We start from the raw sequence: 47,535 nt of genomic DNA, 5'->3' as shown, positions 1-47,535 counted from the left end.
ATCCTCGGCGCACTGTGGGCGGCCGAAGCCTGGGGCGGCTACTGGAGCTGGGATCCGAAGGAAACCTGGGCGCTGATCGTGTGGCTCAACTACGCGGCCTGGCTGCACATGCGCCTGATGAAGGGTCTGCGCGGCGCGGTCGCCGCGTGGTGGGCGCTCACGGGCCTGCTCGTGACGACGTTCGCGTTCCTCGGCGTCAACATGTTCCTGTCGGGGCTGCACAGCTACGGCAAGCTGTAAGATTTCCGACGTTGGTCCGACGAAAGACCGCCGGCGCACTGCGTGCCCGGCGGTTTTCTTTTGTAACGGGCGGGCCGTCCGGGCGTCGAACGGCGCAGGGCAGGGCGGGTCGAACGCTCATGACGCGTGCGCGCCGCGCATGCAGGAGGAGCAGCACGATGTGGATCAAACGTTCTTTGCAAACCGTACTGACGGGCGGTGATATCGCGCAGAGCCAGATTACGCCGCGCGCGGTGTTCGAAAACCGGCGGCGCGTATTGCAGGCCGCCGGCCTGGCGGCGGCGGGCGGCCTGCTCGGCGGCAGCGGCGCGGCGTTCGCGGCCTATGCGTCGCCGGACGCGCGGGCCGCGAAGCTCGCGGCGAAAACCAACGCGAGATTCGTCGCGGCCGACAAGGTGACGCCGTTCAAGGACATCACGTCCTACAACAACTTCTACGAATTCGGCACCGACAAGAGCGACCCGGCGCAGAACGCGGGCACGCTGCGGCCGCGCCCGTGGCGCGTGAGCGTCGAAGGCGAGGTGCTGCACCCGAAGGTGTTCGATCTCGACGAACTGCTGAAGCTCGCACCGCTCGAGGAGCGCGTGTACCGGCTGCGTTGCGTCGAAGGATGGTCGATGGTGATTCCGTGGATCGGCGTGCCGTTGTCCGAGCTGATCAAGCGCGTGCAGCCGACCGGCAACGCGAAATACGTGCAGTTCATCACGCTGGCCGATCCGTCGCAGATGCCGGGGTTGTCGACGCCGGTGCTCGACTGGCCGTACTCGGAAGGGCTGCGGATGGACGAGGCGATGAACCCGCTGACGCTGCTGACGATGGGCGTGTACGGCCAGGTGCTGCCGAACCAGAACGGCGCGCCGGTGCGGATCGTCGTGCCGTGGAAGTACGGCTTCAAGAGCGCGAAGTCGCTGGTGAAGATCCGCTTCGTCGACAAGCAGCCGAAGACGAGCTGGAACACCTATGCATCGAACGAATACGGTTTCTATTCGAACGTGAACCCGAACGTCGATCACCCGCGGTGGAGCCAGGCAACCGAGCGCCGGATCGGCGAGGACGGCTTCTTCACGCCGAAGCGCAAGACGCTGATGTTCAACGGCTACGGCGATCTCGTCGCGTCGATGTATCAGGGCATGGATCTGAAAAAGAACTTTTGAGCGCGCCCGTGAGAAACGATATCCGTTCTTCGACGCTGACGCCCGCGCGCGCGTCGGGCATGCGCACCGCTGCCGCCGGTGGTTCCGGCGGCGGTGCGGTGCGTACCGCCTCGCCGCGCTGGCTTGCCCCTGCCAAGGTGCTCGTTTTCGCGGCCGGCCTCTATCCGCTCGCACGGCTGGTGCTGTTCGGGCTGACCGATCGGCTCGGCGCGAATCCGATCGAGTTCATCACGCGTTCGACGGGTCTCTGGACGCTGGTGATGCTGTGCATCACGCTCGCCGTCACGCCGGTTCGGCGCATGACGGGTGTTCCCGCGTTGCTGCGCTTTCGGCGGATGATCGGCCTGTTCGCGTTCTTTTACGCGACGCTGCATTTCACGACGTATCTGTGGTTCGACAAGTGGTTCGACGTGCTCGCGATCCTGAAGGACGTCGGCAAGCGTCCGTTCATCACGGTCGGCTTCGCCGCGTTCGTGCTGCTGATTCCGCTGGCCGCGACGTCGCCGCGCGCGATGGTGCGCCGGCTCGGCCGTCACTGGGCGACGCTGCATCGCGCGATCTATGCGATTGCGTTGTTCGGCGTGCTGCATTTCTGGTGGATGAGGGCCGGCAAGCACAATCTCGCGCAGCCGAAGCTTTACGCGACGATCGTCGCGGTGCTGCTCGGCTGGCGGCTGCTTGAATGGGCGTGGCGGCGCATCCGTGCATGACGATGCGAACTAGGGAAAACAAAAGGCGATGACGGGAAGTCATCGCCTTTGTTGCGAGTCAAGCCGCGCGGGCGGCGGCGTGCGGTTACTGCGCGACCGCCGGGCCCGATGCGGGCATCGCGGCCCTCGACGCATCGCTTGACAGCTCGGGCGACAGCGTGAGCGGTGTGCCGGAAGAATCGGGAATGCTCTCGGACGACGCGTTTTCATCGGTCGGCGTGACGTCCGACGGCGGCGTGTCCTGCTGGATGGGCTTCGCCGGCAACGGCGGCACGGTGGGCAGATAGAGCGGGCCGCGTTGACCGCAGCCGGCAAGTATCGCCAAAGCCGCTACAATCGCGCTCATCCGGAAAACGACTCGCATGATCGTCCCTGAACAATTTAACCGATAGAGTTTAGCATGTCCGATACTGAATACCTGGCCCGTGCCGAGGCCGTGCTGGCGGCCGTCGAGCGCACCGTGGATGCCGCGAACGACGGCGATCACGACATCGATCTGGAGCGCAACGGCAGCGTGCTGACGCTGACGTTCGAGAACGGCTCGAAGATCATCATCAATCTCCAGCCGCCGATGAAAGAGCTGTGGATCGCCGCGAAGGCGGGCGGATTCCATTACCGTTTCGTGGACGGCGAGTGGCGCGATACGCGCACCGGCACCGAGTTCTTCGCGGCGCTCACCGACTACGCGACGCAGCAGGCCGGCCTGCCGATCACGTTCGGCGCGTAACGTCCGGCGCTCGCGCGCCCGGCGCCCGTTGCGCCGGATCGAAGCCCAATAAAAAAGCGCCCTGGCGGGCGCTTTTTTCATGCTCGGGGCCGCCAGTATCAGTGGCCGCGGAACAGGTTCATGATGTCCTGCTTCTCCTGCTCGTCGACGTGCGGCACGGGTTCGTCGGTGTTTTGCACCGCCGGCGCCTGCGGCACGCCGACCGTCGACACGAAGCCGTGCCCCGGCGTGAACTCGGTGAAGTACAGCTCGCTGCCGAGCGTCTGGACATCGTCCGGCATCGTCGGCTTGAATTCCGGCACGCCCTTCAGCGCCGCGCCCATGTAGTCGATCCACACCGGCAGCGACAGGCCGCCGCCGGTTTCGCGATCGCCGAGGCTGCGCGGGTTGTCGTAGCCGATCCACGCGATCGCCGCGAGCGTGTGCTGGTAACCGGCGAACCATGCGTCGTGCGAATCGTTCGTCGTACCGGTCTTGCCGGCGAGGTCGGTGCGCTTCAGCACGTTGGTGCGCGCGCCGGTGCCGCGCTGCGCGACGCTTTGCAGCAGGCTGTTCATCACATACGCATTGCGCGCGTCGATTGCGCGCGGCGCATTCTGCTCGGCGATGAGCGGCTGCGCACGGGCGACGATCGCGCCGTTCGGATCGGTCACTTCGGCGATCAGATACGGATTCACGCGGAAGCCGCCGTTCGCGAACACCGAGTACGCGCCGGCCATCTGCAACGGCGTGACCTGGCCCGCACCGAGCGCCATCGGCAGGTAGGCCGGATGGCGCTCGGCGTCGAAGCCGAAGCGCGTGATGTACTGCTGCGCGTACTTCGTGCCGATGTGGTTCAGGATGCGGATCGACACGAGATTGCGCGAGCGCTGCAGCGCGGTGCGCATCGACATCGGGCCTTCGAAGCCGCCGCCGTAGTTCTTCGGCTCCCACGGCTGGCCGCCGGTTTCTGCGGCGCTGAAATACAGCGGGCCGTCGTTGATCACCGTGGCCGGCCCGAGGCCCTTGTCGAGCGACGCCGAGTAGATGAACGGCTTGAACGACGAACCCGGTTGCCGCCACGCCTGCGTGACGTGGTTGAACTTGTTCTTGTTGTAGTCGAAACCGCCGACGAGCGAGCGGATCGCGCCGTCCTGCGGGACGATCGAGATGAACGCGCCTTCGACCTGCGGCAACTGCGTGATCGCCCACTTGCCTGCGTCGTTCTTCACGACACGGACGATCGCGCCCGGACGGATGCGCCGGTTCGGCTGAGCGTTGGCCGACAGCGCGCCCGACGCGAAGCGCAGGTTGTCGCCTTCGATCGTCGCGCTGCTGCCGTCGATGAACGCGACGGTGATCTGGCGCGGCGATGCGGCGGTGACGACCGCCGCGACCAGTTCGCCGTTGTCGGGATGCTCGAGCAGCGCATCGTCGATCGCCTGCTCGCGGTCGTCGGCGCCGGCCGGCAGCTCGATGAAGCCTTCCGGCCCGCGATAGCCGTGGCGGCGCTCGTAATCCATGATGCCCTTGCGCAGCGCCGTGTACGCGACCTGCTGGTCGGCGGAGTCGATCGTCGTGATGACGTTGAAGCCGCGCGTGTAGGTTTCCTCGCGGTACTGCGCGTACATCATCTGCCGGACCATTTCCGCCACGTACTCGGCGTGCACGCTGAACTCGCGGCCCGCGCCCTTGACGACCAGCGGTTGAGCGACGGCTTCGTCGTACTGCTCGCGCGTGATGAAGTTCAGCTCGAGCATCCGCTGCAGGATGTACTCCTGACGCACTTTGGCGCGCTTTGGATTGACGACCGGGTTGTACGCGGACGGCGCCTTCGGCAGCCCGGCGAGCATTGCCGCCTCCGCGAGCGTGATGTCCTTCAGGTCCTTGCCGAAATAGACCCGCGCGGCGCTTGCGAAACCGTACGCGCGCTGGCCGAGATAAATCTGATTCATGTAGACCTCGAGAATCTGATCCTTCGTCAGTGCGCGCTCGATGCGGTACGCGAGCAGCATCTCGTAGATCTTGCGCGTGTAGGTCTTTTCGCTCGACAGGAAGAAGTTGCGTGCGACCTGCATCGTGATCGTGCTCGCGCCCTGCGACGCGTGGCCGTTCGTCAGCGCGACGAAGCCGGCGCGCGCGATGCCGGTGAGGTCGACGCCGCCGTGATCGTAGAAGCGCGCGTCCTCGATCGCGAGGATCGCCTTCTTGAGCGAGTCGGGCACGTCCTTGAAATGGACGATGTCGCGGCGTTCCTCGCCGAATTCGCCGATCAGCACGTGATCCGACGTGTAAATCCGCAGCGGTACCTTCGGACGATAGTCCGTCAGCGCGTCGAGCGACGGCATGTTCGGCCACGCGACGACGAGCGCGTAGCCGAGCACGAGGCCGCCGGCCACGACGAGGGCCACGCACATCGCGGCCAGGCCGATCAGGACTTTCAGCCACCAGGACCGTTTCTTCGGCTCGGGCGCGGGAGGCGGGGACGTAGGAGACGTGGATTGCATAGGCATACCGGAAAACAGTCCCGCGATTATAGCTGCCCGGTAAGGCGGCCCTGACGCGGGGGGCGTCCGCCGGAGCGCGGCGGATCGCGGTGCCGCCAGTATGACGTCCGCGGGCCCGTTTCGAGTCGCGACTGGCTGTTCGGCCGACTGTCGGGCGCACACGCCGCTTTGCAGAATCAAGCCTCGGAAACGCGGCGTGGGCCGCGACTATCGCGGGAGGCTGGGATGGAAGGACGATGGGCGGCGCGGTTCGCGCCAGGCAGGCACCGCTCGACGGGCATCGACGTCGGGGCGGACGAGGTGAGGGTAGCCGTGCTGAGCCGGCGCGGCCGGATCGCCGATGTGCGGGTCGAAGGACTCGAGCGGGAGCCGGTCGCGCTGGCGGGCGGGCCGGAGGACGCGCGCTGGGCTGCGGTCGCACGCGCGTTGGCGGCGGCCGTGTCGCGGCTGGCGGCGGCGGGTGTGCGCTGCGACGCGCGCGGCGTGATGGCGCTGCGCGATGACGAGATGCGAACCGCGACGCTCGATCTGGCCGGTCGCGACGACATCGCGGACGCCGCCCGTCAGGCGGCCGAACGGATCTCCGGGCTGCCGCCGGACAACCTCGCGTTCGACTGGCGGCAGGAAGACGATGCAAGCCCGGGCGAGATTGCAGTCGCCGCGGCGCCGCAGGCATTGCTCGAGCGCCGGATCGACGTGGCCGCGCAGGCCGGCATCGATCTGACGGCCGTCGACGGCGAGTCGGCTGCCGCACTGCGCGCGTTGCGCTACGCCGCGCAGTTCGAGCCCGACGCGCACGGCCCGTATGCCGCGTTCTGGTTCAGCGACACGGGCGTGCGCGGCTGGCGGATCGACGGCGCGATCGCGGCGCCGGTGCTGGCGCTGTCCGGCGACGTGCGGCCGGCGTTGCCTGACGCGTTGCGCCAGTGCGTATTCGAGCCGGTGCGCTGCGTGCTCGTGGCCGGCGACGAGCGCTCTATCGCCCGCTGCGGCACGTCGGCCGCCGATATCGGCGATGCGCTCGGGGTGGCAGTCGTGCCGTTCGATTGCACCGGATGGGATGGGCTGCCGGGTGTACCCGTCGGCGTACCGGGTGGTTCGGCGTTTGCCCTCGCGATCGGGCTCGCGCTGCGCGGGGTGTGGGAATGACGGCCGGTATGAGTTTCGGGCGCGTGCCCGCTGGCCATGTCACGCTCGGCGGCTTCAATTTGCTGCCGTACCGCGAGCGGCTGGCGCAGGCGCTGCGCCGGCGCCGTGCCACGCAATGTGCGGTGGCGATCGTGCTCGGCGCACTTGGGGCGTGCGTGTGGACAGGGGCGGCGACAGCGTGGCGATGGCGGGTGGATGCCGAGCGCACGCAAGTGGACGCGCGGCTGCGGCAATTGCAGCCGCAGGTCGATGCCGCACGGCGCGCCGCCGGCGCGGCCGCCGATCACGCGCAACGCGATGCGCGGGCGGTCGCCCTTGCCGGGCCTTACTTGCGCGTTGCCGGGCTGCTCGCGACGCTGGCACAGGTTCGCGACGACTCCGTCCGGCTCGACGCATTGCGAACGACATCGTCGGGCGCCGAGCTCGACGCGCGTGCGGCGAACTACCGTGCGGCCGTGCGGTGGCTCGCACGGATCGCCGCCGAACAGCGCGACTGGCGATTCGACATCGGTGCGCTGACACCGGCTTCAGCCGCGCCGGGCGCGGGTACGGCCGTGCCGTTTCGCTTTTCCGTGCAGATGCGCTGGCACGACGCCCCGCCGCGACAGAAGGCACCGGGAGGCGGCGCATGACCGCGATCATGCATCGGTCGATGCCTGACGGTGCCAAGTGGCTCGGCCGCGTGACGCGAATGTCGCCGGCCGCGATGCACGCCGTCGGCTGCGTGGTGGCATTCGCGTTCGTGATGGCGGGCGGCATTCAGCTGACGAATGCCGTCGATGCGAGCGGACTCGCACGCAGCCGCGCATTGCTGGCAACGGCGCAGATACGGGCCGCCGACGCACACCGGCTGCTCGCGACCGCCGTACCCCGGCGCGATATTGATCCGGCTGCCGGGCGCGACGCCAGCTCGCCGCGTGTGCCGGGGTGGCCCGCGCTGATGCTGGAACTGGCTGATGTGGTCCGGGCAAGCGGACTGCAGGTCGTATCGATCGAGCCGCGGGGCACCGACGAGGCCGCGCCGGATGGCCGGCGCACGGTGCGGATCGTCGCCGATGGCGGTTTCCCGGCGCTGCTGCGCTCGATGGGCGAGTTCGCGAGTTTTCCGGCGCTGGTGGTGCCGTCGCGGCTGCATATCGAGAGGAAATCGCCCGCGTCGCGGGTCGACATGACGATCGACGTGTTTCCGGCGCTGCCGGCGGCGCGCATTCCGGTTGGTGCGGAGGCGGTGCTTGCCGGTGCGCCGAGCGGCGATCCGTTCGGCGGGCCCGCTTCGCATGCGATGGCCGACGACATGACGCCGCGCCTGGCCGGCACCATTCGCGACGCCCGCGCCGGGCTCGCACTGTTCGATGCTGGCGACGGCGCATTCGCGGCCGTCGCGCCGGGCGAGGTGTTCGGGGTGTCGCGTGTGGTGAGCGTCGATGCCGGTGCCGTGACGGTGGCGACGGCCAGTGGCGCACGCCGATTCGTCGTGGACGACGGAGGCCGCTCATGACGAAGCACGGATGGTGGGCGATCGCATTCTGGGCCGGATCGAGCATGGCGACCGTGGACGCGGCGCTACCGCCTCTGCCGCCGGCCGGCTGGCCGACCGGATCGATACGGGCATACTCCGAGGACACGCCGCTGCCGCAGGACAGGCCGGACGGCATGAACGGCGCGGACGGCGACGCGCCGGCGCACGGTGCTTCACTGCCGTTTGACGAGGCGGCCCGCGCGGCGCTTCAGGCAAACGCTGCGGCACCGTCACCGCGGCTGGAAGGGCCGCCGATTCCATTACCTCCGCCGACGCGCATGAGCGATGCCGCGGCCCGGCATCCCGGCGATGCGGACGACGCGCGCCGCATCTCGCTGAATTTGCAAGGCGTCGCGCTCGCGGCGGCATTCGACGCGCTCGCGCGATTCACCGGGCTGAACATCATCGTCGGCGAGCAAGTGCGCGGTACCGTGACATTACGTCTGAACAATGTCGGATGGCGCGATGCATTCGATACGTTGCTCGACACACACGGACTGGCGATGTCCCGGCGCGGCAACGTGATCTGGGTCACTCCCGCGGCCGAACTCGCGGCGCGGGAGCGCGAGCGCTTCGAGACGCACGCACGCGCGGCCGAGCTCGAACCGCTCGAGAGCCGAACCTTCGCGCTGCATTACCCGCGCGCGCAGGACGTGCAGCGGCTGCTGGCGGGGGCGACGGGCCAGCGCCTGCTGTCGAAGCGCGGCGCTGCGGCAGCCGATCCGCGCATGAACTTGTTGTTCGTCACCGATCTGGCGCCGCGCATCGAACAGATCGCGAGCCTGATCGACGCGATCGACCGGCCGTCGCGGCAGGTCCGGATCGAGGCGCGCATCGTCGAGGGCGAACAGGGATTCTCGCGCAACCTCGGCGCGCGCGTCGCGCTGCGGGCCGAAGGGCGCGCGCCCGTGGCCGACGGGGCGGCGTCCGCGACGGACACGCGCAACGCGCTCGATCTGGCCGCGCGGCCGCTTGGCGGCTTCGAGGCGGCGACGGCCGGCTTCACGTTGTTCGCCGCGCCGCTCAGCCGCGTGCTCGACGTCGAGTTGAGCGCGCTTGAGGCGCAAGGGCGGGGCCAGATCGTTTCCAGCCCGCGCGTGGTGACGGCCGACCGCGTGAAGGCGATCGTCGAACAGGGCTCAGAGCTGCCGTACCAGGCGAAAGTCGGCAATGGTGTGAGCGGTGTGCAGTTCCGCCGCGCGACGCTGAAGCTCGAGGTCGAGCCGCAGATCACGCCGGACGGGCGCGTCGTGCTCGATTTGGACGTGACGAAGGACAGCGTCGGCGAGCCGACGGCGGCCGGCCCGGCGATTCATACCAAGCACGTGCAGACGCGTGTCGAGGTCGAGGATGGCGGAACGGTCGCGATCGGCGGAATCTACGAGCAGTTGAACCGGGACGATGTGACGCGGGTGCCGCTCTTGGGCAAAATACCGGTTCTGGGCGCGCTTTTTCGGCATCGCGCGCGCCGCGACCAGCGCAACGAGCTGGTCGTCTTCATCACGCCGACGGTCGTCGGCGCGCGTTGCGAAACGGCCGGCGCGGGCGGCGCGGATGCGGGAAAAACGGGGCCTGAAGCCGGTGGCGCAGGCTCGACAAGGCAGCCGCTTTGCCAGTAAGCTGCGCCACACACCAGCAAGATTCAAGCAGAGGAAGCCGTTGCAAGCGCGGGACCCACATGCAAACGTATTTTTCGTCGGCCTCATGGGAGCGGGTAAGACTACCGTGGGCCGTGCGGTCGCGCGCCGGCTCGACAGGACGTTCTTCGACTCCGACCACGAAATCGAGGCCCGCACGGGTGCGCGCATTCCGGTGATCTTCGAGATGGAGGGCGAGGCCGGGTTTCGCGATCGCGAATCGCAGGTGATCGCGGATCTGACGCAGCGCGAGAACATCGTGCTCGCGACGGGCGGCGGCGCGGTGTTGCGCCCCGAAAATCGCGATTGCCTGAAAGGGCACGGCATCGTCGTCTATCTGCGCGCCAATCCGCATGATCTGTGGCTGCGCACGCGCAAGGACAAGAACCGCCCGCTGTTGCAGACCGACGATCCGAAGGCGCGACTCGAAGCGCTCTACGAAGTACGCGACCCGCTGTACCGCGAATGCGCGGACTTCATCATCGAGACCGGCCGTCCGTCGGTCAACGGCCTCGTCAACATGGTGCTGATGCAACTCGAACTGGCAGGCGTCGTCGCCAAGCCGCTACAAGCATGATTACCGTCAACGTCGATCTGGGCGACCGCGCCTACCCGATTCACATTGGTGCCGGCCTGATCGGCCGCACCGAGCTGTTCGCTCCTCACATCACCGGTTCGTCGGTCACGATCGTCACGAACACGACGGTCGATCCGCTCTACGGCGACATGCTGCGCGCGGCGCTCGCGTCGCTCGGCAAGCGCGTGTCGACGGTCGTGTTGCCGGACGGTGAGGCCTACAAGAACTGGGAAACGCTGAACCTGATCTTCGACGGGCTGCTCACCGAGCGCGCCGACCGCAAGACGACCCTCGTCGCACTCGGCGGCGGCGTGATCGGCGACATGACCGGCTTTGCCGCCGCATGCTACATGCGCGGCGTGCCGTTCATCCAGGTGCCGACGACGTTGCTGTCGCAGGTCGATTCGTCGGTCGGCGGCAAGACGGGCATCAATCACCCGCTTGGCAAGAACATGATCGGCGCGTTCTACCAGCCGCAGGCCGTGATCGCCGATATCGGCGCGCTGACCACGCTGCCCGATCGCGAACTGGCGGCCGGCGTGGCCGAGGTCATCAAGACGGGCGCGATCGCCGATGCGGCATTCTTCGACTGGATCGAGGCGAACGTCGATGCGCTGAACCGCCGCGAGCCGGCCGCGCTCGCCCATGCCGTGAAGCGATCGTGCGAGATCAAGGCAAGCGTGGTCGCGGCTGACGAACGCGAAGGCGGATTGCGGGCGATCCTGAATTTCGGCCATACGTTCGGCCACGCGATCGAGGCCGGGCTCGGCTACGGCGAGTGGCTGCACGGCGAAGCGGTCGGCTGCGGGATGGTGATGGCGGCCGATCTGTCGGTGCGGCTCGGTCTGCTCGACGAAGCGTCGCGGCAGCGGCTCGACGCAGTGATCGCCGCCGCGCACCTGCCGGTGCGCGGGCCGGCGCTCGGCGATGCGCGCTACATGGATCTGATGCGCGTCGACAAGAAAGCCGAAGCCGGCGCGATCAAGTTCATCCTGCTGAAGCGATTCGGCGATACGCTGATCACCCAGGCGCCGGACGAAGCCGTGTTCGCCACACTGGCGCAGACGACCCGCTAACGGCGCCCCGGATGCCCCGGCGCCACTGACATGGAGCAGACGTGAGCGAGACATCCAGCAGCAAACCGACCGAAGCCGGCCGCGCATCCGTCGCGGCGGTGGCCGAGCCGCCGACGCTGGCGGCGCTGGAAGCCCATCTCGCTCCGTATGCCGCCCACGCGTCGCAGTCGCGCGGCCGCCGCCATCGGGAAGCGCCGCCGGCGGCGCGTACCGAATTCCAGCGCGACCGCGACCGTATCGTTCATTCGACCGCATTCCGCCGCCTCGAATACAAGACGCAGGTCTTCGTCAATCACGAAGGCGACCTGTTCCGCACCCGCCTCACGCACAGCCTCGAGGTCGCGCAGATTGCCCGCTCGGTCGCGCGCAACCTGCGTCTGAACGAGGATCTCGTCGAAGCAATCTCGCTCGCGCACGATCTCGGTCACACGCCGTTCGGCCATGCCGGGCAGGACGCGCTGAATGCCTGCATGCGCGAGCATGGCGGCTTCGAGCACAACCTGCAGAGCCTCGCCGTGGTCGACGAGCTCGAGGAGCATTACGGCGCGTTCAACGGCCTGAACCTGTGCTTCGAGACGCGCGAAGGCATCCTCAAGCATTGTTCGCGCGAGAACGCGCGCAAGCTCGGCGCGCTCGGCGAGCGCTTCCTGCAAGGGCGCCAGCCGTCGCTGGAGGCGCAGCTCGCGAACATCGCGGACGAAATCGCGTACAACAACCACGACGTCGACGATGGCCTGCGCTCCGGCCTGATCACGATCGAGCAGCTCGCCGAAGTCGAGCTGTGGCAGCGCCACTACGACGCCGCGCTCGCCGAATTCCCGCATCTGGAAGGCCGCCGTCTCGTGCACGAGACGGTGCGCCGCATCATCAACACGCTGATCGTCGACCTGATCGACGAGACCACGCGCAATCTCGCGCGCGTCGCGCCCGCATCGCTCGACGACGTGCGCGCCGCGCCGCAGCTCGTCGCGCACAGTGAAGCGATCGCCGCGCAGGCGGCCGCCCTCAAGCGGTTCCTGTTCAAGAATCTCTACCGTCACTACAAGGTGATGCGCATGGCGAACAAGGCGCAGCGCGTCGTCACCGGGCTGTTCGACGCGTTCATCGACGATCCGCGGCTGCTGCCGCCGCCGTACCAGTCGGACGACGACGCGCAGCAGCCGCGCCTCGTCGCGCACTACATCGCCGGCATGACCGACCGCTTCGCGCTGAAGGAGTATCAGCGCCTGTTCGTCGTCAACGACAACTGACTGTCACAAACGATCACTAGACTTCGCCGGTTCAGTGGCGACGGGAATGTTGCACACGCTGTTGGTAACGTTTTCACAGGAGAGAGGTCGATGAAGAAGAAGCCCGCGGGGACCATGATTCGCTCGATCGCGCTGGGCGGCGCGTTGATGTTCGGTGTGCAGCATGCGGCGTTCGCCGTGACGGAAATCCAGTTCTGGCATGCGATGGAGTCGGCGCTCGGCGAGCGCGTGAACGAACTCGCCACGCAGTTCAACGCGTCGCAGAGCGACTACAAGATCGTGCCGGTCTTCAAGGGCACCTACGACCAGGCGCTCGCGGCGGGCATCGCCGCCTATCGCAGCGGCAACGCGCCGGCGATCCTCCAGGTCTACGAAGTCGGCACCGCGACGATGATGCAGGCGAAGAAGGCCGTCGTGCCGGTGTACGACGTGTTCAAGCAGGCCGGCGTGCCGCTCGACGAGAAGGCGTTCGTGCCGACCATCGCGAGCTACTACAGCGACGCGAAGACGGGCCATCTCGTGTCGATGCCGTTCAACAGCTCGACGCCGGTGCTGTACTACAACAAGGACGCGTTCAAGAAGGCCGGGCTCGATCCGAACCAGCCGCCGAAGACGTGGGCCGACGTGCAGGCCGACGCGGAGAAACTGCGCAAGTCCGGGATGACGTGCGGCTTCACGACCGGCTGGCAAGGCTGGATCCAGCTCGAGAACTACAGCGCGTGGCATGCGCTGCCGTTCGCGAGCCGCAACAACGGCTTCGACGGCACCGACGCCGTGCTCGAATTCAACAAGCCGCAGCAGATCGCGCACATCGCGTTCCTGCAGCAGATGCAGAAGGACGGCACGTTCACGTATGCGGGCCGCAAGGACGAGGCGTCCGCGAAGTTCTACAGCGGCGACTGCGGGATCCTGACGACCTCGTCGGGCGCGCTTGCGAACGTGCAGAAGTTTGCGAAGTTCAGCTACGGCACCGGCATGATGCCGTACGACGCGAACGTGAAGGGTGCGCCGCAGAACGCGATCATCGGCGGCGCGAGCCTGTGGGTGCTGGCCGGCAAGGATCCGGCGACCTACAAGGGCGTCGCGAAATTCCTCGCATTCCTGTCCTCGGCGCCGATCGCCGCGAAGTGGCACCAGGAAACGGGCTACCTGCCGGTCACGACGGCCGCGTACGACCTCACGCGCCAGCAGGGTTTCTATGCGAAGAATCCGAGTGCGGAAACCGCGATCAAGCAGATGATGAACAAGCCGCCGCTGCCTTACACGAAGGGGCTGCGTCTCGGCAACATGCCGCAGATCCGCACGATCGTCGACGAGGAACTGGAGCAGGTCTGGGCGCAGAAGAAGTCGCCGAAGGACGCGCTCGATTCGGCGGCGTCGCGCGGCGACGAACTGCTGCGCCGCTTCGAGAAATCGGGCAGCTGATCGCGCATCGCGTTCGTGTCGCCGGCCGCCGCGTCGCATCTGCGAGCGGGCGGCCGGCGGCGCGGTTCCTTTCCCGTTTCGCCTGACCGGATGCCCGCGATGCAATCCCGTTCCCGTTTCGGCACGAGCCTGCTGCCGTACCTGCTGATCGCGCCGCAGCTCGCCATCACCGCCGTATTCTTCCTGTGGCCGGCCGGCGTCGCGCTGTGGCAGTCGACGCAGATGCAGGATGCATTCGGCACGTCGAGTGAATTCGTCGGCTTCGCGAACTTCACGCACCTGTTCGCCGATCCGCTGTACCTCGATTCGTTCCGCACGACGCTGGTCTTCAGCTCGCTCGTGACGGTCAGCGGGCTCGTCGTGTCGCTGCTGCTCGCCGCATGCGCCGACCGCGTGATCCGCGGCGCGCGCGTGTACCGCACGCTGCTGATCTGGCCGTACGCCGTCGCGCCGACGATCGCGGCCGTGTTGTGGGCGTTCCTGTTCAATCCCAGCATCGGCCTCGTCACCTATGCGCTCGCGAAGGGCGGCATCGTGTGGAATCACGCGCTGAACGGCGGCCAGGCAATGTTCCTCGTCGTGCTTGCGTCGGTGTGGAAGCAGGTGAGCTACAACTTCCTGTTCTTCTACGCGGGCCTGCAGGCGATTCCCCGGTCGCTGATCGAGGCGGCGGCGATCGACGGGGCAGGGCCGGTGCGGCGCTTCTTCAACATCGTGCTGCCGCTGCTGTCGCCGACCAGCTTCTTCCTGCTGGTCGTGAACCTCGTCTATGCGTTCTTCGACACGTTCCCGGTGATCGACGCGGCCACTGCCGGCGGCCCCGCGCAGAGCACGAAAACGCTGATCTACAAGATCTTCACGGAAGGTTTCCAGGGCCTCGACATCGGCAGTTCGGGCGCGCAGTCGGTCGTGCTGATGATCATCGTCGTCGGCCTGACGGTGATCCAGTTCCGCTTCGTCGAACGCAGGGTGCAATACGCATGATCGAAAATCGCAAGGGCTTCGACCTGTTCTGCCACGCGGTGCTGATCGCGGGCGTCGTGCTGATCGTGTTCCCCGTGTACGTCGCGTTCTGCGCGGCGACCATGAACGCGCAGGAAGTGTTCACGATCCCGTTGTCGCTGGTGCCGAGCACACACCTGCTGGAGAACATCGCTTACATCTGGGGGCACGGCAGCGGCGGCACGACGGCACCGTTCGGCCGGCTGCTCGTCAACAGTTTCGTGATGGCGCTCGCGATCGCGGTCGGCAAGATCGCGGTGTCGATCCTGTCGGCGTACGCGATCGTCTATTTCCGCTTCCCGTTCCGCAACACGGCGTTCTGGCTGATCTTCGTCACGCTGATGCTGCCGGTCGAGGTGCGGATCTTCCCGACCGTGCAGGTCGTGTCGACACTGCATCTGACGAACAGCTACGCGGGACTCTCGCTGCCGCTGATCGCATCGGCGACCGCGACGTTCCTGTTCCGCCAGTTTTTCATGACGCTGCCCGACGAGCTGATGGACGCCGCGCGCATCGACGGCGCGGGGCCGCTGCGCTTTTTCCGGGATGTGGTGCTGCCGCTGTCGAAGACGAGCATCGCGGCGCTGTTCGTGATCACGTTCATCTACGGCTGGAACCAGTATCTGTGGCCGATCCTGATCACGACGGAGGCGTCGCTGTCGACGGCGGTGGTGGGCATCAAGACGATGATCGCGAGCGGCGACGCCGCGACCGAGTGGCAATACGTAATGGCGGCGACGCTGCTGGCGATGATTCCGCCGCTCGTCGTCGTGCTGGCGATGCAGCGCTGGTTCGTGCGCGGCCTCGTCGATTCCGAGAAATGAACCACGGACGGCAACCGGGAGAAGGACCAAGTATGGCTGCGCTGAGCTTGAAGGGCGTCAGGAAATCCTACGACGGCAAGCAGCATGTGCTGCACGGCATCGACGTGGAGATCGCCGACGGCGAATTCATCGTGCTGGTCGGCCCGTCGGGCTGCGGCAAGTCGACGCTGTTGCGGATGATTGCGGGACTCGAGACCGTGACGGACGGTGAGATCGCGATCGGCGAGCGCGTGGTCAATGCGCTTGAGCCGAAGGATCGCGACATCGCGATGGTGTTCCAGAACTACGCGCTGTATCCGCACATGACGGTCGCGCAGAACATGGGCTACGGGCTGAAGATCCGCGGCATCGAGCGCGCGACGATCGACGCACGCGTGGCCGCGGCCGCGAAGATCCTCGAGCTCGAGCCGCTGCTCGCGCGGCGGCCGCGTGAGTTGTCGGGCGGCCAGCGGCAGCGTGTCGCGATGGGGCGTGCGATCGTGCGCGAGCCGTCGGTGTTCCTGTTCGACGAGCCGCTGTCGAACCTCGACGCGAAGTTGCGCGTGCAGATGCGCCTGGAGATCCAGCGGCTGCACGCGCGGCTCGCAACCACCAGCGTGTACGTGACGCACGACCAGATCGAGGCGATGACGCTCGCCCAGCGCGTGATCGTGATGAACCGCGGCTATGCGGAGCAGATCGGTGCGCCGGTCGACGTGTACGAGAAGCCGGCGACGGTATTCGTCGCGGGCTTCATCGGCTCGCCGGCGATGAACCTGCTGCACGGCCGGCTGTCCGAGGACGGCGCGACGTTCACGGTCGCGGGCGGCGGCCCGGCGCTGCCGGTTGCCGGCGCGCCCGGCATCGGCAGCGCGATCGCCACGGGGCGCGACTGGGTGCTCGGCGTGCGGCCGGAGCACATGACGCCGCAGCCGGGTGTCGCGCAGGCGACGCTGCCGGTCGACTCGTGCGAGCTGCTCGGCGCGGACAACCTCGCGCACGGCCGCTGGGGCAACCACGACGTCGCGGTGCGCCTGCCGCACGCGGATCGCCCCGCGCGCGGCACGGCGCTGGCCGCCGCGCTGCCCGCGCATCGGCTGCATTTCTTCGATCCCGAGACCGGCAAGCGCGCCGGCTGATCCTGACAAACCCGCTGAGAGGCTGACGATGAGTTCCCGTACCGACTGGCCCTATCCGCGCGTCGTCGCCCATCGCGGCGGCGGCACGCTCGCGCCGGAGAACACGCTCGCCGCGTTCGACGAAGGCGCGCGGCGCGGTCACCGGATGGTCGAATTCGACGCGAAGCTGTCCGCCGACGACGTGAGCTTCCTGCTGCACGACGACACGGTCGAGCGCACGTCGAACGGCAGCGGGCCGGCGGCGGGCATGCGCTATGCGGCACTCGCCGCGCTCGATGCCGGCGCGTGGTTCGACGCGCGTTTCGCGGGCGAGCGGATGCCGACGCTCGAGGCGGCGGCGGCGCGCTGCATCGCGCACGGGCTGGCGGCGAACGTCGAGATCAAGCCGTGCCCGGGCCGCGAGCGCGACACGGGGCAGCGGGTGGCGGCCGATGCGGCAGCGTACTGGCACGACGCGGCCGTGCCGCCGCTGCTGTCGTCGTTTTCGTTCGACGCACTGCAACAGGCGCGCGCCAGCGCTCCGGCGCTGCCGCGCGGAATGCTGTACGAGGCGGTGCCGGACGACTGGCATGCGCAGGCCGTCAGCGCGCTCGGCTGCGTGTCGTTGCATGCAAACCACAAGGCACTCGACGAACCGCTCGTGCGCGCGATCAAGGCGGCCGGGCTGCGCATCCTGGTCTACACGGTCAACGACCTCGCCCGGGCGCGCGAACTCGTGCGCTGGGGCGTCGATGCGGTGTGCACGGACCGCATCGACCTGATTGGCCCCGATGCACTGGACGACATCGCTTAACGCTGCCCCCGCGCGACGGCGGGGGCGGGAAGACCCTGAGACAAAAAAACGACGCCCCGGCGGGTTTCCGCCGGGGCGTTTTGCATCGCGGAGACGTTACGTCACGAAAAATCCGCTACAAATTGCAGCAGGATTAACCATTCCCCAAATATTCGACTACGCTTAGAAGCGATAGCCGACGTTCAGGTACGTCACGATCGGGTTCAGCGAGATGTGCGCCTTCGACGTTTCCGTCAGCGTGCCGACCGGCGTGCGGCGGGCCGTCGTGAAGGTCGCGGTCACGCTGACCGGGATGTAGGAAATCGACAGGCCGCCGAACCAGTGCTTGGTGAAGTTGTACGTGAAGCCGGCGTTGAAGACGGGCGCCCACTGGTTGCTCGTCTGCGCGCTGGTCGGGCCGCCGAGCACGCCGTTCTCGAAGGCGCTGTTCGTGATCTTCGCACCCGTGAACCAGACGTACGTGGCGCCGATGCCGACATACGGGCGGAATTTCGCGTTGGCATCGTTGAAGTGGTAGCGCAGCAGCAGGGCCGGGCTCCACTGGTACGCACGGCCGAGCACGCCGAAGCTGGAGAACTGACCCTTGCCGGTAATGTCGAACTTCGGCGGTATCCCCATAACGAGCTCGGTGGAGATATGGTCGGTGACGAAGTAGCCCGCTGCGAGCCCAAGCGTATCGGCGTCATTGATACCGGCGCCGGTGTTGGGAATCGATTGATTGATGGGCGTGCCGCCTACGCCGTAGACGAACAGCGGGTCGCTGCTGTCCTGCGGCGAAAGGTGGAACCAGCCGGTGCTGACGTAGAAATCACCTGCGGATTGTGCGTGTGCCGGACCGCCCGCAAACGTGAATGCGAGCGCTGCGGCCCCCGTAATGGCCAGTTTTCGTTTCATTGTGTCTCCTCCGATCTAAGGCGTGCTCATTATGACGACTGCGTTTAAAACCAAACAAGCTCGTAAGTTAGAGTTTTCACCCTAGGATTCGCACGACCGTACGCTTCCGCGCCCCGCCAGGACAGGCATTCTACGCAGGTGCGCAATTTCGGACCTTCGGGTATTTCCTAACGCGTTCAAACGGACATTCAGCATGGCACGGTTAGCACGACTCTACGTTCCCGACCAGCCGCAGCACGTGATACTGCGCGGCCTGGATCAGCAACCCGCGTTCGTCGACGACCAGGACTACGAACTCTTCATCGATTGCCTGAAGGCCGCCGCACGCGATCATCACCTGTCGGTGCATGCCTACGTGCTGCTGCCGCGCCAGGTGCAACTTCTCGTGACGCCGAGCGACGAGGCGAGCCTGCCGAAGGCGATGCAGGCAGTCGGCCGTCGGTACGTCGCGCATTTCAACCGGCGTTACTCGCGGCGCGGCACCTTGTGGGAAGGCCGCTATCGCGCGACGGTGATCGAAGGCGAGCGCTATTTCCTGCTCGCGAGCCGCGTGGTCGAGATGAGCCCGGTGCGCTCTCAGCTCGTCGCGACGCCCGACGCGTATCGCTGGTCGAGCTACCGGCACCACGTCGGGCTCACCGTCGACAGCCTGATCACCGACCATCCGCTCTACTGGGCGCTCGGCAATACGCCGTTCGATCGTCAGCGCGCGTACAAGGAGCTCTGCGAGCAGCCGCTCGACGAGCGGCAGGCCGACCAGCTCCAGCAGGCGACGCTGAAGGGCTGGGTGCTCGGCGGCGAGAATTATCGCGAATGGGCGGCGCGCACCGCGAACCGCCGCGTGTCGCCGCTGCCGCGCGGACGCCCCAGAAAGGTGCGTGAAAACACGCCGCCCGCGCAGCAGTAACGCGGGACAGGCGGATGGAGAGGCGGCGCTGCGGGCGCCGCTTCTTTTTGCACCAAAACGATACGTCCCCAATAAAACAGCACCACATCAGCGCATGCGTTTAATTGGGGTTCGATCAAGCGGTTTTTGTTGCTATTCCTTTGATTCGTCGCGTATATTCCGAATTCCGGTGGCCCGGGTGAAGCTTGCCCAACCACTGTCGGCCGTGCCGTCTCCCGTCGGGAGCGGGATCGACGGCAACAAGAAAATGGTTCAACGGCCCTCGCGGCCCCTTTACGACGGTGTCCCCATGAACGACCACCAGCAGCCGCTCGCCGCGGTGCCCGCCGCACAAGGTCTGTACGACCCGCAAAACGAACACGACGCCTGCGGCGTCGGCTTCGTCGCTCACATCAAGGGCAAGAAGAGCCACGAGATCATTCAGCAGGGTCTGAAGATCCTCGAGAACCTCGATCACCGCGGCGCGGTCGGTGCCGATCCGCTGATGGGCGACGGCGCCGGCATCCTGATCCAGATTCCGGACGCGTTCTATCGCGAGGAAATGTCGAAGCAGGGCGTGACGCTGCCGCCGGCCGGCGAATACGGGGTCGGCATGATCTTCCTGCCGAAGGAGAACGCGTCGCGTCTCGCGTGCGAGCAGGAGCTCGAGCGCACGGTGCGGGCGGAGGGGCAGGTCGTGCTCGGCTGGCGCGACGTGCCGGTCGACCATGCGATGCCGATCTCGCCGACGGTCAAGGCGAGCGAGCCGCTGATCCGCCAGATCTTCATCGGCCGCGGCAAGGACATCATGGTGACCGATGCGCTCGAGCGGAAGCTGTACGTGATCCGCAAGACCGCGAGCCACCGCATCCAGGCGCTCAAGCTCAAGCACGGCAAGGAATACTTCGTGCCGTCGATGTCGGCGCGCACGGTCGTCTACAAGGGGCTGCTGCTGGCGGGCCAGGTCGGCGTGTACTACCGCGACCTGCAGGACGAGCGCGTCGTGTCGGCGCTCGCGCTCGTGCACCAGCGCTTCTCGACCAACACGTTCCCGGCATGGGAACTGGCTCACCCGTACCGGATGATCGCGCACAACGGCGAGATCAACACCGTGAAGGGCAACGTGAACTGGCTGAACGCGCGCACCGGCGCGATCGCGTCGCACGTGCTGGGCGACGACCTGCCGAAGCTGTGGCCGCTGATCTATCCGGGCCAGTCCGACACCGCGTCGTTCGACAACTGTCTCGAACTGCTGGTGATGGCCGGCTATCCGCTCGTGCACGCGGTGATGATGATGATCCCGGAAGCGTGGGAACAGCACACGCTGATGGACGAGAACCGCCGCGCGTTCTACGAATACCACGCCGCGATGATGGAGCCGTGGGACGGCCCCGCCGCGATTGCGTTCACCGACGGCCGCCAGATCGGCGCGACGCTCGACCGCAACGGCCTGCGCCCGGCGCGTTACATCGTGACCGACGACGACCTCGTGATCATGGCGTCGGAAGCCGGCACGCTGCCGATCCCCGAGTCGAAGATCGTCAAGAAGTGGCGTCTGCAGCCGGGCAAGATGTTCCTGATCGACATGGAACACGGCCGCATCATCGACGACAAGGAGCTCAAGGACAACCTCGCGAACGCGAAGCCGTACAAGAGCTGGATCGACGCCGTGCGCATCAAGCTCGACGAGATCGAGCCGAAGGCCGAGGACGTCGCGGCCGGCCGCACGCAGGGCGCCGCGCTGCTCGACCGCCAGCAGGCGTTCGGCTACACGCAGGAAGACCTGAAGTTCCTGATGGCGCCGATGGCGCAGCAGGGCGAGGAAGCCGTCGGCTCGATGGGCAACGACTCGCCGCTCGCGGTGATGTCGAACAAGAACAAGACGCTCTATCACTACTTCAAGCAGCTGTTCGCGCAGGTCACGAACCCGCCGATCGACCCGATCCGCGAGAACATGGTCATGTCGCTCGTGTCGTTCATCGGCCCGAAGCCGAACCTGCTCGACACGAACAACATCAACCCGCCGATGCGTCTCGAAGTGTCGCAGCCGGTGCTCGACTTCAAGGACATCGCGAAGATCCGCGCGATCGACCAGTACACGGGCGGCAAGTTCAGCGCATACGAGCTGAACATCTGCTATCCGGTGGCCTGGGGCAAGGAAGGCATCGAGGCACGCCTCGCGTCGCTGTGCGCGGAAGCCGTCGACGCGGTGAAGTCCGGCTACAACATCCTGATCGTGTCGGACCGCAAGACCGACGCCGAGCACGTCGCGATTCCGGCGCTGCTCGCCACGTCGGCGATCCACACGCACCTCGTCCAGCAAGGGCTGCGCACGAGCACGGGCCTCGTCGTCGAGACGGGCTCGGCACGTGAGACGCACCACTTCGCGCTGCTCGCGGGCTATGGCGCGGAAGCCGTGCACCCGTACCTCGCGATGGAAACGCTCGCGAAGATGGCGGAAGGCCTGCCGGGCGACCTGTCGCCGGAGAAGGCCGTCTACAACTTCACGAAGGCGGTCGGCAAGGGCCTGCAGAAGGTGATGTCGAAGATGGGCATCTCGACGTACATGTCGTACACGGGCGCGCAGATCTTCGAAGCGCTCGGCCTGTCGAGCGACCTCGTCGAGAAGTACTTCAAGGGCACGGCGTCGAAGGTCGGCGGCATCGGCCTGTTCGAAGTCGCGGAAGAGGCGATCCGCCTGCACCGCGACGCGTTCGGCGACAACCCGATCCTGCGCGACATGCTCGACGCCGGCGGCGAGTACGCGTACCGCGTGCGCGGCGAAGATCACATGTGGACGCCGGATTCGATCGCGAAGCTCCAGCACGCGACGCGCAGCAACTCTTACCAGACGTACAAGGAATACGCGCACCTGATCAACGACCAGACCAAGCGTCACATGACGTTCCGCGGCCTGTTCGAGTTCAAGGTCGAGCCGACCAAGGCGATCCCGATCGACGACGTCGAGCCGGCCAAGGAGATCGTCAAGCGCTTTGCGACGGGCGCGATGTCGCTCGGTTCGATCAGCACCGAAGCACACGCGACGCTCGCGATCGCGATGAACCGGATCGGCGGCAAGTCGAACACCGGCGAAGGCGGCGAGGACGAGAAGCGCTACCGCAACGAACTGCGCGGCATTCCGATCAAGTCGGGCGAGACGCTGAAGTCGGTGATCGGCGACGAGATCGTCAGCGACATTGCGCTGAAGGACGGCGATTCGCTGCGCTCGAAGATCAAGCAGGTCGCGTCGGGCCGCTTCGGCGTCACCGCCGAGTACCTGGCATCGGCCGACCAGATCCAGATCAAGATGGCGCAGGGCGCGAAGCCCGGCGAAGGCGGCCAGCTGCCGGGCCACAAGGTGTCGGAATACATCGGCAAGCTGCGTTACTCGGTGCCGGGCGTCGGCCTGATCTCGCCGCCGCCGCACCACGACATCTACTCGATCGAGGATCTGGCGCAACTGATCCACGACCTGAAGAACGTGAACCCGAGCGCGAGCATCTCGGTGAAGCTGGTGTCGGAAGTAGGCGTCGGCACGGTCGCGGCCGGTGTCGCGAAGGCGAAGGCCGATCACGTCGTGATCGCCGGCCACGACGGCGGCACGGGCGCATCGCCGCTGTCGTCGGTGAAGCACGCGGGCACGCCGTGGGAGCTCGGCCTTGCCGAAACGCAGCAGACGCTGGTGCTGAACCGCCTGCGCGGCCGCATCCGCGTGCAGGCCGACGGCCAGATGAAGACGGGCCGCGACGTCGTGATCGGCGCGCTGCTCGGCGCGGACGAATTCGGCTTCGCGACGGCGCCGCTCGTCGTCGAAGGCTGCATCATGATGCGCAAGTGCCACCTGAACACGTGCCCGGTCGGCGTCGCGACGCAGGATCCGGTGCTGCGTGCGAAGTTCAAGGGCCAGCCCGAGCACGTCGTGAACTACTTCTTCTTCGTCGCCGAGGAAGTGCGCGAGATCATGGCGCAGCTCGGCATCGCGAAGTTCGACGACCTGATCGGCCGCGCCGACCTGCTCGATACGCGCAAGGGCATCGAGCACTGGAAGGCGAAGGGCCTCGACTTCTCGCGCGTGTTCTACCAGCCGGAAGAATGCGAGGACGTCGCACGGCGTCATGTCGACGTGCAGGATCACGGCCTCGAGCGCGCGCTCGACCACGTGCTGATCGAGAAGGCGAAGGCCGCGATCGAGAACGGCGAGCATGTGTCGTTCATCCAGCCGGTGCGCAACGTGAACCGCACGGTCGGCGCGATGCTGTCGGGCGTGATCGCGAAGAAGCACGGCCACGACGGCCTGGCCGACGACGCGGTGCACATCCAGCTGAAGGGCACGGCCGGCCAGAGCTTCGGCGCATTCCTCGCGAAGGGCGTGACGCTCGACCTCGTCGGCGACGGCAACGACTACGTCGGCAAGGGCCTGTCGGGCGGCCGGATCATCATCCGTCCGACCAACGACTTCCGCGGCAAGTCCGAGGAAAACATCATCTGCGGCAACACGGTGATGTATGGCGCGATCGAAGGCGAATCGTTCTTCCGCGGCGTCGCCGGCGAGCGCTTCTGCGTGCGCAACTCGGGCGCGACGGCCGTCGTCGAGGGCACGGGCGACCACGGTTGCGAATACATGACGGGCGGCACGGTCGTCGTGCTCGGCGAAACCGGGCGCAACTTCGCGGCCGGCATGTCGGGTGGCCTCGCGTACATCTACGATCCGGAAGGCACGTTCGCGGCGAAGTGCAACAAGTCGATGGTCGCGCTCGAGCCGGTGCTGCAGCAGGCCGAGCAGGAGCGCACGGTCGACCGCGCGCTCTGGCATGAGGGCACGACGGACGAAGCGTTGCTCAAGGGGCTCGTCGAGCGTCATTTCCAGTTCACGGGTTCGCCGCGCGCGAAGTCGCTGCTGGAAAACTGGGACGCGGCGCGGCGCCAGTTCGTGAAGGTGTTCCCGCACGAATACAAGCGCGCGCTGGGCGAGATCGGTGCGAAGAAGGCGGCGAAGGAAGTGCTGGCCGCCTGAGCGACGAACGACATAGCGAATGCCGCGCGCGGATCATTGCCGCGCGCGGCTCCCCCACCCGATACACCGAACAGAAGAGCACCTTATGGGCAAGGCAACCGGTTTTCTGGAGTTCGAACGCCGCCACGAGGCGTACGAAGCACCGCTCACGCGCGTGAAGCACTACAAGGAATTCGTCGCGGCGCTGACCGACGCGGACGCGAAGGTCCAGGGCGCGCGCTGCATGGACTGCGGCATCCCGTTCTGCAACAACGGCTGCCCGGTCAACAACATCATCCCGGACTTCAACGATCTCGTTTACCGCCAGGACTGGCAGCAGGCGATCGAAGTCCTGCATTCGACCAACAACTTTCCGGAGTTCACGGGCCGCATCTGCCCGGCGCCGTGCGAGGCAGCCTGCACGCTCGGGATCAACAACGATCCGGTCGGCATCAAGTCGATCGAGCACGCGATCATCGACAAGGCCTGGGCGGAAGGCTGGGTGAAGCCGCTGCCGGCCGAGCACAAGACGGGCAAGAAGGTCGCGATCGTCGGTTCGGGCCCGGCGGGCCTCGCGGCCGCGCAGCAACTTGCGCGCGCCGGCCACGACGTGACGGTGTTCGAGAAGAACGATCGCATCGGCGGCCTGCTGCGTTACGGGATCCCCGATTTCAAGCTCGAGAAGTGGCTGATCGACCGCCGCATGCGCCAGATGGAAGCGGAAGGCGTGACCTTCCGCACCAGCGTGTTCATCGGCAAGGATCCGCTGCCCGAGTCGATCGGCAATCTCGCGAAGGAAACCATTTCGCCGGAGACGCTGAAGGAAGAATTCGACGCGGTCGTGATCGCGGGCGGCTCGGAAACGCCGCGCGACCTGCCGGTACCGGGCCGCGAGCTCGCCGGCGTGCATTTCGCGATGGACTTCCTGCCGCAGCAGAACCGGGTGAACGCGGGCGACAAGCTCGTCGACCAGCTCGTCGCGAAGGGCAAGCACGTGATCGTGATCGGCGGCGGCGATACGGGTTCGGACTGCGTCGGCACGTCGAACCGTCACGGCGCGAAGCAGGTCACGCAGTTCGAGCTGCTGCCGCAGCCGCCCGAAGAGGAAAACAAGCCGCTCGTGTGGCCGTACTGGCCGATCAAGCTGCGCACGTCGTCGTCGCACGAGGAAGGCTGCCAGCGTGACTGGGCGGTCGCGACGAAGCGTCTCGAAGGCAAGAACGGCAAGGTCGAGAAGCTGATCGCGGTGCGCGTCGAGTGGAAGGACGGCAAGATGCAGGAAGTGCCGGGCTCCGAGTTCGAGATGAAGGCCGATCTGGTGCTGCTCGCGATGGGCTTCACACAGCCGGCAGCCCCCGTGCTCGAGGCGTTCGGCGTCGCGAAGGATGCACGCGGCAACGCGCGCGCGGCGACCGAAGGCGACCGCTCGTACTACACGTCGGTCGACAAGGTGTTCGCGGCGGGCGACATGCGCCGCGGCCAGTCGCTCGTCGTCTGGGCGATCCGCGAAGGCCGCCAGTGCGCGCGCTCGGTCGACGCGTACCTGATGGGGCATTCGGAACTGCCGCGCTAAGCAAAAGCGCGCGAGCGGATTTCGAAGAAAGCCGGGCGTCCGAAAGGGCGCCCGGTTTTTTTATGCGGCGAGCGCCGCGAATGGCCGACCTCGCTGCACGCCTTCGGCGCCCGCTCGTGTCGATGAGCATCCGCATCTTCATTCAGCATCGCCTAACCTGATCGCATCGGGCGCCGATATTGCGTTATCTCTAAACTTTCATTTTGTAATAATCCTTGAAAACTGTCATATCATGTCGCCCCCGGCCGTGTTCTGCGGCCGTGTATATGACCCCTTTTACAAGGACTCTGAATGGAAGCATTCGTGCATGGGCTGATCGACGCCGTCAACGGCGTGCTGTGGAATTACGTGCTGATCGCGCTGCTGCTCGGCGCCGGCGCGTGGTTCACGTTGCGGTTCCGGATGATCCAACTGAAGGCGCTGTTTCTCAGCATCAAGCTGGTCGGCAGCAAGGGCGAACCGGGCAGCATCTCGTCGTTCCAGGCGTTCGCGACCGGGCTCGCGAGCCGCGTGGGCACCGGCAACATCGCCGGTGTCGCGGTCGCGCTGACGGTCGGCGGGCCGGGCGCGATCTTCTGGATGTGGATGACGGCGCTCGTCGGGATGTCGTCGGCGTTCGTCGAGGCGACGCTCGCGCAGATCTTCAAGGTTTCGCATCCGGACGGCAGCTATCGCGGCGGCCCCGCGTACTACATCCAGACGGGCCTGCGCTCGCGCGGCTTCGGCGTGCTGTTCTCGCTGTCGCTGATCCTCGCGTTCGGCTTCGTGTTCAACGCAGTGCAGGCCAATGCGATCGCCGACGCGTTCAACACGTCGTTCGGCTGGAGCCGCGAATCGGTCGGCCTCGGCCTCGTGCTGCTCACCGCGCCGCTCATCTTCGGCGGGATTCGCCGCATCGCGTCGGTCGCCCAGGTGATCGTGCCGGTGATGGCGATCGGCTATCTCGCGCTGGCCGTCTATGCGGTCGCGACGCACGTCGCGCTGGTGCCGGAAGTGCTCGCGCTGATCGTGAAGAGCGCGTTCGGGCTCGAGCAGGCGGCAGGCGGCCTGACCGGCTACGCGATCAGTCAGGCAGTGTCGATGGGCGTGAAGCGCGGGTTGTTCTCGAACGAGGCCGGCATGGGCAGCGCACCGAACGCGGCCGCGACCGCGAGCGTGCGGCATCCGGTCGTGCAGGGGCTGATCCAGATGCTCGGCGTGTTCGTCGACACGATCGTGATCTGCAGCGCGACCGCGTTCGTGATCCTGCTGTCGGGCCAGTACGAGCTCGGCACCGGCATGGAAGGCGCGGCGCTCACGCAGCGCGCGATCGCGAGCCACGTCGGCGACTGGGGCGGCATCTACATGGCCGTCGCGATCTTCTTCTTCGCGTACTCGTCGGTGATCGGCAATTACGCGTACGCGGAAGGCAACGTCGACTTCATCACGAAGCGGCGCGGCGTGCTGCCGCTGTTCCGCATCGCGGTGCTCGGCATGGTGATGTTCGGCAGCGTCGGGCAACTGCCGCTCGTGTGGGCGATGGCCGATACGAGCATGGGCCTGATGGCGATCATCAACCTGGTCGCGATTCTCGCACTCGGCAAGTATGCGCATGCCGCGTGGCGCGACTACCGCCAGCAGCGCGCGCAGGGCATTGCCGATCCGGTGTTTACGCGCAACACGATTCCCGAGCTCGCGCGCGTGCTGCCGGCCGACGTGTGGGGCGAGCACGGCCCGTTGCCGCAGCGTCCGGCGTCGGTCGATGCGGTGGCCGAAGCGCGCGTGACGGTGCGCGAGTCATGAACGGCGACCGGCTCCGTGCGTTCGTCGCGCTGATGCCCGATGCGGCATCGCGCGACGCGCTGCACGCGTTGCCGGTCACCCGAGGCGCGCGGCGCACGCTGCCCGCGCAACTGCACGTGACGCTCGCGTTCATCGGTGCAATCGAACGCGCGCGTTGCGATGCGCTGGCCGCGCGCCTGCCGGCGCTCGCGGCCGCGCATGCGCTGCCGTTGCAGCCGGTCGAGCGCATTGCGTGGTGGCCGAGCCTGCCGCGCGCGAGACTGATCGTCGCGGAACTCGCGCCCGATCCCGCCTGCGCGGCGCTGAATGCCGATTTGTCCGCGCTGCTGTGCGAACTGGGCGTGCCGGCCGAGCGCCGGCCGTTCAGGCCGCACGTCACGCTCGCGCGGCTGCCGCGCGACGCGGACGGGCAGCCCGCGCACGGCGGCGCGACGGGGCGGCCGGTTGCGCTGCGTTTCGTCGCGCTGACGTTGTTCGAAAGCCGGCTGTCGCACGACGGCGTGTCGCATGTGCCGATCGTGTCGGTGCCGGTCGGGCCGGCGTAGCGGGAAGGCGGGAGCGACGAGGAAGAGAAGAAGGCCGGCGCGGTATGCGCCGGCCTTTTGCTTGGCGGTTACGCGGCGACCTTGTCGCTGTCGTTCACACGTTCGACGTTGATCGTGCCGACGTGGAACGCGGCAAGCGATTCGCGATGCGCGATGCTGACGATCGCGGCCTTCGGCAGCCGTTCGGCGAACAGGTGATAGAGGCGCGCTTCGTTGTCGGCATCGAGCGCGCTGGTCGCTTCGTCGAGGAACAGGAAGTCCGGCTTGTGCAGCAGCACGCGCGCGCCGGCCAGACGCTGCTGTTCGCCCGGCGACAGCACGCGCGTCCAGTGGCCGGTCTCGTCGAGGCGCCCGACGTAGTCTTCGAGGCGGCACGCACGCAGCGCGTCGCGGCACGCGTCGTCGGTGAACGCGTCGGGCGTGGCCGGGTAGGTGAGCGCGGCCTTCAGCGTGCCGATCGGCAAATAGCTGGTTTGCGGCACGAACATCATCCGTGCGCCGACCGGCGCGTCGATCGCGCCGTCGCCGAACGGCCACAGGCCCGCGAGCGCGCGCATGAACGTGCTCTTGCCGGAGCCGGACTTGCCGATCACCAGCCAGCGCGAGCCGGGCTCGATCGTCACGTTGCCGATGTTGGCGAGCGCGTCGCCGTTCGGCAGCGCGAGTTTCAGCGACGACGTCGACAGCTTCGCGGCATCGACGTAGTGCAGGTTGATGCCGCCGTGCTCGGTCGCGGGCGACAGGCTTTCCTTCAGGTGCGACGTGCCCATCACGCGCTTGAATTCACGCAGACGGTTGACGGTCGCGCGCCATTCGACGAGGGTCGAGTAACTGTTGATGAACCACGAGAACGAGTCGCTGACGGTGCCGAACGCGGACGCAATCTGCATCAGCACGCCGAACGAGAACGCGCCCGCGAAATAGCGCGGCGCCGCGACGACGAGCGGGAAGATGATCGCGATCTGCCCGTAGAAGCTGAGCACGAACGTGAGGCGCTTCGTGTACTTCATCACGCGCCACCAGTTGTCGCGAATGCGCATGAACAGCGCCTGCGCGGTGCCGATCTCGGTTTTCTCGCCGTCGTAGAACGCGATCTGCTCGGCGTTCTCGCGCACGCGGATCAGGCCGAAGCGGAAGTCGGCCTCGACGCGCTGTTGCTGGTAGTTGATCGACACGAGCGGGTGACCGACCTTCTGGATGAGCAGCGAACCGACCACCGCATATAGTGCGGCCGCCCAGACCATGTACCCGGGGATCGCGACAGGCGTAGCACCCAGCGTAATCGTCAGCGCGCCCGCGAGCGACCACAGGATCGTGATGAACGACACGAGCGTGACGACCGTCGACAGCAGGTCGAGCGACAACGTGAGCGTCGTCGTCGCGAACGACTGGAGGTCGTCGGTGATCCGCTGATCGGGGTTGTCGGCGAGGCGGTCGCGCTCGATCCGGTAGAACGCGCGATCGCCGAGCCATTGGCCGAGGAAGCGCTCGGTGAGCCACTGGCGCCAGCGGAACCCGAGCATCTGGCGCAGGTAACGGCCGTACACGGCGAGGATGATGAACGCGAACGCGAATCCCGAGAACTGCATCAACAGGTCGGGGAAATCGTGAACGTTCTTCGATTGCAGCGCGTTGTAGAACCCCACGTTCCACTTGTTCAGCTTCACGTTGATCCAGACCACGCAGAGATTGATCGCGATGATCGTGATCAGCAGCCCCCACGCGATTTTCCATTCGGACGACACCCAGTAGGGCTTGATGAGGCTCCATGCGGATACCGGGCGCTCGTCCTGCGGCGCGTCGGGGGCGGAGCGGACGGGATCGATCGATTGGGTCATGTGCTTCCTGATGAGTTGCCGGCGCGCGGGCCGGGCGGAGCCGGACGCGCGCCGCGATACGGCATGCCGGGACGAGGTGCCGACTGACGGCGGGCGTCCGGATGGTGGCCCGCGCGTCTTAAACGGCACTTAAGGCCGGCGGTGACGCGGCAACCGGCCGCTCGCGCGGCCGGCCTGCGGGCATTGTGCCAGAGCGGCGCGGCGCGACGGCGAATTTGCCGCAGGGGGACAGTTTGCGGCGCTTTCCGCTTTTATGGTCTAATGGCCGACGACGAAACAGGGGTGCTTCGAGCGCGGCCGACGGACAGTTCCGGGCGACGCGGCGAGGCTGAGAAAGACCCTTCGCACCCGATCCGGGTAATACCGGCGAGGGAAGTTTCTGATCCCGCCGGGCCGCGCCGGCCGCCATCCCACATGGCCAGCGCCCGAGTTCCGCCCGGCCGGCCTTTGCTGCCGGTTTCGTCCTTTGGGTACGCGCGCTGCGCGTTACGGAAGGAATGATGACCGCTCAATCTTCAGTCTTTTGCGCTGTTCCCGATTCGCTGTCGCGTGCATCCGCACGGCGCGCCGCGTGCGCGTCGACGTGCGTCGCACGCGCACGCGCGGCTCGGCGGGAGGGCGCGCGATGAACCTTCACGCTTGCCGGCCGGATTTCGCGGTACTCGGCGGCGGCCTCGTCGGCCGCTTGATCGCCTGGCGGCTCGCGGGCGACGGGCATCGCGTCGCGCTCTACGAGCGCGGCGGCCCGGATGGCGAGCGGTCGGCCGCGTGGGTCGCGGCCGCGATGCTCGCGCCGCTGGCCGAGGCGGCGAGCGCCGAGCTGCTGATCACCGAACTCGGCGCCGCATCGCTCGCGCGCTGGCCGCAATGGCTCGCGGAACTGCCCGAACCGGTGTTCTTCCAGCAGCACGGCACGCTCGTCGTCTGGCATCACGCGGATCGCGCCGAGGCGCCGCTGTTCGAGCGTCGCGTGCGCGCGAACGCGCCGGCCGAGCTGTTCGACGGTGGCTTCGTCGCATTGGCCGGCGCGCAGGTCGACGCGGCCGAGCCCGCGCTCGCGGGGCGTTTCGCGCGCGGCCTGATGCTGCCGCGCGAAGGGCAGCTCGACAATCGCCAGGCGCTGCGTGCACTCGCGGCGGGCCTTGCGCAACGCGGCGTCGAACTGTACTGGCACGCGACGATCGACGACGCGAACCGGCCCGACGCGCATTTCACGATCGATTGCCGCGGGCTCGGCGCGAAATCGGTGCTGCCCGCGCTGCGCGGCATCCGCGGCGAAGTCGCGCGCGTGCGCGCACCGGGCATCGGGCTCACGCGGCCCGTGCGGTTGCTGCATCCGCGTTATCCCCTCTACATCGCGCCGAAACAGGACGACCTGTACGTGATCGGCGCGACCGAAGTGGAGGGCGAGGACATGTCGCCCGTCAGCGTGCGCTCGGCGCTCGAACTGTTGAGCGCGGCGTTTTCCGTGCATCCCGCGTTCGGCGAGGCGCGCATTCTCGAACTGAATGCGCAATGCCGCCCGACGCTGCCCGATCATCGCCCGGCGGTGATCTGGGACGGCGCGACGACGCTGGCCGTCAACGGCCTGTACCGGCACGGCTTCATGATCGCGCCGGAAGTCGCGCATGCGGCGGCAGCGTTCGCGCAAGCCACGCTCGGCGGCGCGTTCGCCGATGCCGACGCGTTCGCCGCGTGGCGCGATGCCGCGCGCTGGCCGACGCTCCTTCATCACCGCGACGACGCGCGCCAGCCGGCCTGACGCGCGCTGCCCACCGAATTCGATCGAGTCTCATGGATATCCAGATCAATCAACACACGCTGACGCTGCCCGACGGCGCGACGGTGGCCGACGCGCTCGCCGCGTACGGCGCGCGTCCGCCGTACGCGGTCGCGCTGAACGGCAACTTCGTCGCGCGCACGCAGCATGCGGCGCGCGCACTCGCGGCGGGCGACAAGCTCGACGTCGTGCACCCCGTCGCGGGCGGCTGAGCGCCGCCGCTTCGCCTCCGCTCTTCCAGGAAAACGACATGACGTCCCTCACTTCCGCCGACGCGCTGACGCTGTACGGCGAAACCTTCGCAAGCCGCGTGCTGCTCGGCACGTCGCGTTACCCGTCGCTGCAGTCGCTGTCCGATTCGATCGCCGCGTCGCGCCCCGGCATGGTGACGGTCGCGCTGCGCCGCCAGATGAACGGCGGCACCGCCGAGGCCGGCTTTTTCGACCTGCTCAAGCGTCACGCGGTGCCGCTGCTGCCGAACACGGCCGGCTGCCAGACCGTTGCCGAGGCGGTGACGACCGCGCACATGGCCCGCGAGGTGTTCGACACCGACTGGATCAAGCTCGAGCTGATCGGCGACGATTACACGCTGCAGCCCGACCCGGTCGGACTGATCGAGGCGGCCGCGCAACTGGTCAAGGATGGTTTCAAGGTGCTGCCGTACTGCACCGAGGATCTCGTGATCGGCCGGCGCCTGCTCGATGTCGGTTGCGAGGCGCTGATGCCCTGGGGCGCGCCGATCGGCACCGGCAAGGGCGTCGTGAATCCGTACGGGCTGCGCGTGCTGCGCGAGCGGCTGCCGGACGTGCCGTTGATCGTCGACGCCGGGCTCGGCGTACCGTCGCACGCGTGCCAGGTGATGGAATGGGGATTCGACGGCGTGCTGCTGAACACCGCCGTGTCGCAGGCCACGCATCCGGAAATCATGGCGCGTGCGTTCGCGCAGGGCGTCGAGGCCGGCCGTGCGGCTTATCTCGCCGGGCCGATGGATGCGCGCGAGACCGCGCATGCGAGCACGCCGGTCGTTGGAATGCCGTTCTGGCACCAGGACGGGGGCGGCGCATGAGCGCGCGCTTCGCCGATGCATTCTGGCCGCCGGCCGACGAACTGGCCGAAGCGGCCGAGCGGATTCGCGCACGCCTGGGCGACTGGCCGACCGGCACCGCGGCGTGGCGCCTGTGCGTCGCGGCGCCCGACGTACCGGCCGCCGGCGACGTGCTGATCGTGTCGGCCGGCGATCGTGCCGCGCAGGCGCGCGCGTCGGCGGCATCGCGCCCTGCGTCGCCGGACGCGGTCGCGATCGAGTTCGACGAGCACGGCGCTGCGCTGCATGCCGCGGGCGTGCGCTACGCGCTGGAGGCCGCGCATCCGCTCGCCGACGACTGGATCGCGGCGCTGGCGGCGTTCCTCGATTGCGGTTTCGAGCCGATCGACGCGCTGGTGCTCGCGCTCGCGTGGCGGGACGGCGATGAAGCGCGCGGTACCGACGCGTGGCCGGTGGAGGCCGCGCGGTTCCCGCGCATCGCGGGCCTGCCGGCCGCGCCCGAACCCGCATTCCCGCCGTGCCCCGCGCAACTGGGCCTCTATCCGGTCGTCCCCGACGCCGAATGGGTCGAACGCGTGCTCGAGTGCGGCGCGCGAACCGTGCAGCTGCGCGTGAAAGGCGCGACCCCGGATGCGTTGCGCCGGGAAATCGCGCGCGCGGTCGCCGCAGGGCGCCGATATCACGATGCACGCGTGTTCATCAACGATCACTGGCAGATCGCGATCGAAGAGGGTGCGTACGGCGTACATCTCGGTCAGGAGGATCTGGAAACGGCGGATCTGGCCGCGATCGCGCGCGCCGGATTGCGGCTCGGCCTGTCGAGTCACGGTTATTACGAGATGTTGCGCGCGTTGCACGAGCGGCCGAGCTATCTTGCGCTCGGCCCCGTGTACGCGACCGCGACCAAGGCCGTCGCGGCGCCGCCCCAGGGCCTCGCGCGAATTGCCCGCTATGCGCGCTTCGCGGGCGCGCGGGCGCCGCTCGTCGCGATCGGCGGCGTCGGGCTCGACGCGCTGCCGGACGTGCTGGCGACGGGCGTCGGCAGTGTCGCGGTGGTCAGCGCGGTCACGGGCGCAGACGATTATCGGGCAGCGATTGTTGCGTTGCAGCAATGCTTTGCCCGACAATTTGACAATCGTTGACCGCGGGGTTCGAAACGGCGTCACGACATCATTCCAATGCAGGCCCTATAATTCGGCGTTCTGCGTAAAAGGACTGTCAGCTCCGTGAGCCCCACTCCTACCGACACACTGCTGGAACTTCGCGACGTCGACTTTGGCTACGGCGACCGCCTCGTCCTGTCGAACCTGAACATGTGCTTCGGGCGCGGCCAGGTCGTCGCCGTCATGGGCGGGTCGGGTTGCGGCAAGACGACCGTGCTGCGTCTGATCGGCGGCCTGGTGCGCGCGCGGCGCGGCCAGGTGCTGTTCGACGGCGCCGACGTCGGCGCGCAGACGCGCGACGGCCTGTACGCGCTGCGCCGCAAGATGGGCATGCTGTTCCAGTTCGGCGCGCTGTTTACCGACATGTCGGTGTTCGAGAACGTCGCGTTCGCGCTGCGCGAACACACCGACCTGCCGGAAGACCTGATCCGCGACCTGGTGCTGATGAAGCTCAACGCGGTGGGCCTGCGCGGCGCGCGCGACCTGATGCCGTCCGAGGTGTCCGGCGGGATGGCACGCCGGATCGCGCTTGCACGCGCGATCGCGCTCGATCCGCAGCTCATCATGTACGACGAACCGTTCGCGGGCCTCGATCCGATCTCGCTCGGCATCACGGCAAACCTGATCCGCACGCTGAACGAGGCGCTCGGCGCGACGTCGATCCTCGTCACGCACGACGTGCCGGAATCGTTCGCGATCGCCGATTACGTGTATTTTCTGGCCAATGGCGGCGTGCTCGCGCAGGGTACGCCCGACGAGCTGCGCGCGTCGACCGACCCGAGCGTGCGCCAGTTCATCGACGGCGCGCCGGACGGCCCGTTCAAATTTCATTACACGAGCCCGCCGCTGGCTGCGGATTTCGGGCTCGGCGGAGGGCGCGCATGATCAGCGCGATCGGACGTTACGTCATCGGCGGCCTCGAGCGCGCGGGCTACGGCACGCGGCTGTTCGTGCGCCTCGTGCTGGAATTCTTCCCGCTGCTGCGCCGGCCGCGGCTCGTCACGAAACAGATCCACTTCCTCGGCAACTATTCGTTCGTGATCATTGCCGTGTCGGGCCTGTTCGTCGGCTTCGTGCTCGGCCTGCAGGGCTATTACACGCTGAATCGCTACGGGTCCGAGCAGGCGCTCGGCCTGCTGGTCGCGCTGTCGCTGGTGCGCGAGCTCGGCCCGGTCGTGACCGCGCTGCTGTTCGCGGGACGCGCCGGCACGTCGCTCACGGCCGAGATCGGCCTGATGAAGGCGGGCGAGCAGCTCACCGCACTCGAAATGATGGCCGTCGACCCGATCAAGACGGTGATCGCGCCGCGCCTGTGGGCCGGCATCATCGCGATGCCGCTGCTCGCGGCGATCTTCAACGCGGTCGGCGTGCTCGGCGGATATTTCGTCGGGGTCGTGCTGATCGGCGTCGATCCGGGCGCGTTCTGGTCGCAGATGCAGGGCGGGGTCGAGGTGTGGGCCGACGTCGGCAACGGCGTGATCAAGAGCATCGTGTTCGGGTTCGCCGTGACCTTCATTGCACTGTTTCAAGGGTATGAAGCGAAGCCCACGCCCGAGGGCGTGTCGCGCGCGACGACCAAGACGGTCGTGTTCGCGTCGCTCGCCGTACTCGGCCTCGATTTCCTGCTGACCGCGCTGATGTTCAGCTAAGCCTCAGCCAAGCCAAATTTTGGGATGAAGATGAAAAAGACTGCTCTCGACTTCTGGGTCGGCCTGTTCGTGGTGGTGGGCTTCCTTGCGGTGCTGTTCCTGGCGCTCAAGGTCGGCAACATGAGTTCGCTGTCGTTTCAGCCGACCTACTCGGTGAGGATGAAGTTCGACAACATCGGCGGGCTCAAGCCGCGCGCCGCCGTGAAGAGCGCGGGCGTCGTGGTCGGCCGCGTGAAGTCGATCGGCTTCGACACGAACACGTACCAGGCGGTCGTCACGATCGACGTCGACGGCCAGTACCAGTTCCCGAAGGATTCGTCGGCGAAGATCCTGACGTCCGGCCTGCTCGGCGAGCAGTACATCGGCCTCGATCCGGGCGGCGACACCGAAATGCTGAAGGCCGGCGATACGATCACGATGACGCAGTCGGCGATCGTGCTCGAGAACCTGATCGGCCAGTTCCTGTACAGCAAGGCGGCCGACGCGGGCGGCGCGAAGCCTGCAGGCGGCGCATCCGCGGCGCCGGGCGCACCCGCCGCACCGGCTCCGGTGGCGGTGCCGGCGTCCGCGGTGTCCGGTTCGGCGGCCCAATAACCACACGAGAGAAAGACAAGAGGGTAATGACCATGCAGACGATCCGCATCAGGCACGCCGCGCTCGCGGTGGCGGCAGTCGCCGCGTTGAGCGGTTGCGCGACCGTGCAGACGCCGACCAAGGGCGATCCGCTCGAAGGCTTCAACCGGACGATGTACAAGTTCAACGACACGGTCGACACGTACGCGCTGAAGCCGGTCGCGAAGGGCTACCAGTACGTGGTGCCGCAGCCGGTGCGCGACAGCGTGACCAACTTCTTCTCGAACATCGGCGACGTCTACATCGCCGCGAACAACATCGTGCAGCTGCGAATCGCGGACGGTGTCGGCGACATCATGCGCGTGGTGATCAACACGGTGTTCGGCGTCGGCGGCCTGTTCGACGTCGCGACGATCGCGAAACTGCCGAAGCACACGGCCGACTTCGGGATCACGATGGGCCGCTACGGCATGCCGTCGGGCCCGTATCTGGTGCTGCCGCTGCTCGGCCCGAGCACGCTGCGCGACACGGCCGGCCTCGGTGTCGACTACGTGGGCAATCCGCTCACGTACGTGAAGCCGGACGGCCTGAGCTGGGGCCTGTTCGGCGTGAACCTCGTCAATACGCGCGCGAATCTGCTCGGCGCCGGCGACGTGCTGGATGCCGCGGCGCTCGACAAGTATTCGTTCGTGCGCAACGCCTACCTGCAGCGCCGCCAGATGCTGATCGACAACGCGCGCGGCGAGGCGTCGACGGCGTCGAACAACGATGCGCTGCCGAAGTACGACCTGCCGGACGACGGCGCGGCACCGGCGGCAGCCGGCGCGGCCGGAACGGCAGGCGCGGCGGCGGTCGGCGGCGCGACGGCACCGGCCGGTGCATCGGGCGCGGCCGTTGCTGCGCCGGCATCGGGCGGCGCCGAAGCACCGAACCCGGCCAGCGCGACGAACGTGCCGGCAATGCAGATGACGCCGCCCGCACCGGGCGGGATTCGTTTCCCTAGCATCAAGCTGCACTGACCGACTTACATTCGTTACAGCCGGAAACGATTCAGTCGGTAGCGCACGCGAACTTGCGCGTAAGCTACCGGCTCCAACCTTCGCATCGACTCTTCATGCAGGTCACTATGATGAAAAAACTGTTCCTGATCCCCGTTTTCGCGGCGCTGTTCTCGTTCGGCAGCGCAGCCCACGCGCAAGTCGACCAGTCGAACCCGCAGGCGCTGATCAAGACGGCGACCCAGCAGGTCCTCGACGAGGTCAAGCAGCAGACGATCAAGCAGGGCGACACCAACCGCATCATCTCGATCGTCAACAAGGACATCCTGCCGTACACCGATTTCCGCCGCACCACGCAGCTCGCGATGGGCCGCAACTGGCGCGCGGCATCGCCCGAGCAGCAGCAACAGGTTCAGGAGCAGTTCAAGCTGCTGCTGATCCGCACGTATTCGGGCGCGCTCGCGCAGCTCAAGCCGGACCAGCAGATCCAGTACCCGCCGTTCCGCGCCGATCCGGCCGACACCGACGTGGTCGTGAAGACGGTCGCGATGAACAACGGCCAGCCGGTCCAGATCGACTATCGCCTGTACAAGACGGCGAACGGCTGGAAGGTGTATGACCTGAACGTGCTGGGCGCGTGGCTGATCCAGACGTACCAGCAGCAGTTCAACGAGAAGATCCAGCAAAGCGGCGTGGACGGCCTGATCCAGTTCCTCACGCAGCGCAACCAGCAACTCGCCGCCGGCAAGCAGGCGTCGTGAGCGGCTTCGAAGCAGGTTCTTCGCTGACCGTCGCGAGCGCGAAATCCGCGCTCGCGGACGGTCTCGCGCGCATCGGCGCCGGCGCGACCGCCGTCGACTGCGCGGCGCTGACGCAGTTCGACTCGTCCGCGCTCGCCGTGCTGCTCGCATGGCAACGTGCCGCCAAAGCGCGCGGCGCGACCCTCGACATCCTCAATCTCCCGCAGAAGCTCGCCAGTCTCGCGCGCGCTTACGGCGTCGACGCTCTCATCGACGGCACCGGGCGACATTGACCCTGCCTGACCGAAGCGTGCCGCGCCAGCCGGCGCGCGCACGCTTCAGGCCGCGCGTCTCCTGCGCCGGCTCCACCAGCCGGTTTGCCCTATAATCAAGCGTTTTGCGGGGCAGCCAATCGGCGTCCGGCCCCCATTTTCTTTCGCAGCAAGCACAGAATAGGCGTCGCGGCCGCAGCGCCGCGCACAGTCATGTCAGCCATAGAAATCCGTCACGTCAAGAAGCGCTACAAATCGCTTCAGGCGCTCAAGGGCGTCAGCCTGTCGGTCGAGGAAGGCGAGTTTTTCGGTCTGCTCGGCCCGAACGGCGCAGGCAAGACCACGCTCATCAGTATCCTCGCCGGGCTTGCCCGGGCCGATGAAGGCAGTATCTCGGTGCGCGGCCACGACGTCGTCAAGGACTTCCGGGGCGCGCGTCGCGCACTCGGCGTCGTGCCGCAGGAACTCGTATTCGACCCGTTCTTCACCGTCCGCGAGACGCTGCGGATCCAGTCCGGCTATTTCGGGCTGCGCCGCAACGACGACTGGATCGACGAAGTGATGGCCAATCTCGATCTCACCGAGAAGGCCGACGCGAACATGCGCGCGCTGTCGGGCGGGATGAAGCGCCGCGTGCTGGTCGCGCAGGCGCTCGTGCACCGGCCGCCCGTGATCGTGCTCGACGAGCCGACCGCCGGTGTCGACGTCGAGCTGCGCCAGACGCTGTGGCAGTTCATCTCGCGGCTGAACCGCGAGGGCCACACGATCGTCCTGACCACCCATTACCTCGAGGAAGCGGAGTCGCTGTGCGACCGCATCGCGATGCTGCGTCGCGGCGAGGTCGTTGCGCTCGACCGCACCGACGCGCTGCTGCGCCGCTTCGCCGGGCTGCAGCTGTACTTGCGGCTCGCGACGGGCGCGCTGCCCGCCGAGCTGCGCGGGCTGGAGACCGATCCGGCCGCGCGCGCGCCGGGCGAGCACCTGCTGCGCCTCACGAGCTACGACGATGTCGAGCGCATCCTCGCGCAGTGTCGCGCGGCGGGCTGCACGTTCGACGAGATCGAGGTCCGCAAGGCCGACCTCGAGGATGTGTTCGTCCAGGTGATGAACGGGGCCGAGGTGATCGAGGGATTGGCATGAGCGGTTTTCGTACGTTGTTCTACAAGGAACTCCTGCGTTTCTGGAAGGTGTCGTTCCAGACCGTGTGCGCGCCGATCGTGACGGCGCTGCTGTACCTGACGATCTTCGGGCATGCGCTGTCGGGTCGCGTCGAGGTGTATCCGGGCGTCGAGTACGTGAGCTTTCTCGTGCCGGGCCTCGTGATGATGAGCGTGCTGCAGAATGCATTCGCGAACAGCTCGTCGTCGCTGATCCAGTCGAAGATCACCGGCAACCTCGTGTTCGTGCTGCTGCCGCCGCTGTCCTACAAGGACATCTTCGGCGCGTACGTGCTCGCGTCCGTCGTGCGCGGGCTCGCGGTCGGCGCCGGCGTGTTCGTCGTGACGATCTGGTTTATCCCGATGCATTTCGCGGCGCCGGTGTTCATCGTCGCGTTCGCGCTGCTCGGCTCGGCGATCCTCGGCACGCTCGGGCTGATCGCCGGGATCTGGGCCGAGAAGTTCGACCAGCTCGCCGCGTTCCAGAACTTCCTGATCATGCCGCTGACGTTCCTGTCCGGCGTGTTCTATTCGACGCACTCGCTGCCGCCCGTGTGGCGCGAGATCTCGCGTCTCAACCCGTTTTTCTACATGATCGACGGCTTCCGTTACGGGTTCTTCGGCGCGTCCGACATCAACCCGCTCGCGAGCCTCGCGATCGTCACCGGTTTCTTCGTGCTGCTCGCGATGTTCGCGATGCGGCTGCTCGCGACCGGCTACAAACTGCGTCATTGATATCGACGGCGGCGGCCGCCCGGGGCGGCGCGCGCCGACAGGAGCCTCTCATGTTGCCGACTCCCGAACAGGTCAAGCAATACATCGCCGGCGGTCTCGCCTGCACTCATCTGGAAGTCGAAGGCGACGGCCAGCATTTCTTCGCGACGATCGTGTCGGCGGCCTTCGAAGGCAAGCGGCCGATCCAGCGGCACCAGCTCGTTTATGCGGCGCTCGGCGATCGCATGAAGCAGGAAATTCACGCGCTCAGCATGAAGACGCTGACGCCCGCCGAATGGCAGAACGCATAACCGGAACCACTGAGTGCAAGTCACCGTCAACGAGCGCGACGCCGTCCAGAGCGTCGCCACGGCACACCCGGCCGCCAACGGGGAATCGCAGGGACATGGGATGGACAAGCTGGTGATCGAAGGCGGTCGCCGGCTGTCGGGCGAGATCGTCGTGTCGGGCGCGAAGAACGCCGCGCTGCCGATCCTCTGCGCGGGGCTGCTCAGCGCCGAGCCGGTCGAGCTCGACAACGTGCCGAACCTGAAGGACGTGCGCACCACGCTGAAGGTGCTGAACCAGATGGGCGTGAAGAGCGAAACGGACGGCAGCCGCGTGCAGCTCGACGCGTCGCGCGTCGACAACCTCGTCGCGCCGTACGAGCTGGTCAAGACGATGCGCGCGTCGATCCTCGTGCTCGGGCCGCTGCTCGCGCGCTTCGGCGAGGCGAAGGTGTCGCTGCCGGGCGGCTGCGCGATCGGCGCGCGGCCGGTCGACCAGCACATCAAGGGCCTGCAGGCGATGGGTGCCGAGATCAGCATCGAGCACGGCTTCATCGAGGCGCGCGCGAAGCGCCTGAAGGGCGCGCGCATCGTGACCGACATGATCACGGTGACGGGGACGGAAAACCTGCTGATGGCCGCGACGCTGGCCGACGGCGAGACGGTGATCGAGAACGCGGCGCGCGAGCCGGAAGTGAGCGATCTCGCGCACTTGCTGGTCGCGATGGGTGCGAAAATCGACGGCATCGGCACCGACCGCCTCGTGATCCAGGGCGTCGAGCGGCTGCACGGCGCACGTCATTCGGTGATTCCCGACCGCATCGAGGCCGGCACGTTCCTGTGTGCGGTCGCGGCGGCGGGCGGCGACGTGATGCTGACGGGCGTGCGCCCGCACATCCTCGACGCGGTGATCGACAAGCTGCGCGAGGCCGGCGTGTCGATCGAGGAAGGCGACAGCTGGCTGCGCGTGAAGATGGACCGCCGCCCGTCGGCGGTGACGATCCGCACGTCGGAATACCCGGCGTTCCCGACCGACATGCAGGCGCAGTTCATGGCCCTCAATTCGGTCGCAACGGGCACCGCGCAGGTGGTCGAGACCATTTTCGAGAACCGCTTCATGCACGTGCAGGAACTGAACCGGCTCGGCGCGAACATCACGATCGACGGCAACACGGCGCTCGTGACCGGCGTCGACAAGCTGTCCGGCGCGAACGTGATGGCGACCGACCTGCGCGCGTCGGCGAGCCTCGTGATCGCCGGGCTGCGCGCCGAAGGCGAAACGCTCGTCGACCGCATCTATCACCTCGACCGCGGCTACGACCGCATGGAAACCAAACTGACCGCCGTCGGCGCGAACGTGCGCCGCCTCTCCGGGAGCCAAGCATGACCGCGCCGCTGACCCTCGCCCTGTCGAAGGGCCGGATTTTCGAGGAAACCCTGCCGCTGCTGGCGGCCGCCGGCGTGCAGGTGGCCGAGGATCCGGAAACGTCGCGCAAGCTGATCCTGCCGACGACCGATCCGAACCTGCGCGTGATCATCGTGCGCGCGAGCGACGTGCCGACCTACGTCGAATACGGCGCGGCCGACTTCGGCGTGGCGGGCAAGGACGTGCTGGTCGAGCACGGCGGCTCGGGCCTGTACCAGCCGATCGATCTGAACATTGCACGCTGCCGGATGTCGGTGGCCGTGCCGGCCGGTTTCGACTACGCGAACGCGGTGCGCCAGGGCGCGCGCCTGCGGGTCGCGACCAAGTACGTCGAAACGGCACGCGAACACTTCGCCGCGAAGGGCGTGCACGTCGACCTGATCAAGCTGTACGGTTCGATGGAGCTGGCGCCGCTGGTCGGGCTGGCCGACGCGATCGTCGACCTCGTCAGCTCGGGCGGCACGCTGAAGGCGAACAATCTGGTCGAGGTCGAGGAGATCATGGCGATCTCGTCGCGCCTCGTCGTGAACCAGGCTGCGCTGAAGTTGAAGCGCGCGGCGCTCAAGCCGATTCTCGACGCGTTCGAACGCGCGTCGCAGAATGGCAATTGAGCGCATCACCGTAACGGAACTCCCATGGCCATCACCATCCGCAAACTCGATTCGACCAGCGACGGCTTCGACGCCGCGCTGCGTGCGCTGCTTGCGTTCGAGGCGAGCGAGGACGAAGCGATCGAGCAGTCGGTCGCGAAGATTCTCGCCGACGTGAAGTCGCGCGGCGACGCCGCGGTGCTCGAGTACACGAACCGCTTCGACCGGCTGGACGCGAGCAGCGTCGCCGCGCTCGAACTGCCGCAGGACGCGCTGCAGGCGGCGCTCGACGGCCTCGCGCCGAAGGCGCGCGCGGCGCTCGAAGCTGCCGCGGCACGCGTGCGGGCGTACCACGAGAAGCAGAAGATCGAATGCGGCACCCATAGCTGGCAGTACACGGAAAGCGACGGCACGGTGCTCGGCCAGAAGATCACGCCGCTCGACCGCGTCGGCCTGTACGTGCCGGGCGGCAAGGCCGCGTATCCGTCGTCGGTGCTGATGAACGCGATTCCCGCGCGCGTCGCGGGCGTCGGCGAGATCGTGATGGTCGTGCCGACCCCGGACGGCGTGAAGAACGACCTCGTGCTCGCCGCGGCGCTGCTCGGCGGCGTCGATCGCGTGTTCACGATCGGCGGCGCGCAGGCGGTCGGCGCGCTCGCGTACGGCACGGCCACGGTGCCGGCGGTCGACAAGATCTGCGGGCCCGGCAACGCGTACGTCGCGTCGGCGAAGCGCCGCGTGTTCGGCACGGTCGGCATCGACATGATCGCCGGCCCGTCGGAAATCCTCGTGCTGTGCGACGGCACGACCGATCCGAGCTGGGTCGCGATGGACCTCTTCTCGCAGGCCGAGCACGACGAGCTCGCGCAGTCGATCCTGCTGTGCCCGGACGCCGCGTTCCTCGAGCGCGTCGAGAAGGCGATCGACGAGCTGCTGCCGACGATGCCGCGCCAGGACGTGATCCGCGCGTCGCTGGAAGGCCGCGGCGCGCTGATCAAGGTGCGCGACATGGCCGAAGCATGCCGGATCGCGAACGACATCGCGCCGGAGCACCTGGAGATTTCCGCGCTGGAGCCGCAGCAATGGGGCCAGCAGATCCGCCATGCCGGCGCGATCTTCCTCGGCCGCTACACGAGCGAAAGCCTGGGCGACTACTGCGCGGGCCCGAACCACGTGCTGCCGACGTCGCGCACCGCGCGCTTCTCGTCGCCGCTGGGCGTGTACGACTTCATCAAGCGTTCGAGCCTGATCGAGGTCAGCGCCGAAGGCGCGCAGACGCTGGGCGAGATCGCCTCCGAGCTCGCATACGGCGAGGGGCTGCAGGCACACGCGCGCAGCGCCGAGCTCCGGATGAAGGGATGACATGCGCCGGAGCCGATGCTGGCGCAGCGGTTCCGGTCGACGAGGAGACCCGGTGCAGGGCGGCAGCCGCCGCCTTGCCGACCATTTGACGCCGGCGCGACGCACGCCGGCTTGACACCATGACGACGCCACAAGACATCATCCGCCGCGACGTGCTCGCGATGACGAGCTACCCGGTGCCCGACGCGAGCGGTTTCGTGAAGCTCGACGCGATGGAGAACCCGTATTCGCTGCCCGCGCCGCTCGCGGCGGCGCTCGGCGAACGCCTCGCGCAGGTCGCGCTGAACCGCTACCCGGCGCCGCGCCCGGGCGCGCTGCTCGACAAGCTGCGCCGTACGATGGGCGTGCCGGCCGCTTGCGACGTGCTGCTCGGCAACGGCTCGGACGAAATCATCAGCATGATGTCGGTGGCCTGCGCGAAGCCGGGTGCGAAGGTGCTCGCAGCGGTGCCGGGCTTCGTGATGTACGAACTGTCGGCGAAGTTCGCGCAGCTCGAATTCGTCGGCGTGCCGCTCAAGGCGGACCTGACGCTCGACGCCGACGCGATGATCGCGGCGATCGACGAGCATCGGCCCGCGCTCGTCTATCTTGCGTATCCGAACAACCCGACCGGCACGCTGTACGACGAAGCCGACGTCGAGCGGATCATCGCGGCCGCGCGGCACAGCCTGATCGTGATCGACGAGGCGTACCAGCCGTTCGCCGAGCGTTCGTGGCTGCCGCGTGCCGCGGAGTTCGACAACGTCGTCGTGATGCGCACGGTGTCGAAGCTCGGCCTCGCGGGGATCCGCCTCGGCTATCTCGCCGGGCTGCCGGCGTGGCTGACCGAATTCGACAAGGTGCGCCCGCCGTACAACATCAACGTGCTGACCCAGGCGACCGCCGATTTCCTGCTCGACCACCTCGACGTGCTCGACGCGCAGGCGGCCGAACTGCGCGCGCAACGCACGCGTCTCGCGCAGGCCGTGGCCGCGCTGCCGGGCACGACGGTGTTCCCGAGCGCCGGCAATTTCCTGCTGGTGCGCGTGCCGGACGCGGCGGCCGTGTTCGATGCGCTGCTCACGGAGCGGGTGCTGGTCAAAAACGTGAGTAAAATGCATCCGTTGCTGGCCGAATGCGTGCGGCTGACCGTCGGTTCTCCCGACGAAAACGCGCGCCTGCTGGCTGCCTTGAAACTCGCGCTGCCCGGTTGAGCCCAGGGCGCGGCGGCGCGCGACGTTCAATCCCCATTTACATCAGACTCATTCAAGGAATTGCCATGCGTGTGGCGGAAGTCGTTCGCAATACCAGCGAAACGCAGATCCGTGTGAAGCTCGATCTCGACGGTACGGGCCGGCAGAAGCTGGCCACCGGCGTGCCGTTTCTCGACCATATGCTCGACCAGATCGCGCGACATGGTCTGATCGATCTCGAGGTCGAAGCGCATGGCGACACGCATATCGACGACCACCATACGGTCGAGGACGTCGGCATCACGCTCGGTCAGGCCGTCGCGAAGGCGATCGGCGACAAGAAGGGCATCCGCCGCTACGGCCATTCGTACGTGCCGCTCGACGAGGCGCTGTCGCGCGTCGTGATCGACTTCTCGGGCCGTCCGGGTCTCGAATTCCACGTGCCGTTCACGCGCGCGCGGATCGGCACGTTCGACGTCGACCTGTCCATCGAATTCTTCCGCGGATTCGTGAACCACGCGGGCGTCACGCTGCACATCGACAACCTGCGCGGGATCAACGCGCACCACCAGCTCGAAACGGTGTTCAAGGCTTTCGGCCGGGCGCTGCGTGCGGCGGTGGAGCTCGACGAGCGCGCGGCGGGGCAGATTCCGTCGACGAAGGGCAGTCTCTGACTGCCGAACGGACAGGACGCCAACGACACCTCACGGCTTCGGCGCGGCGCGCCGGCTTGCGATGGATCTGCTCAAATCGTTCATTTCGCTGCTGGCGCTGATCAACCCGATCGGCGCGGTGCCGTTTTTCCTGAGCCTCACGGCGCAGCAGTCGGACATCGAGCGGCGCCGCACGATCCGGATCGCGTCGGTGTCGGTGTTCTGCGTGATGACGGTGACGGCGCTGCTCGGGCAGCAGATCATCGACTTCTTCGGCATTTCGGTCGGCTCTCTTGAAGTGGGCGGCGGGATCATCATGTTGCTGATGGCGATCAACATGCTGAACGCGCAGATCGGCAACACGCGATCGACCCCGGAGGAGCGCGACGAGGCCGAGCTGAAGGACAACATCGCGGTCGTGCCGCTGGCGATTCCGCTGCTCACGGGCCCCGGCTCGATCAGCACCGTGATCATCTACGCGGCGAACTCGCGTCACTGGTATGAGCGAGCCGGGCTCGTCGCGATCGGCGCGGTCCTGGCTCTGCTGTGTTTCTTCGCGATGCGGCTTGCCGAGCCGATCGCGAACTGGATCGGCCGCACCGGCATCAACATCGCCACGCGGCTGATGGGTCTGATGCTGTCGGCGCTGGCGGTGGAATTCATCGTCAATGGACTGAGGGCGCTACTGCCTGCACTGAGATGAAAACTTCGATTGCGATTGTGGATTATGGGATGGGCAACCTGCGCTCGGTCGCGCAGGCGCTCAAGAAGGCCGAACCGGCCGCCGACGTGGCGATCGTCGATACGCCGGCCGCGATTCGCGCGGCCGATCGCGTCGTGCTGCCCGGCCAGGGCGCGATGCCCGACTGCATGCGCTGCCTCGGCGAATCGGGGCTGCAGGAAGCGGTGATCGAGGCGTCGCGCACGAAGCCGCTGCTCGGCGTGTGCGTCGGCGAGCAGATGCTGTTCGACTGGAGCGCGGAAGGCGACACGAAGGGCCTGGGCCTTCTGCCCGGCAAGGTCGTGCGTTTCGAGCTCGACGGTCAGCTGCAGGACGACGGTTCGCGCTTCAAGGTGCCGCAGATGGGCTGGAACCGCGTGCGCCAGTCGCAGCCTCACCCGCTCTGGGACGGCGTGCCCGACGACGCGTATTTCTACTTCGTGCACAGCTACTACGTGCGCCCGGACAACCCGGCGCACACGGTCGGCGAAACGGCCTACGGCGCGCCGTTTACGTCCGCGGTCGCGCGGGACAACCTCTTCGCGACCCAATTCCACCCGGAGAAAAGCGCCGAGGTCGGGCTGCGTCTGTATCGCAACTTCGTGCACTGGAAGCCGTAAAACGTGGCGCGCGAGCCACAGTCGATCTGGCCGAACGGCCTGTCGCGCGTGGCGAGTGGGCTTAGGCGCCGAAAGAGTTGTACTAAACTAGCGAGACGGCGCGGCACCGGTTTGGCCGGTACGCGCCTGATTCTTTTCATTTTCCACGACGACACCCGATTGCTATGCTGCTGATTCCGGCCATCGATCTCAAAGACGGTCAGTGTGTGCGCCTCAAACAGGGCGATATGGACCAGGCCACGATTTTCTCCGAGGACCCGGCGGCGATGGCCCGCAAGTGGGTCGATCTCGGCGCCCGGCGGCTGCATCTGGTCGACCTGAACGGCGCGTTCGCCGGCAAGCCGAAGAATCTCGACGCGATCGAAGCGATCCTCGACGAAGTCGGCGACGAAATCCCCGTGCAGCTCGGCGGCGG

General features: G+C 67.2%; 46 protein-coding genes and 1 riboswitch (1 of these 47 cut by a window edge). Of the genes, 42 read left to right on the top strand and 4 right to left on the bottom strand.

Annotation, left to right across the window (positions count from 1 at the left end; genetic code table 11):
- The 3 genes from ccsA to msrQ all read left to right on the top strand — a co-directional run.
- Positions 1 to 240, top strand: a 240-nt coding sequence (gene ccsA / locus HW466_RS24655; protein ID WP_176316104.1) for a cytochrome c biogenesis protein CcsA, incomplete at its 5' end; no start/stop codon positions are given.
- A gap of 158 nt (positions 241 to 398) precedes the next feature.
- On the top strand, positions 399 to 1,394 hold the full coding sequence (gene msrP, locus HW466_RS24650) for a protein-methionine-sulfoxide reductase catalytic subunit MsrP (RefSeq protein WP_174905655.1): 996 nt from the start codon (positions 399 to 401) through the stop codon (positions 1,392 to 1,394).
- A gap of 20 nt (positions 1,395 to 1,414) precedes the next feature.
- Positions 1,415 to 2,104, top strand: a complete 690-nt coding sequence (msrQ, locus tag HW466_RS24645) for a protein-methionine-sulfoxide reductase heme-binding subunit MsrQ (protein ID WP_151006201.1) — start codon at positions 1,415 to 1,417, stop codon at positions 2,102 to 2,104.
- Positions 2,105 to 2,189: 85 nt separating this feature from the next.
- Here the strand turns inward: msrQ and lptM are convergent, their stop codons facing one another.
- On the bottom strand, positions 2,190 to 2,468 hold the full coding sequence (lptM, locus tag HW466_RS24640; protein WP_059449845.1) for an LPS translocon maturation chaperone LptM: 279 nt from the start codon (positions 2,466 to 2,468) through the stop codon (positions 2,190 to 2,192).
- Positions 2,469 to 2,504: 36 nt separating this feature from the next.
- Here lptM and cyaY point away from each other — a divergent pair, with 36 nt between their 5' ends.
- The gene (gene cyaY, locus HW466_RS24635) at positions 2,505 to 2,831 is read left to right on the top strand and encodes an iron donor protein CyaY (RefSeq protein ID WP_059449844.1); all 327 of its coding nucleotides are present in this window, start codon (positions 2,505 to 2,507) and stop codon (positions 2,829 to 2,831) included.
- 98 nt (positions 2,832 to 2,929) lie between these two features.
- On the opposite strand, the gene HW466_RS24630 is transcribed toward cyaY, so the two are convergent.
- The gene (locus HW466_RS24630) at positions 2,930 to 5,317 is read right to left on the bottom strand and encodes a penicillin-binding protein 1A (RefSeq protein WP_147955900.1); all 2,388 of its coding nucleotides are present in this window, start codon (positions 5,315 to 5,317) and stop codon (positions 2,930 to 2,932) included.
- A 225-nt stretch (positions 5,318 to 5,542) separates the two neighbouring features.
- On the opposite strand from HW466_RS24630, the gene HW466_RS24625 reads away from it, so the two are divergent.
- The 12 genes from HW466_RS24625 (at position 5,543) to ugpQ (ending at position 17,687) form a co-directional block, all read left to right on the top strand.
- Positions 5,543 to 6,466, top strand: a complete 924-nt coding sequence (locus HW466_RS24625) for a type IV pilus biogenesis protein PilM (protein WP_174905654.1) — start codon at positions 5,543 to 5,545, stop codon at positions 6,464 to 6,466.
- The gene (locus tag HW466_RS24620) at positions 6,463 to 7,098 is read left to right on the top strand and encodes a fimbrial protein (RefSeq protein ID WP_420908227.1); all 636 of its coding nucleotides are present in this window, start codon (positions 6,463 to 6,465) and stop codon (positions 7,096 to 7,098) included. Before HW466_RS24625 ends, HW466_RS24620 begins: the two co-directional genes overlap by 4 nt.
- Positions 7,095 to 7,964 (top strand): pilus assembly protein, encoded by an 870-nt coding sequence (locus HW466_RS24615; protein WP_151005165.1) that lies wholly within the window; start codon positions 7,095 to 7,097, stop codon positions 7,962 to 7,964. The genes HW466_RS24620 and HW466_RS24615 overlap by 4 nt, the downstream gene beginning before the upstream one ends.
- Positions 7,961 to 9,604 carry a type IV pilus secretin PilQ gene (locus HW466_RS24610; protein ID WP_151005167.1) on the top strand — a complete coding sequence of 548 codons (1,644 nt, stop codon included), beginning with the start codon at positions 7,961 to 7,963 and terminating at the stop codon, positions 9,602 to 9,604. The genes HW466_RS24615 and HW466_RS24610 overlap by 4 nt, the downstream gene beginning before the upstream one ends.
- Positions 9,605 to 9,644: 40 nt before the next feature.
- Positions 9,645 to 10,199 (top strand): shikimate kinase AroK, encoded by a 555-nt coding sequence (gene aroK / locus HW466_RS24605; RefSeq protein ID WP_059449838.1) that lies wholly within the window; start codon positions 9,645 to 9,647, stop codon positions 10,197 to 10,199.
- A complete protein-coding gene (aroB, locus tag HW466_RS24600) occupies positions 10,196 to 11,275 on the top strand; it encodes a 3-dehydroquinate synthase (RefSeq protein ID WP_059504619.1) in 1,080 nt (359 codons plus the stop codon). The genes aroK and aroB overlap by 4 nt, the downstream gene beginning before the upstream one ends.
- A 41-nt stretch (positions 11,276 to 11,316) precedes the next feature.
- Positions 11,317 to 12,525, top strand: a complete 1,209-nt coding sequence (locus tag HW466_RS24595) for a deoxyguanosinetriphosphate triphosphohydrolase (RefSeq protein ID WP_059449836.1) — start codon at positions 11,317 to 11,319, stop codon at positions 12,523 to 12,525.
- 90 nt (positions 12,526 to 12,615) lie between these two features.
- Complete coding sequence (gene ugpB, locus HW466_RS24590) at positions 12,616 to 13,950, top strand: sn-glycerol-3-phosphate ABC transporter substrate-binding protein UgpB (RefSeq protein ID WP_059504622.1); 1,335 nt, start codon at positions 12,616 to 12,618, stop codon at positions 13,948 to 13,950.
- Between the two features lie 99 nt (positions 13,951 to 14,049).
- On the top strand, positions 14,050 to 14,934 hold the full coding sequence (ugpA, locus tag HW466_RS24585; RefSeq protein WP_059449834.1) for a sn-glycerol-3-phosphate ABC transporter permease UgpA: 885 nt from the start codon (positions 14,050 to 14,052) through the stop codon (positions 14,932 to 14,934).
- Positions 14,931 to 15,776 carry a sn-glycerol-3-phosphate ABC transporter permease UgpE gene (ugpE, locus tag HW466_RS24580; RefSeq protein ID WP_059449833.1) on the top strand — a complete coding sequence of 282 codons (846 nt, stop codon included), beginning with the start codon at positions 14,931 to 14,933 and terminating at the stop codon, positions 15,774 to 15,776. Before ugpA ends, ugpE begins: the two co-directional genes overlap by 4 nt.
- 32 nt (positions 15,777 to 15,808) lie before the next feature.
- On the top strand, positions 15,809 to 16,894 hold the full coding sequence (locus HW466_RS24575; RefSeq protein ID WP_059504625.1) for a sn-glycerol-3-phosphate import ATP-binding protein UgpC: 1,086 nt from the start codon (positions 15,809 to 15,811) through the stop codon (positions 16,892 to 16,894).
- A 28-nt stretch (positions 16,895 to 16,922) separates the two neighbouring features.
- Positions 16,923 to 17,687: a glycerophosphodiester phosphodiesterase gene (gene ugpQ / locus HW466_RS24570; protein WP_059543772.1), complete on the top strand. Its 765-nt coding sequence runs from the start codon at positions 16,923 to 16,925 to the stop codon at positions 17,685 to 17,687.
- A gap of 162 nt (positions 17,688 to 17,849) precedes the next feature.
- Here the strand turns inward: ugpQ and HW466_RS24565 are convergent, their stop codons facing one another.
- A complete protein-coding gene (locus HW466_RS24565; protein WP_059449830.1) occupies positions 17,850 to 18,581 on the bottom strand; it encodes an OmpW/AlkL family protein in 732 nt (243 codons plus the stop codon).
- 193 nt (positions 18,582 to 18,774) lie between these two features.
- Between HW466_RS24565 and HW466_RS24560 the strand changes: the two genes are divergently transcribed.
- The 5 genes from HW466_RS24560 (at position 18,775) to thpR (ending at position 28,360) form a co-directional block, all read left to right on the top strand.
- Positions 18,775 to 19,488 (top strand): transposase, encoded by a 714-nt coding sequence (locus HW466_RS24560; protein ID WP_059449829.1) that lies wholly within the window; start codon positions 18,775 to 18,777, stop codon positions 19,486 to 19,488.
- A 289-nt stretch (positions 19,489 to 19,777) separates the two neighbouring features.
- The gene (locus HW466_RS24555) at positions 19,778 to 24,481 is read left to right on the top strand and encodes a glutamate synthase-related protein (RefSeq protein WP_059846673.1); all 4,704 of its coding nucleotides are present in this window, start codon (positions 19,778 to 19,780) and stop codon (positions 24,479 to 24,481) included.
- Positions 24,482 to 24,566: 85 nt separating this feature from the next.
- Positions 24,567 to 26,033, top strand: a complete 1,467-nt coding sequence (locus HW466_RS24550; RefSeq protein ID WP_059449827.1) for a glutamate synthase subunit beta — start codon at positions 24,567 to 24,569, stop codon at positions 26,031 to 26,033.
- Between the two features lie 291 nt (positions 26,034 to 26,324).
- Positions 26,325 to 27,815 (top strand): alanine/glycine:cation symporter family protein, encoded by a 1,491-nt coding sequence (locus HW466_RS24545; RefSeq protein WP_059449826.1) that lies wholly within the window; start codon positions 26,325 to 26,327, stop codon positions 27,813 to 27,815.
- Positions 27,812 to 28,360, top strand: a complete 549-nt coding sequence (gene thpR, locus HW466_RS24540) for an RNA 2',3'-cyclic phosphodiesterase (protein ID WP_060348873.1) — start codon at positions 27,812 to 27,814, stop codon at positions 28,358 to 28,360. Before HW466_RS24545 ends, thpR begins: the two co-directional genes overlap by 4 nt.
- A gap of 68 nt (positions 28,361 to 28,428) precedes the next feature.
- Here thpR and HW466_RS24535 read toward each other — a convergent pair whose 3' ends face one another.
- Entirely contained in the window at positions 28,429 to 30,198 is a 1,770-nt protein-coding gene (locus HW466_RS24535; RefSeq protein WP_151006720.1) for an ABC transporter ATP-binding protein/permease, read from the bottom strand.
- Between the two features lie 268 nt (positions 30,199 to 30,466).
- Positions 30,467 to 30,590: riboswitch (TPP riboswitch) on the top strand.
- Between the two features lie 233 nt (positions 30,591 to 30,823).
- Here HW466_RS24535 and HW466_RS24530 point away from each other — a divergent pair.
- The 21 genes from HW466_RS24530 to hisA all read left to right on the top strand — a co-directional run.
- Positions 30,824 to 31,960, top strand: coding sequence for an FAD-dependent oxidoreductase (locus HW466_RS24530; protein ID WP_174905653.1), 1,137 nt, complete (start codon positions 30,824 to 30,826; stop codon positions 31,958 to 31,960).
- A 32-nt stretch (positions 31,961 to 31,992) separates the two neighbouring features.
- Positions 31,993 to 32,190: a sulfur carrier protein ThiS gene (thiS, locus tag HW466_RS24525; protein WP_174905652.1), complete on the top strand. Its 198-nt coding sequence runs from the start codon at positions 31,993 to 31,995 to the stop codon at positions 32,188 to 32,190.
- Between the two features lie 38 nt (positions 32,191 to 32,228).
- Positions 32,229 to 33,044: a thiazole synthase gene (locus HW466_RS24520; protein ID WP_151007234.1), complete on the top strand. Its 816-nt coding sequence runs from the start codon at positions 32,229 to 32,231 to the stop codon at positions 33,042 to 33,044.
- Positions 33,041 to 34,165, top strand: a complete 1,125-nt coding sequence (gene thiE / locus HW466_RS24515; RefSeq protein WP_174905651.1) for a thiamine phosphate synthase — start codon at positions 33,041 to 33,043, stop codon at positions 34,163 to 34,165. The genes HW466_RS24520 and thiE overlap by 4 nt, the downstream gene beginning before the upstream one ends.
- A gap of 84 nt (positions 34,166 to 34,249) precedes the next feature.
- Entirely contained in the window at positions 34,250 to 35,071 is an 822-nt protein-coding gene (locus tag HW466_RS24510; RefSeq protein WP_151006834.1) for an ABC transporter ATP-binding protein, read from the top strand.
- Positions 35,068 to 35,835 carry a lipid asymmetry maintenance ABC transporter permease subunit MlaE gene (gene mlaE / locus HW466_RS24505; RefSeq protein WP_059449820.1) on the top strand — a complete coding sequence of 256 codons (768 nt, stop codon included), beginning with the start codon at positions 35,068 to 35,070 and terminating at the stop codon, positions 35,833 to 35,835. The genes HW466_RS24510 and mlaE overlap by 4 nt, the downstream gene beginning before the upstream one ends.
- Positions 35,836 to 35,859: 24 nt before the next feature.
- Positions 35,860 to 36,429 carry an outer membrane lipid asymmetry maintenance protein MlaD gene (gene mlaD / locus HW466_RS24500; RefSeq protein ID WP_060348872.1) on the top strand — a complete coding sequence of 190 codons (570 nt, stop codon included), beginning with the start codon at positions 35,860 to 35,862 and terminating at the stop codon, positions 36,427 to 36,429.
- Positions 36,430 to 36,461: 32 nt separating this feature from the next.
- Positions 36,462 to 37,427 (top strand): MlaA family lipoprotein, encoded by a 966-nt coding sequence (locus HW466_RS24495; RefSeq protein ID WP_059799574.1) that lies wholly within the window; start codon positions 36,462 to 36,464, stop codon positions 37,425 to 37,427.
- A gap of 110 nt (positions 37,428 to 37,537) precedes the next feature.
- Positions 37,538 to 38,167 (top strand): MlaC/ttg2D family ABC transporter substrate-binding protein, encoded by a 630-nt coding sequence (locus tag HW466_RS24490; protein WP_059449851.1) that lies wholly within the window; start codon positions 37,538 to 37,540, stop codon positions 38,165 to 38,167.
- On the top strand, positions 38,164 to 38,439 hold the full coding sequence (locus HW466_RS24485) for an STAS domain-containing protein (RefSeq protein ID WP_059467858.1): 276 nt from the start codon (positions 38,164 to 38,166) through the stop codon (positions 38,437 to 38,439). Before HW466_RS24490 ends, HW466_RS24485 begins: the two co-directional genes overlap by 4 nt.
- Before the next feature lie 192 nt (positions 38,440 to 38,631).
- The gene (locus HW466_RS24480) at positions 38,632 to 39,558 is read left to right on the top strand and encodes an ABC transporter ATP-binding protein (RefSeq protein WP_059449817.1); all 927 of its coding nucleotides are present in this window, start codon (positions 38,632 to 38,634) and stop codon (positions 39,556 to 39,558) included.
- Complete coding sequence (locus tag HW466_RS24475; protein ID WP_059449816.1) at positions 39,555 to 40,310, top strand: ABC transporter permease; 756 nt, start codon at positions 39,555 to 39,557, stop codon at positions 40,308 to 40,310. The genes HW466_RS24480 and HW466_RS24475 overlap by 4 nt, the downstream gene beginning before the upstream one ends.
- Before the next feature lie 50 nt (positions 40,311 to 40,360).
- A complete protein-coding gene (locus HW466_RS24470; protein ID WP_006477131.1) occupies positions 40,361 to 40,600 on the top strand; it encodes a BolA family protein in 240 nt (79 codons plus the stop codon).
- Positions 40,601 to 40,613: 13 nt separating this feature from the next.
- Entirely contained in the window at positions 40,614 to 41,963 is a 1,350-nt protein-coding gene (murA, locus tag HW466_RS24465; RefSeq protein WP_059449815.1) for a UDP-N-acetylglucosamine 1-carboxyvinyltransferase, read from the top strand.
- On the top strand, positions 41,960 to 42,613 hold the full coding sequence (gene hisG, locus HW466_RS24460; protein WP_006751807.1) for an ATP phosphoribosyltransferase: 654 nt from the start codon (positions 41,960 to 41,962) through the stop codon (positions 42,611 to 42,613). Before murA ends, hisG begins: the two co-directional genes overlap by 4 nt.
- Positions 42,614 to 42,637: 24 nt before the next feature.
- Complete coding sequence (gene hisD, locus HW466_RS24455; RefSeq protein WP_059449814.1) at positions 42,638 to 43,954, top strand: histidinol dehydrogenase; 1,317 nt, start codon at positions 42,638 to 42,640, stop codon at positions 43,952 to 43,954.
- A 119-nt stretch (positions 43,955 to 44,073) separates the two neighbouring features.
- Positions 44,074 to 45,147 carry a histidinol-phosphate transaminase gene (hisC, locus tag HW466_RS24450; RefSeq protein WP_059772154.1) on the top strand — a complete coding sequence of 358 codons (1,074 nt, stop codon included), beginning with the start codon at positions 44,074 to 44,076 and terminating at the stop codon, positions 45,145 to 45,147.
- Between the two features lie 65 nt (positions 45,148 to 45,212).
- Positions 45,213 to 45,800: an imidazoleglycerol-phosphate dehydratase HisB gene (hisB, locus tag HW466_RS24445; RefSeq protein ID WP_006751804.1), complete on the top strand. Its 588-nt coding sequence runs from the start codon at positions 45,213 to 45,215 to the stop codon at positions 45,798 to 45,800.
- 61 nt (positions 45,801 to 45,861) lie between these two features.
- Positions 45,862 to 46,482, top strand: a complete 621-nt coding sequence (locus HW466_RS24440; RefSeq protein ID WP_059449812.1) for a MarC family protein — start codon at positions 45,862 to 45,864, stop codon at positions 46,480 to 46,482.
- A complete protein-coding gene (gene hisH, locus HW466_RS24435; protein ID WP_059449811.1) occupies positions 46,479 to 47,120 on the top strand; it encodes an imidazole glycerol phosphate synthase subunit HisH in 642 nt (213 codons plus the stop codon). The genes HW466_RS24440 and hisH overlap by 4 nt, the downstream gene beginning before the upstream one ends.
- A gap of 164 nt (positions 47,121 to 47,284) precedes the next feature.
- On the top strand, positions 47,285 to 47,535 hold the 5' end (the start) of the coding sequence (gene hisA / locus HW466_RS24430) for a 1-(5-phosphoribosyl)-5-[(5-phosphoribosylamino)methylideneamino]imidazole-4-carboxamide isomerase (RefSeq protein WP_059449810.1). 505 nt of this gene lie beyond the right edge of the window; 251 of the gene's 756 nt are visible here — the first part of the coding sequence; it begins with the start codon at positions 47,285 to 47,287; the stop codon falls past the right edge of the window.

The sequence above is a fragment of the Burkholderia territorii genome (genome assembly GCF_902833055.1).
Lineage (GTDB): Bacteria > Pseudomonadota > Gammaproteobacteria > Burkholderiales > Burkholderiaceae > Burkholderia > Burkholderia territorii.
The sequence above is the reverse complement of the archived record's forward strand: the minus strand, read 5'-3'. Positions and strand labels throughout refer to the sequence as shown.

What these genes read in the sequence shown, in the direction of transcription:
- hisG (WP_006751807.1), top strand. Translation starts at nt 41,960, where the DNA reads ATGACCGCGCCGCTGACCCTCGCCCTGTCGAAGGGCCGGATTTTCGAG.
- HW466_RS24470 (WP_006477131.1), top strand. Translation starts at nt 40,361, where the DNA reads ATGTTGCCGACTCCCGAACAGGTCAAGCAATACATCGCCGGCGGTCTC.
- HW466_RS24620 (WP_420908227.1), top strand. Translation starts at nt 6,463, where the DNA reads ATGACGGCCGGTATGAGTTTCGGGCGCGTGCCCGCTGGCCATGTCACG.
- HW466_RS24440 (WP_059449812.1), top strand. Translation starts at nt 45,862, where the DNA reads ATGGATCTGCTCAAATCGTTCATTTCGCTGCTGGCGCTGATCAACCCG.
- HW466_RS24545 (WP_059449826.1), top strand. Translation starts at nt 26,325, where the DNA reads ATGGAAGCATTCGTGCATGGGCTGATCGACGCCGTCAACGGCGTGCTG.
- lptM (WP_059449845.1), bottom strand. Translation starts at nt 2,468, where the DNA reads ATGCGAGTCGTTTTCCGGATGAGCGCGATTGTAGCGGCTTTGGCGATA.
- ugpB (WP_059504622.1), top strand. Translation starts at nt 12,616, where the DNA reads ATGAAGAAGAAGCCCGCGGGGACCATGATTCGCTCGATCGCGCTGGGC.
- hisH (WP_059449811.1), top strand. Translation starts at nt 46,479, where the DNA reads ATGAAAACTTCGATTGCGATTGTGGATTATGGGATGGGCAACCTGCGC.
- HW466_RS24535 (WP_151006720.1), bottom strand. Translation starts at nt 30,198, where the DNA reads ATGACCCAATCGATCGATCCCGTCCGCTCCGCCCCCGACGCGCCGCAG.
- ugpE (WP_059449833.1), top strand. Translation starts at nt 14,931, where the DNA reads ATGATCGAAAATCGCAAGGGCTTCGACCTGTTCTGCCACGCGGTGCTG.
- HW466_RS24615 (WP_151005165.1), top strand. Translation starts at nt 7,095, where the DNA reads ATGACCGCGATCATGCATCGGTCGATGCCTGACGGTGCCAAGTGGCTC.
- HW466_RS24480 (WP_059449817.1), top strand. Translation starts at nt 38,632, where the DNA reads ATGTCAGCCATAGAAATCCGTCACGTCAAGAAGCGCTACAAATCGCTT.
- HW466_RS24490 (WP_059449851.1), top strand. Translation starts at nt 37,538, where the DNA reads ATGAAAAAACTGTTCCTGATCCCCGTTTTCGCGGCGCTGTTCTCGTTC.
- mlaD (WP_060348872.1), top strand. Translation starts at nt 35,860, where the DNA reads ATGAAGATGAAAAAGACTGCTCTCGACTTCTGGGTCGGCCTGTTCGTG.
- HW466_RS24555 (WP_059846673.1), top strand. Translation starts at nt 19,778, where the DNA reads ATGAACGACCACCAGCAGCCGCTCGCCGCGGTGCCCGCCGCACAAGGT.
- HW466_RS24610 (WP_151005167.1), top strand. Translation starts at nt 7,961, where the DNA reads ATGACGAAGCACGGATGGTGGGCGATCGCATTCTGGGCCGGATCGAGC.
- hisB (WP_006751804.1), top strand. Translation starts at nt 45,213, where the DNA reads ATGCGTGTGGCGGAAGTCGTTCGCAATACCAGCGAAACGCAGATCCGT.
- HW466_RS24575 (WP_059504625.1), top strand. Translation starts at nt 15,809, where the DNA reads ATGGCTGCGCTGAGCTTGAAGGGCGTCAGGAAATCCTACGACGGCAAG.
- HW466_RS24630 (WP_147955900.1), bottom strand. Translation starts at nt 5,317, where the DNA reads ATGCAATCCACGTCTCCTACGTCCCCGCCTCCCGCGCCCGAGCCGAAG.
- thiS (WP_174905652.1), top strand. Translation starts at nt 31,993, where the DNA reads ATGGATATCCAGATCAATCAACACACGCTGACGCTGCCCGACGGCGCG.
- thpR (WP_060348873.1), top strand. Translation starts at nt 27,812, where the DNA reads ATGAACGGCGACCGGCTCCGTGCGTTCGTCGCGCTGATGCCCGATGCG.
- HW466_RS24625 (WP_174905654.1), top strand. Translation starts at nt 5,543, where the DNA reads ATGGAAGGACGATGGGCGGCGCGGTTCGCGCCAGGCAGGCACCGCTCG.
- cyaY (WP_059449844.1), top strand. Translation starts at nt 2,505, where the DNA reads ATGTCCGATACTGAATACCTGGCCCGTGCCGAGGCCGTGCTGGCGGCC.
- msrP (WP_174905655.1), top strand. Translation starts at nt 399, where the DNA reads ATGTGGATCAAACGTTCTTTGCAAACCGTACTGACGGGCGGTGATATC.
- ugpQ (WP_059543772.1), top strand. Translation starts at nt 16,923, where the DNA reads ATGAGTTCCCGTACCGACTGGCCCTATCCGCGCGTCGTCGCCCATCGC.
- HW466_RS24560 (WP_059449829.1), top strand. Translation starts at nt 18,775, where the DNA reads ATGGCACGGTTAGCACGACTCTACGTTCCCGACCAGCCGCAGCACGTG.
- HW466_RS24520 (WP_151007234.1), top strand. Translation starts at nt 32,229, where the DNA reads ATGACGTCCCTCACTTCCGCCGACGCGCTGACGCTGTACGGCGAAACC.
- hisD (WP_059449814.1), top strand. Translation starts at nt 42,638, where the DNA reads ATGGCCATCACCATCCGCAAACTCGATTCGACCAGCGACGGCTTCGAC.
- HW466_RS24495 (WP_059799574.1), top strand. Translation starts at nt 36,462, where the DNA reads ATGCAGACGATCCGCATCAGGCACGCCGCGCTCGCGGTGGCGGCAGTC.
- hisC (WP_059772154.1), top strand. Translation starts at nt 44,074, where the DNA reads ATGACGACGCCACAAGACATCATCCGCCGCGACGTGCTCGCGATGACG.
- HW466_RS24550 (WP_059449827.1), top strand. Translation starts at nt 24,567, where the DNA reads ATGGGCAAGGCAACCGGTTTTCTGGAGTTCGAACGCCGCCACGAGGCG.
- mlaE (WP_059449820.1), top strand. Translation starts at nt 35,068, where the DNA reads ATGATCAGCGCGATCGGACGTTACGTCATCGGCGGCCTCGAGCGCGCG.
- HW466_RS24530 (WP_174905653.1), top strand. Translation starts at nt 30,824, where the DNA reads ATGAACCTTCACGCTTGCCGGCCGGATTTCGCGGTACTCGGCGGCGGC.
- ugpA (WP_059449834.1), top strand. Translation starts at nt 14,050, where the DNA reads ATGCAATCCCGTTCCCGTTTCGGCACGAGCCTGCTGCCGTACCTGCTG.
- HW466_RS24565 (WP_059449830.1), bottom strand. Translation starts at nt 18,581, where the DNA reads ATGAAACGAAAACTGGCCATTACGGGGGCCGCAGCGCTCGCATTCACG.
- HW466_RS24475 (WP_059449816.1), top strand. Translation starts at nt 39,555, where the DNA reads ATGAGCGGTTTTCGTACGTTGTTCTACAAGGAACTCCTGCGTTTCTGG.
- thiE (WP_174905651.1), top strand. Translation starts at nt 33,041, where the DNA reads ATGAGCGCGCGCTTCGCCGATGCATTCTGGCCGCCGGCCGACGAACTG.
- aroB (WP_059504619.1), top strand. Translation starts at nt 10,196, where the DNA reads ATGATTACCGTCAACGTCGATCTGGGCGACCGCGCCTACCCGATTCAC.